Annotated in this window: 53 protein-coding genes and 1 pseudogene (1 of these 54 running past the window's edge); 21 read left to right on the forward strand and 33 right to left on the reverse strand. The window is 44.1% G+C overall.

Features of this window, described 5'->3' with window-relative positions; translation table 11 throughout:
* Positions 1-83: pseudogene (locus AB4375_RS08440) on the forward strand (RNA-directed DNA polymerase); the annotation flags it as partial.
* 73 nt (positions 84-156) lie between these two features.
* Here the strand turns inward: AB4375_RS08440 and AB4375_RS08445 are convergent.
* A complete protein-coding gene (locus AB4375_RS08445) occupies positions 157-621 on the reverse strand; it encodes a thioesterase family protein (RefSeq protein ID WP_017061819.1) in 465 nt (154 codons plus the stop codon).
* 149 nt (positions 622-770) lie between these two features.
* On the reverse strand, positions 771-2,606 hold the full coding sequence (locus tag AB4375_RS08450) for an ABC transporter ATP-binding protein/permease (protein ID WP_372051323.1): 1,836 nt from the start codon (positions 2,604-2,606) through the stop codon (positions 771-773).
* 556 nt (positions 2,607-3,162) lie between these two features.
* Here AB4375_RS08450 and artP point away from each other — a divergent pair.
* The 11 genes from artP (at position 3,163) to AB4375_RS08505 (ending at position 10,641) form a co-directional block, all read left to right on the forward strand.
* Positions 3,163-3,891, forward strand: coding sequence for an arginine ABC transporter ATP-binding protein ArtP (gene artP, locus AB4375_RS08455; RefSeq protein WP_032545343.1), 729 nt, complete (start codon positions 3,163-3,165; stop codon positions 3,889-3,891).
* Positions 3,892-4,011: 120 nt separating this feature from the next.
* Complete coding sequence (locus AB4375_RS08460; protein WP_017070691.1) at positions 4,012-4,743, forward strand: lysine/arginine/ornithine ABC transporter substrate-binding protein; 732 nt, start codon at positions 4,012-4,014, stop codon at positions 4,741-4,743.
* A gap of 3 nt (positions 4,744-4,746) precedes the next feature.
* Entirely contained in the window at positions 4,747-5,433 is a 687-nt protein-coding gene (gene artQ, locus AB4375_RS08465; protein ID WP_017061822.1) for an arginine ABC transporter permease ArtQ, read from the forward strand.
* Complete coding sequence (gene artM / locus AB4375_RS08470) at positions 5,430-6,098, forward strand: arginine ABC transporter permease ArtM (protein WP_017061823.1); 669 nt, start codon at positions 5,430-5,432, stop codon at positions 6,096-6,098. The genes artQ and artM overlap by 4 nt, the downstream gene beginning before the upstream one ends.
* 316 nt (positions 6,099-6,414) lie before the next feature.
* The gene (locus AB4375_RS08475; protein ID WP_372051324.1) at positions 6,415-6,903 is read left to right on the forward strand and encodes a hypothetical protein; all 489 of its coding nucleotides are present in this window, start codon (positions 6,415-6,417) and stop codon (positions 6,901-6,903) included.
* A 114-nt stretch (positions 6,904-7,017) separates the two neighbouring features.
* A complete protein-coding gene (locus tag AB4375_RS08480; RefSeq protein ID WP_372051325.1) occupies positions 7,018-7,638 on the forward strand; it encodes a hypothetical protein in 621 nt (206 codons plus the stop codon).
* A 522-nt stretch (positions 7,639-8,160) separates the two neighbouring features.
* Positions 8,161-8,583, forward strand: coding sequence for a hypothetical protein (locus AB4375_RS08485; protein WP_372051326.1), 423 nt, complete (start codon positions 8,161-8,163; stop codon positions 8,581-8,583).
* 26 nt (positions 8,584-8,609) lie between these two features.
* The gene (locus AB4375_RS08490; RefSeq protein WP_372051327.1) at positions 8,610-9,101 is read left to right on the forward strand and encodes a hypothetical protein; all 492 of its coding nucleotides are present in this window, start codon (positions 8,610-8,612) and stop codon (positions 9,099-9,101) included.
* Between the two features lie 65 nt (positions 9,102-9,166).
* Positions 9,167-9,571 carry a DUF1801 domain-containing protein gene (locus tag AB4375_RS08495; protein ID WP_017059576.1) on the forward strand — a complete coding sequence of 135 codons (405 nt, stop codon included), beginning with the start codon at positions 9,167-9,169 and terminating at the stop codon, positions 9,569-9,571.
* Between the two features lie 194 nt (positions 9,572-9,765).
* Complete coding sequence (locus tag AB4375_RS08500) at positions 9,766-10,047, forward strand: hypothetical protein (RefSeq protein WP_017059577.1); 282 nt, start codon at positions 9,766-9,768, stop codon at positions 10,045-10,047.
* Between the two features lie 78 nt (positions 10,048-10,125).
* A complete protein-coding gene (locus AB4375_RS08505) occupies positions 10,126-10,641 on the forward strand; it encodes a GNAT family N-acetyltransferase (RefSeq protein ID WP_372051328.1) in 516 nt (171 codons plus the stop codon).
* A 253-nt stretch (positions 10,642-10,894) separates the two neighbouring features.
* Here the strand turns inward: AB4375_RS08505 and AB4375_RS08510 are convergent, their stop codons facing one another.
* The 17 genes from AB4375_RS08510 to AB4375_RS08590 all read right to left on the reverse strand — a co-directional run bounded on the left by AB4375_RS08510 (position 10,895) and on the right by AB4375_RS08590 (position 30,682).
* Complete coding sequence (locus AB4375_RS08510) at positions 10,895-11,554, reverse strand: sugar transferase (protein ID WP_017063903.1); 660 nt, start codon at positions 11,552-11,554, stop codon at positions 10,895-10,897.
* Between the two features lie 9 nt (positions 11,555-11,563).
* Positions 11,564-12,751: a glycosyltransferase family 2 protein gene (locus AB4375_RS08515; RefSeq protein WP_229647965.1), complete on the reverse strand. Its 1,188-nt coding sequence runs from the start codon at positions 12,749-12,751 to the stop codon at positions 11,564-11,566.
* A complete protein-coding gene (locus AB4375_RS08520) occupies positions 12,748-13,848 on the reverse strand; it encodes a glycosyltransferase (RefSeq protein WP_017059582.1) in 1,101 nt (366 codons plus the stop codon). Before AB4375_RS08520 ends, AB4375_RS08515 begins: the two co-directional genes overlap by 4 nt.
* Before the next feature lie 367 nt (positions 13,849-14,215).
* A complete protein-coding gene (locus tag AB4375_RS08525; protein WP_372051329.1) occupies positions 14,216-15,640 on the reverse strand; it encodes a GumC family protein in 1,425 nt (474 codons plus the stop codon).
* A complete protein-coding gene (locus AB4375_RS08530; protein ID WP_372051330.1) occupies positions 15,637-16,755 on the reverse strand; it encodes a glycosyltransferase in 1,119 nt (372 codons plus the stop codon). The genes AB4375_RS08525 and AB4375_RS08530 overlap by 4 nt, the downstream gene beginning before the upstream one ends.
* Entirely contained in the window at positions 16,748-17,533 is a 786-nt protein-coding gene (locus tag AB4375_RS08535; RefSeq protein WP_017068359.1) for a DapH/DapD/GlmU-related protein, read from the reverse strand. The genes AB4375_RS08530 and AB4375_RS08535 overlap by 8 nt, the downstream gene beginning before the upstream one ends.
* A gap of 92 nt (positions 17,534-17,625) precedes the next feature.
* Complete coding sequence (locus tag AB4375_RS08540) at positions 17,626-19,002, reverse strand: O-antigen ligase family protein (protein ID WP_017068360.1); 1,377 nt, start codon at positions 19,000-19,002, stop codon at positions 17,626-17,628.
* Between the two features lie 252 nt (positions 19,003-19,254).
* Positions 19,255-20,361 (reverse strand): glycosyltransferase family 4 protein, encoded by a 1,107-nt coding sequence (locus AB4375_RS08545; protein ID WP_372051331.1) that lies wholly within the window; start codon positions 20,359-20,361, stop codon positions 19,255-19,257.
* On the reverse strand, positions 20,342-21,853 hold the full coding sequence (locus AB4375_RS08550) for a sigma-54 dependent transcriptional regulator (protein WP_136978470.1): 1,512 nt from the start codon (positions 21,851-21,853) through the stop codon (positions 20,342-20,344). The genes AB4375_RS08545 and AB4375_RS08550 overlap by 20 nt, the downstream gene beginning before the upstream one ends.
* Before the next feature lie 223 nt (positions 21,854-22,076).
* Positions 22,077-22,481 (reverse strand): Hpt domain-containing protein, encoded by a 405-nt coding sequence (locus AB4375_RS08555; protein WP_017066737.1) that lies wholly within the window; start codon positions 22,479-22,481, stop codon positions 22,077-22,079.
* 379 nt (positions 22,482-22,860) lie between these two features.
* Entirely contained in the window at positions 22,861-24,093 is a 1,233-nt protein-coding gene (locus AB4375_RS08560) for a glycine betaine/L-proline ABC transporter ATP-binding protein (RefSeq protein ID WP_372051332.1), read from the reverse strand.
* On the reverse strand, positions 24,086-24,985 hold the full coding sequence (locus AB4375_RS08565) for a proline/glycine betaine ABC transporter permease (RefSeq protein WP_017059591.1): 900 nt from the start codon (positions 24,983-24,985) through the stop codon (positions 24,086-24,088). The genes AB4375_RS08560 and AB4375_RS08565 overlap by 8 nt, the downstream gene beginning before the upstream one ends.
* A 147-nt stretch (positions 24,986-25,132) precedes the next feature.
* Entirely contained in the window at positions 25,133-26,125 is a 993-nt protein-coding gene (locus AB4375_RS08570) for an ABC transporter substrate-binding protein (RefSeq protein WP_372051333.1), read from the reverse strand.
* 543 nt (positions 26,126-26,668) lie between these two features.
* A complete protein-coding gene (locus tag AB4375_RS08575) occupies positions 26,669-27,358 on the reverse strand; it encodes a tyrosine-protein kinase family protein (RefSeq protein ID WP_017063892.1) in 690 nt (229 codons plus the stop codon).
* On the reverse strand, positions 27,358-29,457 hold the full coding sequence (locus AB4375_RS08580; protein WP_372051334.1) for an SLBB domain-containing protein: 2,100 nt from the start codon (positions 29,455-29,457) through the stop codon (positions 27,358-27,360). Before AB4375_RS08580 ends, AB4375_RS08575 begins: the two co-directional genes overlap by 1 nt.
* Complete coding sequence (locus AB4375_RS08585; RefSeq protein WP_017067078.1) at positions 29,454-30,290, reverse strand: OmpA family protein; 837 nt, start codon at positions 30,288-30,290, stop codon at positions 29,454-29,456. Before AB4375_RS08585 ends, AB4375_RS08580 begins: the two co-directional genes overlap by 4 nt.
* 62 nt (positions 30,291-30,352) lie before the next feature.
* Positions 30,353-30,682, reverse strand: coding sequence for an STAS domain-containing protein (locus AB4375_RS08590; RefSeq protein WP_050621341.1), 330 nt, complete (start codon positions 30,680-30,682; stop codon positions 30,353-30,355).
* 311 nt (positions 30,683-30,993) lie between these two features.
* Here AB4375_RS08590 and AB4375_RS08595 point away from each other — a divergent pair, with 311 nt between their 5' ends.
* Entirely contained in the window at positions 30,994-31,836 is an 843-nt protein-coding gene (locus AB4375_RS08595) for a DNA ligase (protein WP_017070052.1), read from the forward strand.
* 101 nt (positions 31,837-31,937) lie between these two features.
* Here the strand turns inward: AB4375_RS08595 and AB4375_RS08600 are convergent, their stop codons facing one another.
* A complete protein-coding gene (locus AB4375_RS08600; protein ID WP_372051336.1) occupies positions 31,938-33,308 on the reverse strand; it encodes an MATE family efflux transporter in 1,371 nt (456 codons plus the stop codon).
* A gap of 161 nt (positions 33,309-33,469) precedes the next feature.
* Here AB4375_RS08600 and AB4375_RS08605 point away from each other — a divergent pair, with 161 nt between their 5' ends.
* Positions 33,470-34,078, forward strand: a complete 609-nt coding sequence (locus AB4375_RS08605) for a riboflavin synthase (protein WP_017065861.1) — start codon at positions 33,470-33,472, stop codon at positions 34,076-34,078.
* Positions 34,079-34,186: 108 nt separating this feature from the next.
* On the opposite strand, the gene AB4375_RS08610 is transcribed toward AB4375_RS08605, so the two are convergent.
* Both AB4375_RS08610 and AB4375_RS08615 read right to left on the reverse strand, forming a co-directional pair.
* Positions 34,187-34,390 (reverse strand): CPXCG motif-containing cysteine-rich protein, encoded by a 204-nt coding sequence (locus AB4375_RS08610; protein WP_017059600.1) that lies wholly within the window; start codon positions 34,388-34,390, stop codon positions 34,187-34,189.
* A gap of 63 nt (positions 34,391-34,453) precedes the next feature.
* A complete protein-coding gene (locus AB4375_RS08615) occupies positions 34,454-35,320 on the reverse strand; it encodes a fructosamine kinase family protein (RefSeq protein ID WP_017059601.1) in 867 nt (288 codons plus the stop codon).
* 585 nt (positions 35,321-35,905) lie between these two features.
* On the opposite strand from AB4375_RS08615, the gene AB4375_RS08620 reads away from it, so the two are divergent.
* On the forward strand, positions 35,906-36,250 hold the full coding sequence (locus AB4375_RS08620; protein ID WP_010440912.1) for a DUF3802 family protein: 345 nt from the start codon (positions 35,906-35,908) through the stop codon (positions 36,248-36,250).
* Between the two features lie 107 nt (positions 36,251-36,357).
* Here AB4375_RS08620 and AB4375_RS08625 read toward each other — a convergent pair whose 3' ends face one another.
* Positions 36,358-36,843: a C40 family peptidase gene (locus AB4375_RS08625; protein ID WP_372051338.1), complete on the reverse strand. Its 486-nt coding sequence runs from the start codon at positions 36,841-36,843 to the stop codon at positions 36,358-36,360.
* 104 nt (positions 36,844-36,947) lie between these two features.
* On the opposite strand from AB4375_RS08625, the gene AB4375_RS08630 reads away from it, so the two are divergent.
* The gene (locus AB4375_RS08630) at positions 36,948-38,993 is read left to right on the forward strand and encodes a methyl-accepting chemotaxis protein (RefSeq protein WP_372051339.1); all 2,046 of its coding nucleotides are present in this window, start codon (positions 36,948-36,950) and stop codon (positions 38,991-38,993) included.
* A 115-nt stretch (positions 38,994-39,108) separates the two neighbouring features.
* On the opposite strand, the gene AB4375_RS08635 is transcribed toward AB4375_RS08630, so the two are convergent.
* Positions 39,109-39,918, reverse strand: coding sequence for a sterol desaturase family protein (locus tag AB4375_RS08635; RefSeq protein WP_372051340.1), 810 nt, complete (start codon positions 39,916-39,918; stop codon positions 39,109-39,111).
* A gap of 68 nt (positions 39,919-39,986) precedes the next feature.
* Here AB4375_RS08635 and AB4375_RS08640 point away from each other — a divergent pair, with 68 nt between their 5' ends.
* Both AB4375_RS08640 and nagK read left to right on the forward strand, forming a co-directional pair.
* On the forward strand, positions 39,987-40,733 hold the full coding sequence (locus tag AB4375_RS08640) for a tRNA-uridine aminocarboxypropyltransferase (RefSeq protein ID WP_080582212.1): 747 nt from the start codon (positions 39,987-39,989) through the stop codon (positions 40,731-40,733).
* 163 nt (positions 40,734-40,896) lie between these two features.
* Entirely contained in the window at positions 40,897-41,805 is a 909-nt protein-coding gene (gene nagK, locus AB4375_RS08645; protein ID WP_017068179.1) for an N-acetylglucosamine kinase, read from the forward strand.
* Positions 41,806-41,984: 179 nt separating this feature from the next.
* Here nagK and AB4375_RS08650 read toward each other — a convergent pair whose 3' ends face one another.
* The 6 genes from AB4375_RS08650 to AB4375_RS08675 form a co-directional block, all read right to left on the reverse strand.
* Positions 41,985-42,251, reverse strand: a complete 267-nt coding sequence (locus tag AB4375_RS08650) for a DUF2960 family protein (RefSeq protein ID WP_017063882.1) — start codon at positions 42,249-42,251, stop codon at positions 41,985-41,987.
* Positions 42,252-42,549: 298 nt separating this feature from the next.
* Positions 42,550-44,367, reverse strand: a complete 1,818-nt coding sequence (locus AB4375_RS08655) for a bifunctional molybdopterin-guanine dinucleotide biosynthesis adaptor protein MobB/molybdopterin molybdotransferase MoeA (protein WP_017071478.1) — start codon at positions 44,365-44,367, stop codon at positions 42,550-42,552.
* Entirely contained in the window at positions 44,367-44,951 is a 585-nt protein-coding gene (gene mobA, locus AB4375_RS08660) for a molybdenum cofactor guanylyltransferase MobA (protein ID WP_004733776.1), read from the reverse strand. Before mobA ends, AB4375_RS08655 begins: the two co-directional genes overlap by 1 nt.
* Entirely contained in the window at positions 44,929-45,648 is a 720-nt protein-coding gene (locus AB4375_RS08665) for an energy-coupling factor ABC transporter ATP-binding protein (RefSeq protein WP_004733775.1), read from the reverse strand. Before AB4375_RS08665 ends, mobA begins: the two co-directional genes overlap by 23 nt.
* A gap of 10 nt (positions 45,649-45,658) precedes the next feature.
* Positions 45,659-46,357: an ABC transporter permease gene (locus AB4375_RS08670; protein ID WP_017067174.1), complete on the reverse strand. Its 699-nt coding sequence runs from the start codon at positions 46,355-46,357 to the stop codon at positions 45,659-45,661.
* Positions 46,358-46,567: 210 nt separating this feature from the next.
* Positions 46,568-47,374: a substrate-binding domain-containing protein gene (locus AB4375_RS08675; RefSeq protein WP_017068185.1), complete on the reverse strand. Its 807-nt coding sequence runs from the start codon at positions 47,372-47,374 to the stop codon at positions 46,568-46,570.
* A gap of 303 nt (positions 47,375-47,677) precedes the next feature.
* Between AB4375_RS08675 and AB4375_RS08680 the strand changes: the two genes are divergently transcribed.
* Both AB4375_RS08680 and AB4375_RS08685 read left to right on the forward strand, forming a co-directional pair.
* A complete protein-coding gene (locus AB4375_RS08680) occupies positions 47,678-49,141 on the forward strand; it encodes a sigma-54 dependent transcriptional regulator (RefSeq protein ID WP_029235435.1) in 1,464 nt (487 codons plus the stop codon).
* Entirely contained in the window at positions 49,131-51,158 is a 2,028-nt protein-coding gene (locus tag AB4375_RS08685) for a cache domain-containing protein (protein ID WP_017059613.1), read from the forward strand. The genes AB4375_RS08680 and AB4375_RS08685 overlap by 11 nt, the downstream gene beginning before the upstream one ends.
* A 368-nt stretch (positions 51,159-51,526) precedes the next feature.
* Here AB4375_RS08685 and AB4375_RS08690 read toward each other — a convergent pair whose 3' ends face one another.
* Together AB4375_RS08690 and AB4375_RS08695 are read right to left on the reverse strand one after the other, a co-directional pair.
* Entirely contained in the window at positions 51,527-52,414 is an 888-nt protein-coding gene (locus tag AB4375_RS08690) for a mechanosensitive ion channel family protein (RefSeq protein WP_017059614.1), read from the reverse strand.
* A 1-nt stretch (position 52,415) separates the two neighbouring features.
* On the reverse strand, positions 52,416-54,761 hold the full coding sequence (locus tag AB4375_RS08695; protein ID WP_372051342.1) for an ATP-binding protein: 2,346 nt from the start codon (positions 54,759-54,761) through the stop codon (positions 52,416-52,418).
* Positions 54,762-55,489: 728 nt separating this feature from the next.
* Between AB4375_RS08695 and AB4375_RS08700 the strand changes: the two genes are divergently transcribed.
* The gene (locus tag AB4375_RS08700; protein WP_009846736.1) at positions 55,490-57,073 is read left to right on the forward strand and encodes an ABC-F family ATPase; all 1,584 of its coding nucleotides are present in this window, start codon (positions 55,490-55,492) and stop codon (positions 57,071-57,073) included.
* 222 nt (positions 57,074-57,295) lie between these two features.
* Here the strand turns inward: AB4375_RS08700 and AB4375_RS08705 are convergent, their stop codons facing one another.
* Positions 57,296-57,671: the final stretch of a formate dehydrogenase accessory sulfurtransferase FdhD gene (locus AB4375_RS08705; protein ID WP_017068189.1), read on the reverse strand. It continues 446 nt past the right edge of the window; only the last 376 of its 822 coding nucleotides appear in the window; its start codon lies off the right edge, out of view — the gene reads right to left on this strand; it ends in the stop codon at positions 57,296-57,298.

Below are 57,671 nucleotides of genomic sequence, written 5' to 3' on the forward strand. Positions count from 1 at the left end.
TGTACTCACTAAGAGATGGGTACGAGTCACTGAAAGTATATTCGGAACCGCCGTATGCGACCCACGCTTGTACGGTGGTGTGAGAGGACGGAGGCTGCGAGGCCTCCTCCTACTCGATTCTGAAACTTTCTGAATCTTTCTCAACCAACGAATACGTTATTCTGTCACGGCTTCTTGTTTGAAGCATGGGCTTTTCAACGTGTTCATCTTTTCGATTTCATTGGTTAAGCGCAGCGAGAGCAGGGCTTTCTGGTTCGAAGCAAAATCAAACATCACGATAGTCGCAGTGCCAACGGTCGTCAGTTTCTGTTGAGCCTTACTGACAATCGCGTATTCCATGGTGAATCGGTCATCTTGAATATCGGTAACACGTGAGCCGACCATCAAGGTATCTGGATACGTGACTGGGCGGAAATACTTACAGTAAGTGTCACCAAGAACAGGACCAACTTTGGTAATCGCCATCTCTTCCATCAGCTCGACGTGCTTGAAAAAATCTAAGCGAGCGGTTTCGAAATAGCGAAAATATACAGCGTTGTTAACGTGATTGAGTGCGTCCATTTCTCCCCAAGCGACAGGGATTTCTGTTACTACCGGGTAGTCAGATAATAGTGCTTCCATGCGAACTCTCTTATTGTTATGTAGGGATAAGTTGTTATTGGAATAAAAACCCTACCGCTAAATTAACAAAACTGCAACACGCGTGATTTAAGTTTTTGAAGCTTGAAACCACACAATGTCAGTGACTTAGTTGCACATCCACTCAATAGTTAGGCACTAAGGTGTTTGAATTGCAGCTCAACCAAGCGTTGGTACAATTCGCAGTTATTGATGAGAGACTGGTGGTCGCCGATGTCTACTAGTTGTCCTTTATCGAGCACCGCAATTTGGTCGGCGTGTTTAATTGTTGATAATCGATGGGCGATAATGATCGTCGTTCTGCCACGCATTAACTCTTCTAACGCTTGTTGTACGTGATGCTCACTTTCACTGTCTAGTGCGCTGGTTGCTTCATCCAACAATAGAATATTTGGATCTTTCAAGATGGCACGTGCGATAGCAATACGTTGTCTCTGCCCACCAGAAAGCCTTACACCACGTTCACCAAGAAAGCTGTTGTAGCCATCAGGTAGGTTTTGAATGAACTCGTGTGCGTGCGCTTTCTTCGCCGCTTCGATCACTTGCTCGTCTGTTGCCTGCGGGTTGCCGTAGCGAATGTTATGGAACACATCGTTACTGAACAGAGCAGGTTGTTGCGGTACCAATGCCATCTGCTTTCTTAGCTCGTTAGGATCAAACTGATTCAGTTCAACACCGCCTAAGGTGACCTTACCCACTTGTGGGTCGTAGAAACGTTGCAGCAGTTCGAACAGGGTAGTTTTACCTGCGCCAGACGGGCCAACCAGTGCCAACACTTTGCCTTCATGGGCAGTAAGCGTGAGGTTGCTTGTTGCGGGTTGGTCCGGTCTTGATGGATAACAGAAGGTCACATCATCAAATGCAACTTCTGGCGTTACGTTAGCAAGCGAAGTTGGATTCGCAACTGGCGCAACAATATGGCTTTCAACTTGTAGGACCTCGATTAATCGCTCGGTCGCACCTGCCGCGCGTTGCAGTTCACCCATCACTTCAGAAATCGTACCTAACGATGAAGCAACCATAATTGCGTAGAACACAAACGCCGCTAAGTCACCAGCCGACATAGTGCCGTTGATAACATCACTGCCGCCAACCCAAAGCATGCCTGCAATAGCACTAAATACAATCACGATAACGCCAGAAATAAGAATCGCGCGCTGTTTTACACGCTGGCGACCAATCTCATACGCCTTTTCCACTTCTACCGCGAATGATGCTTTCTCTTGCTCTTCTCGGCTGTAGCTTTGCACCGTTTTAATGTGCTCAATTGCCTCACCTGCGTAAGAACCCACATCAGACATGGAATCTTGGCTTTGGCGAGATAGGGCTCTTACACGGCGCCCATAAACAAGGATCGGAATCAAGATAAATGGCACCGAGGCCAATACAATCAACGTCAGCTTAATATTGGTCGCAAACAGCATGATGATTGCACCAATACACATCAACGCGCTGCGCATCGCCATAGAGAACGATGAACCTATGATGCTTTGAAGCAGAGTAGTATCCGTGGTGATTCGCGACATGATGTCGCCACTGCCATTGGTTTCAAAGTAACTCGGGTGCAGCGTCACCACGTGATTGAAAACCGACAGGCGTATATCCGCACTTACTCGCTCACCAACAGAAGAGACCAAATAGAAGCGGAAGAAGGTGCCAATCGAGATCAGCACGACCACCACCATGATGAATTGAATCGCGCTGCCTAAGTCTGACAACGATTGTTGGCTGAAGCCTTGGTCGATAAGAAGACGAATACCGTGTCCGACTGAAAGGGTTAAGCTCGCTGTGAAGATCAACGCGATCAACGCAGCAATAACACGACCTTTATAAGGCTGAATGAATTTACTCAGCTCAAACAAAATACTGAGGCTTTTTTTCTCAGGTTTGGGTTCTGGCGCTTGTTGAGTCGATCGCTGAGTCTGTCGCTGGTTCGAGTCGAGCGTAGAAGAGACATCGTTTTGCATATGACTGCCTTAATGTGTTGTCGCTTTAAAAATAGATGGCTTGTTGCTTATGGCTAATTGCTTTATGACTTATTGCCTGTACTGCGCGTTGTTCGCTGGGCAGTAATTGTTGTTGAGAATCGAACCCATTAAAGCATTTATTGCGCTGTGACGCTCCCTAGGAAACTCAATTTCCAATATTTCATCAACACTAAGTGAATAATTCGAAACGACCTTAAAGGAAAACTAAGCATTTTGATCCAGTCAGTTGGATAGGAAACCAAGCTATTTAACCCTAATTTTTATGCAAGTAAATTAGCGTTGATAGGAGAGTGCACACATAAACAAGCAACCGTGCAATGATTTATAAATTGATAGCAAAACGTTTGCTATTTGTCTCGATATTAGCTTTATCAATGACTTGTGAGTTTTGGTTGTAAGACCAGTTATAGCGACTGTTTTTTGTGGAATATTTGTTACAAAAATTCAACAAAGTAGTTTTTTATACATTTTTCTTGCATAAAACCTCGGATTGAATAGAATAACTAACAAATGACAATTAATGCAGTATTGTGGCATGAGTATTCAAGTAAAGAGCATCAACAAATCATACGGTGATACCCAAGTTCTTCACGACATCAGTTTCGACTGTGAGAGTGGCGAAACCTTGGTATTGCTTGGCCCAAGCGGCGCGGGCAAGAGTTCATTACTGCGTGTATTGAACCTGCTTGAAATCGCGGACAACGGCGAATTAGACATTGCGAATGAGCAATTCGATTTTTCAAGCCAAATCCAAGAGAAGCAGGGGCTTAAACTTCGTCGTAAAGTCGGCATGGTGTTCCAGCAATACAACTTATGGCCACACATGACGGTGATGGAAAACTTGATTGAAGCACCAACCAAAGTGGCGGGTTTGGATAAGCAAGAAGCGATTAAGCAAGCGCAAGAAGTCCTAAAGACACTTCAACTTGCCGACAAAGCAGACGCTTGGCCACTTCAACTGTCTGGCGGTCAACAACAGCGTGTTGCGATTGCACGTGCGCTGATGATGAAACCGGATGTGTTGTTGTTTGATGAACCAACAGCGGCGCTTGATCCTGAGATCACCAACCAAGTCGTGAGCATTATTAAAGAATTGAGCGGAACGGGCATTACCCAAGTGGTCGTGACGCACGAAGTCGATTTCGCGAAGAAGATTGCTAGCCACGTTCTGTACCTAGAGAAAGGGTACATCGTTGAACATGGCACCAGCGATTCATTCGTTAATCCGCAGACACCTGAGTTTGCTGAATATTTGACTCATTAAGTAAGTCACTTATTAAAAGAAAGTTGACTCACTAGATCTAGCTAAACACAACATCAATTAAAACAATCAAATTATAAGAATGGCCACAGGCCGCTATTACACAGTATTCGGAGTAACAAAATGAAAAAGATTCTACTAGCTTCACTTATCGGCCTTGCTTCTTTCAACGCAGCGGCTAAAGAAGAAATCAAATTCGCGATGGAAGCAACGTACGCACCATTCGAATACATGGATGAGAACAACCAAATTCAAGGTTTTGACGTAGACTTAGCAAACGCACTTTGTGAAGAGCTGAAAGCAACGTGTACTTTCCACAACCAAGCATTCGATAGCTTGATCCCTGCACTTAAATTCAAACGTTACGATGCGGCTATCTCGGCAATGGACATCACAGAAGCGCGTCTTAAACAAGTGAACTTCTCTAACGCATACTACGACAACTCTGCTGCATTCATCTCTTTCGAAGGCAAAGTAGCAGATCAAGCAGCACTAGAAGGTAAGCGTGTTGGTGTTCAAAACGGTTCTACTCACCAGAGCTTCCTACTTGAGCAAATGACTGGCGTAACAGCGGTACCTTACTCAAGCTACCAAGATGCATTCATCGACATGAAAAACGGTCGTATCGATTCTGTATTCGGTGACACAGCCGTTGTAGCAGAATGGTTCAAGAAAGAAGACAACCTAACGTACGTAGGCGACCAAGTAACAAACCAAGAGTACTTCGGTAACGGCTTTGGTATCGCAGTAAACAAGAGCAACCAAGAACTTGTAGACCAGCTTAACGTTGCACTTGCTGCAGTGAAAGCGAACGGCGAATACGACAAGATCTTCAACAAGTACTTCGGTAAGTAATTTATGGAATTAACGGGTTACTCTTTAGGGCTCGTCGAAGCAAGCTGGATGACTGTTCAGCTTGCGTTCGTAAGCCTATTGGTTGGATTGGTTCTAGCAGTTTTGTTTGCAAGTGGTGAGATGTCTCGTCGTATTGCAATCAAATGGCCAACGACTGCATTTGTGACGATTGTTCGTGGTTTACCAGAAATTCTGGTCGTACTGTTTATCTACTTTGGTTCGACACAAGTTCTGTTCATGATCACTGGCGACTTCATAGAAGTGAGCCCGTTCTTATCTGGTGTTGTTGCACTGTCACTTATCTTTGCTTCTTACGCTTCGCAAACCTTACGTGGTGCATTAAAAGCAGTAAGCAAAGGGCAGAGAGAAGCAGCAAGCGCGCTTGGTATTTCTCAGTCTCGTGCATTCTTTCGTATCGTATTGCCTCAAGCGGTAAGGCACGCACTACCAGGGTTAACCAACCAATGGTTAGTGTTACTGAAAGACACTGCATTAGTTTCGCTGATTGGTGTAACAGATTTGCTGAAACAAGCACAACTAACATCAGCGGCAACGCACGAAGCATTTACTTGGTACGCGACAGCAGCAGCAATCTACTTGGTCATCACTTTAATCACACAAAGATTGGTAAAAGTGATTGATGGTAAGTTCTCTATTCAAGGTTTGGGTAACAAAGGGGCAATGGCATGAATCAACAATACCTCTCTCAAATGCTTGAAGGCTTAGTGACCAGTCTTCAACTTACAGGCGCTTCATTGCTGGTTGGTTGTATCTTGTCACTGCTGATGACGGTAACGCTAATCCTAAGAATACCTGCGATTCACTGGTTAACACGTGGCATCATCACGCTGTTCACCGGCACACCATTGTTGGTGCAGATCTTCTTGGTCTATTACGGCCCGGGTCAGTTCGATTGGATTCGTGAAAGCTTCATGTGGACTTGGTTAAGCCAACCTTGGTTCTGTGCAATGTTAGCATTAGCTTTGAACACTGCCGCATACAGCACGCTACTGTTCAGAGGCGCATTCAACGCCATTCCAGCAGGGCAGTGGGAAGCGTGTCGTGCACTAGGTATGGACAAAGTAGCAACGCTTAAAGTGTTACTGCCATATGCACTACGCCGCGCCGTTCCAGCTTACTCGAACGAAGTGATTCTAGTTTTCAAAGGTACGTCACTGGCAAGCACCATCACCATCATGGATTTGATGGGTTACGCTCAGCGTATCAACGGCCAAACCTACGACACACTAACGGTGTTCGGCATTGCTGGCGCATTCTACTTAGCAGTAAACGGCATACTAACGCTGATCTTCCGTCAGGTAGAGAAGAAAGCCCTCGCATTCGAAGCCGCGTAAGCTAGCCACACACAAGCTTAACTAACGTATAAAGCCTGCCATTTATGTTCGCATAGATGGCAGGCTTTTTTGTGTTTTGGGGCATGTGTAAGGGGACTGTGTTTATATCCAGTTGGTCGGGGTTTTTACGAAATTCATACTATATAGAAATATTCTATATTTTGTTATTCGATGTGCCTATCTATGCTTTAAGTCACTGAAATAACGAAATTAATTGTGCTAGAGTGCTATGCATATGAAACTAGATTGAATAATTCTATATTTAAATGCGGGTTTTTTCGGTCTAATAGCTGTTATGTGAATAATCGGAGTCAGAGTGAAAATCCATATTGATTGGGTCGGTGCACATACCCTAGAAGAAGTGCGAGAGTTAACTAATAGCGATGACTATGGCATCTATCAAATATACGGAACTCATCCTATTTATGGTTCAGACGTTCTCCTTTATATTGGTAAAGCTGACAGACAAACATTGGGTGTGAGAATCCCTCAGCATGAAAAATGGGCGTATACTTCAGATGTTAACAACATAAAAGTCTATACAGGGCATTTAGGTTCAAACGATGATGTTACTGACGAAGAATGGTCTCAACTAATTGACATCGCAGAGCGTTTGTTAATTTTTACTCATAAGCCTGCTTTCAATTCATCTAGCATCAACACAATGTCTAAAGTTAAAGTGCCTATTGAAGCCCATGTATTTAAATGGGGCAATCATAGAAGTCTAATGCCAGAGGTGTCTGCTTTTAGGTATCTAGCTACAGATAGTGAGCATTTTGCTACTTATCGTAACTTTGGCGAGTAAAATTCACATAACAAGCATTTAAGAGTGATTCGCAACGCTTGGCGTTTTCGCTTCGCTCAAGTATAGCCAAGCGTCGCTCACACCTTAATGCGGCGTGATTAATAGGAGGCATGTGTGGGTTACCATTTTGATAATTGGGTAAAAAGGTACGCAGAACGGAGCGATCTTTCTACTAAACTGGTTCACTTAACCAAAGAGAAAGGGAGTAACAGTGACCTTGACATGTTATTTAAAATACTTGAAGAAGGAGTGATACAGGGGAGTGGAAAAGATGGTTTTATTGTCGGTAGTACTCCAGCTGCATGTTTCCAAGACGCACCACTTTCAGCAATATGTCAAAATTGCTGGTATGAACAAAAGTATCGAGAAGATAATCCAGAATCAAAATTAAGATACTCTCCTGTTGGATTTCTTGTCGAGAAAACGGAAGTATATCGACAGGGCGGAAGACCTGTAATTTATGACAAGACAGCTAAAGCAAAAGAGTATTTACCCGAAAGTGACTATTGGCGAATCGTTAACTTCGACCTTGATATAGACCATGACATTATTGATTGGACTCATGAGCGAGAGTGGAGAGTACCAAACCATTTTGAGTTAAATTTGGCGAAAACTGTCTTACTTTTTACCAACGAAGGAGATATCCGGAAGTTTATTGAACTTTGCGATGGTAAAGGTAATGAGGTTTACAAAAAAGTAGGTGGATTTGTTACTTTAGGTTCATTGCTATATTAATTTAACAAAGCATTCAAGACGGATTCCCAACGCTTGGCATTTTTCATCCCATCGTTGGGTTTTGTGTTTATGGTGGTATGGTTGGGTTTCGTGGTTGCGTTGCTCACCCCTTAATTGGGCGATATGACCCCCTCTGTCAATAAGAGCGTAGAAGTTTCTGCTCCCGCATTTATAGAGCCTTTCTTGTTATTTAAGGGATAGTGTTATTACATAGATGAAGCAAGTAATGTCGTCGGTTCTCATGCTGATATACGTGGATTGCTCATCGTTTGATGAGTAGAGCCTACCTTACTTGTTCCGTCGTAGCACCTGTCTTCAGTCTATGCTCGTGGTTCAATATAGCCGAAGCTATATTGCCTAGCTTGTGTTCTAAGTCTTCCGTTACATTGGGTTTATGAAAGTCTGAGTTGTCCATCGAATAGTCGTGTAACAAGGGCATTTCTCATGCCGTATTTTTGGTAATTAGTTCTTCCTGTCGATTATCGAATTTGTCCTAAACCCACTATTAAGGCAGGGAACCCAATGAATAGAACGGTATGGTTCGCACTCATTTCGCTTTTGTTTTCAATGACAATGGTATTTTGTACATACAGTTATGGCATAGAGAGCCACGTTGAAGTAATCACACTCACTTTAGTACTGTCTGGCCCTCTGATTTTTACCTTTGCGCTTGTTGTCATTTTTTGTGGCGCACCGGTCATTAGCAAGTACAAGTTACTTGGAACCATCGCAATTTGTGTGCATGGATTTACAGCCTCACTGCATGTGCTGTGGAACGGTTTTATGTTTGTCGATGTGATTAATAAACAAGGCTTAGGTCCGGGACAAGGTTATTCTGGTTTGATACTTTGGGTTGGTAGTATCAAGGCGATGCTACTTGGTTTGGTTGTGGGAGTATGCCTGCATTACTTGCTACGATTATTTAGAAAGGCTGCAGTAAGATAACTGTTGGCTAGTTAGTGGGTTGTTCGTTGTCTATAGGAGTTGCCACTGTGTTTTATAGTAAGGAATCCAACAAGGGATTGCTGCTCATCCTTGTTGCGATAAGTGCTTTCATTGTCGTTACCTCGGATAATAACCCCGGGACATTAGTCGCTCACGCCATCAATGGTTTAATTGCTTTGCTCTTTTTCTCCATGACCATTGAGGTCAAAGACAATGTACTAAGTTGGTATTTCGGCTTTGGCTTTTTGCGTAAGAATGTAGAAGTGTCAGACATTACCGAGACATCGTTCTATCAAAGCAAGTGGTATCAAGGTATTGGCATCCGAATGCTGAGCGATGGCTGGTTGTATAATGCATCGATAGGTTCAGCGTTGAAGTTAAGCCTAAGCAATGGAAAACATGTTTACATTGGTTGTAAGGATACAGACGGTCTAAAGCTGACCTTGAAAACCGCTAACGAACAGATAACTCAAAATCGATTTACGAGGCTTGGCACTTTTCGTTTAAAGTTGGGCTAATGTTTAAGGTTCTATGCTTTAAGTGAGCTGGACTTTAATATCACAACAAATGAATCGGAGGTTGAATGGACAGAGCAATCAAAACACATTTCGACGAGTATCCCGATGATGTTCGAGCTCGGCTTGAAGAGTTGCGTTCATTAATCTTTGAGCTTTGCTCTGATTTGGATTTAGGTGAAGTCGAAGAGTCTCTGAAATGGGGCGAGCCGAGTTACAGCGTTAAGACGGGCAGTCCAATTCGAATCGATTGGAAATTAAAATCGCCAAACAACTATTACTTGTTCTTTAACTGCCAAACGAAGCTAATCGACACATTCAGAGAATTGCACGATGGCACATTGGTATTTCAAGGTAATCGTGCAATCGTCTTGAAACTGACTGAACCACTTCCCAAGGCACCAATCAAGCAGTGCTTGGAGTTAGCCTTAACTTATCAGCAACGAAAACATCTCCCACTTCTTGGCGCGTAGTTCTTATATGTTGTCATTATATTTCTTAAACAGGTTTTCTGTGTTCTAGCTATCACTCTTTAAAGTGCTAAGACTGTACCATCTTGATTAGTATCAAGAGGCTAGGGAATCTCTATAACCAACGCTGATTGTATTGCTTACCGTTTAAAAAGGTGTTCTAGTCACCTTGTATTTCAAACTTAAAAGGAAGTTGTATGAATTTAGATAAAGCCAAAAAACGTATCGCAAAGCAGGTTAAAAAAGGCGACCACGGATACCCAAAAATCACGTTAGCGTATTACGGGACGACCAAAGATCTCGCAACGGAAGTCGCGGTTCAATTTATGCTGGGTGAGGGCGATGGTGTTCAAGAAGAGCGTTTTTCTTGTGAAACCGAAATCCGAGATAATGAATTAGTTCAAACGACGTTACTCAAGATAATCGAGCGAGCAAATGTTAACTCAGTGATTGAAGTTGAAGGCGTGGCTGTTCTTTAGTTTGCTTTAGCCTGGAAACGAAGCCAACACGAGAACTCAGGTGTATAATCCACATTTTTATCAAATTAGGCAGGACACATGGCGATCTCGTTTGAAACTCAAAGACTAAAAGTAGAAGAAGTTGCAGGTGAACTTATTGTTCCTGAACGTTCGGTTCTGCTAGAGAGAGTGCCTGACATTCTAACCTCTTCAGTCGTTGAAAACCTTCCTCCATACTTTCACGGTATTGTGTCACGTGAACTGGCTGAAATCTGGCTCGATCGAATGTTGTCGGAGAGCCGCTTACTTCAAGTGAAATCCAACGATAATCAATTGATTGGTTTTCTGTTCGCTTATGTAGAAGACGAAAGTGATGCTCATATTGGCTACTTGCTTGCAGAAGAGTTCTGGGGCAAGGGTTTAGCGAGTGAGCTACTGAAGGGTTTCATCACAGAAGTCGCTAAAATGGAGTCATGGTCCACACTGATTGGCGGTGTCGATCGTTCAAACATAGCCTCTGCCAACTTACTTAAAAAGCTAGGTTTTGTTGAGCAAGCCTCTGACGAAAGTGCTGTGGTTTTCTATGAATATAAGCTTTCTCGTCTTAACTCTTAATTCTTAACTCTGAGCTCTCAGCTCTTAATTTCTAATCCCTAACTCAAGCCACATCTGCGTTATACATTCATTGCCAATGTTTACGTCAATTGATAGGGAAGAAACCTTATTACACCATTCAACTGAGAACCGAGAGCAGCGAGTCTAGTTAACGTGGGCTAATTCGGCACTATGTGTTTCATTAGCGACTCTCCAATCGCCCCCTAAGGCTTTATAGAAAACAGGCTTTGTATCCACATTAGACCATACTGGTTTAGCGACCTCGACCATCTACCATTACGATGATTGTTTTAGAGATGATGCTGAGATCAGCGGCAATCCAAGACTTAACCGAACATAGGCTTAGTGCATAACTGTGGTCAAAACCTACTTTACGACGTACATCATCAATACAGGTGTCGTAACCTTGATTTACTTGTGCAAGCCCTGTAATACCAGGCATTACACCGTATGTACGGTCAGCAAAGTAAGGAATTTCGTTCTCTAGTTTGGTGTAAAAAGTAGGGCGTTCAGGGCGTGGGCCAATTAGAGACATTTCACCTTTCAGTACATTGATCAGTTGTGGCAGTTCATCAAGACGTGTCTTTCTCAAAAAGCGGCCAACAGGCGTGATTCGCGGGTCATTCGCGGTAGCCCAAACTGCACCAGAGCGAGTTTCTGCATCCTCGTACATGCTACGGAATTTCATGATCTCAAAGATTTCCATTTTCTCCGGTGTCGATTTACCAACGCGCAATTGACGGTAGAAAATAGGGCCACGAGAAGTGAGTGCAATCGCCATCGCAATCAACGGAAATACGGGCGCTAGCAAAATCAAAGCAATCAGTGAGCTTACAAAATCGAAAGTACGTTTAGCACGTGAGATTTTGTATTGGTATAGGTTTTGGGTAGATAGCTGTTCGATGTTCATCATAATAAGTCCTTAATGATTTGCTCGTGTCCAAGGTGAGTTTTCTAGTCCGATTAGGTAACGAATGCCACCAATGAAGTTGGCGTAGTGTCCAACTATCAAATAAGAGATTAATGAAATAGGTTTGTTTACTAGACGCTTTGGCAAGATGCAGCCAAGGACGCCAATGGTATAAACGGCAACTTGAGCCCATAACAGCGCTTCAAATACCAAGTAGTTGCTAAGTAAGATTGAGCACACTAAGCACACAATCATTAAATAGGGAGTGAGCAGGCGAAGCCCTTTTCCTGAAAAGAACGCAAACGCGATGCCTTTGAACTTCGGGCTGAACAAGGCAAATAATCGAATCGCTTGTTGCATGTTACCCGCTGAAATACGAAGTCTTCTTTTGAAGTCCGTTTCTAGGTTCGATTCCTCTAGCTCTAATGCCACCATTTGGGTTTCGTATTCTGCGATGTAACCTTGTTTAACGATTTGCATCGGTAAGATGAAATCATCATTAATAGTGTTGAGTGGAAGCAGTTCAAACAGGTGTGTTCTAAACAAGTAGAAAGCGCCATGAGAACCCAAGCTAGAACCTAACGAAGCCTCAGACTCTTTAACCGCGGTTTGGTACTGCCAATACGTGTTTTCGCCTTCATTGCCTGTTGGACAAAGTTGATACGTTGCGTTTACCACTCCAACCTTGTCACTTTCAAAATGAGCGGCAGCTATAAGCAAAGCATCCAATGAAATAAGGGCAGAAACATCACTCATCGCCGTGATATCACTGGTTATACGTGTCACTTCTTCATTAACAACCGCGACTTTACCTCGGTTTACTTGATGGTCATGTATCTCAAAATAGACATCACTGCACATCGCTTCTTGTATGGTCATTTGTGCAATGGCGACTGTGTTATCGGTGCAACCATCGCAAGCGACAATGACTTGCAGCTTCTTTTTGGGGTAATCGAGTGAAGCAAGGTTACGAATCTTGTCTGCGATCCACTGTTCTTCGTTAAATGCAGGAACAAGAACGGTGATGGTCGGCAACGTACAATCTTGCTGTTCCTCTTTGTAGCAACGATGACTCTCTTCAACTTTGCGTGCGGGGTGGCTTTTCGCATACCAACGCAGTAACAAAGGGTAGGCTGCGTGATGATAGACAATCAACGCACCTGAAAACAAACAAAGTCCCGCAAGCAACCAATCAATCATGCGTAAGCTCCTTCTGAGATGTCGTTGTAAGACGAAACCATTTTGATGATGTCGAAGTTCTTAAGAACATAGTGTCGAGGTGATAAAAAGCGTTCATTTTGATTCTCTAACAAGGCATTGGCTAATCCCGTGATACTGCCTTTTTTAACGAGTGTTCCGCTGATAGGGCACAAGGTTTCATCGACGGCACCAACGTCCATTGCGACGGTTGGAATATTGCATGCTTGAGCTTCAAGTGTAGAAAGCGGCAGCCCTTCGTGGCGTGAAGGTAGGCAGAACGTATCCAACGCTCCGTAAAACGTGGTCATGTCTTCAACTAAGCCAAGAAAGATCACTCGGTCACTCAGATTCAAGCGGCTAGTCAGTTGCTCTAGTTGATTGCGTTTAGTACCGCCGCCAGCCAATGCGACAACCATGTTTGCAGGTAAAAGAGTCAGTGCTTTAATAAGTTGGTCTTGGCCTTTGACATGTTCTAGTCGACCTGCACAACCGATGATGTGTTTGTCTGTCGGCAGGTTTAGTTTTGCTCTCGCGTGTTCTTTCGACATTGGCTTAAACTTCTCACAATCAACGCCATTTTTGATGGTAATGATGTTCTCATAAGAAAAAGCAGTGCGTAGTTGGTTATAAACACGTGTCGCGTCGGCAACTAACGTTGGTTGAGCAGCTTTTAAAGCAAGCGCTTGTAATCGACGACGTTTGTTGTTGTTCAGATGCCAAGCGTCATGTTCGGTATGGATTCGAGTTGGAACCCCGGTTACGCGAGCGGCATAACCAGCGTATAACAGTGGGCCAATATGATGGGTATGAACCACATCAGGGCGAATCGCGTTGAAGGCTTTAATTAGCTTAATAATGATATTGAATTGTACGCCTGGTGCTTTATCCAAAAAGACGATTTGCTTTTTGTATGGCTCTAGCTTCGGCCAGTTGTTTATAGACTCTTGTTTAGTACCCTCTAAACTGACAATCAACACTTGGTCTGTTGGTTTAGCAAGGCGCAGCAAATCCAGAGTTAGGGTTTCTAATCCACCCGGTGCAAGGTGCTGAACAACGTGTATGATCTTTTTGCCATGCTTCGTTAAATGCGTATTCATAGTTTGGACCCTGCCTTTATAATTGTTGTTTCGCCTTTCTGACGTTTCTATTGAAGTAAATTCTTTAAAACGTTTAACTACACAAGGAGATTGCAGAAGTTGTGCCAACTAAATAATCTTTATTTTTCAGTTGCTTATGTTATCCAATTCCAGTGCGGTTTTCATTTCTCAAAATGGGAATCAAAACAAAATACGATTGAATGGCAGTTTGAATCATAGGGCTTGGGTAAATCGAAAGTAGCATTAGAACTTGGGGCTCTAAATAAACAAAACGCCAACCGAGTGTTGGCGTTTTGCTCTAGGATGCACGAAGCTTGGAAACTAGAAAGCTGTGAAGCTAGCAAGTCAAAAATGGCTTTGAGGCTGACTAGCTCATTTTCGGGATCACCGTTATCACAGGGACACCCAAGATATCTTCGATTTCGTCTTTGCGTTTGATTGAAGAATCAAACAGTTCAAACAATACCGCTAAACCAATACCCAATCCGATACCTGCAACAAATCCAGCCAGAATAAAGACAAAAGTCGGCATGTTAGATTTGATACTCGGTGTGAAAGGCAAATCAATAATCTTCACACGTTTGTTTTGCTCGAATACACCAAGCGAACCCGTTAGCTGAGCCATTTCATAACGCTCTGTCAGTTCATCATATAGTTGACGTTTGATTTCAACTTGACGTTTAAGGCGGTACATCTCTTTTGCATTTTCGCCGAAGTTATTGGCCTTGTGTTCTAATTCGAAAATCATAGTACGAAGGCTTTTGGTCTCTTCGGTTAAAGACTCAAAGCGAGCACGAACCAGCTGTAGGCTGTGTAATTGAGTGACCAGAAGAGGTTGGGTATCAGAAAGTTTGTTCAGTGTCGTACTACTAGCGATGTCCCAAAGCTGGTCGCTGTTCATCGTTGGCTGGGTTACCTCGAGCAAACTCTTACGTTCATTCTCTAGTCTGTCTAGCTCACGCACTTTAGCTTGCACAGCACTGTGCTTGTTCGTGTATTTAGCTTGTAACAAGGTAAGGTCGCTACGAATGTCGATGATCTGGTCTTCTAATTTACCGATCACAGGGTTGGTTCTTGAAAGTTGTTGGTCGATTGACCCTAAACTTTTTTCGACACCCGATAACTCGGCCTCTTTTTCTGCCAATGTTTGTTTGAGTGAAGCTAAGCGATTCAAACTTTGGCTCTGTACCTCAGGCGTCGAATGAACATTCTCATTCATGTATGCAGCTAGCGCTTCTTCTGCTTCTGCAAGCTCTGCGCTACGTTTGTCGATATGGATTTTCAAGAAGTTACTTGAATCTTCAATCGATGAACGTTCCGGTGCGAGTAACTGTTCAATGAAATGTTCACTTACCGAGCGCAGCGTCGCTTCCATTCCATTTGGTGTGTTCGACGTTAGACTTATCTTTAGAAAATCTTTTCCAAGCTGAGCCACCGTTAGACGTTGAGACAGGTCAGTAATGATCTCTTGTTTCTCAATTTCAGGCATATCTGGCGTGGTTAATTGCAGTTCATCAGCGACCGAGTAAAGCACATGTCGACTGTGAAGCAGTGTTCTTAATGCGTTAAGTCGATCTTTGAGCATCGTCGAAACGGCAATGTCTTCCAAGAATGGATTCATCTTGGCCGTTTCTTGAATCAACATACTGGTATGCGCGTCATATTTAGTTGGAGCCAACTTGCTCACACCAAAGCCTACAAAGGGCAAAATAAGCATTGGCAGAACGATAACGTAGCGTTGGCGCCACATCGCATTGATGATGACTAATAACCGCAATTTCAGATTATTCATAATAGCTCCAACATCCAATGTACGAAGTTACCACGGTTCTGCCAGCTCTCTTGTTCGACGACAGAGATAGGTGAGTTGCTTAGCTCGCGTGCATGATCAAGCGCCCAAATCATTTGGTTGGCACTGCCAACCGTGGTTACGTGCCCTTGATATGGAACCAAAGCAGGGAACGGTGTTGTGATAATGGGTGTGCCCGCCGCAAGGTATTCCATTAGTTTGAGTGGGCTACACGCTCGGATCTGCTCGTTATCAACAAACGGCAACAAGCTCACATCCCAGTGTTGAGAATAGCTTGGTAGCGTGTGGTGTGGACGAGGGCCAAGGTAATGTACGTTACTCAACTTAGGCAGCATGAGCGTATCAAGCTCGTTTGGACCTATGAAAACAAAGTCCCATTCCGGCATCGCATTCGCAACATGATCAATCATTTCATAATCAAGCCACTTAGAAAGGCTGCCATAAAAACCAGCAATAGGGCGGTGGTTGCTTGGTAAATCTTTTGCTCTTGGTGCGGGTGTTGAAAATAGGTCTACGTCGACACCATGTGGTAGCAAGTGCGCTTTATGCTTTGGAAATTTATCCATCAATTTTTTGCTAGCCGCGAATATAAGCGTTGATTTTTCGATTAGCTCTGATTCGTGCTGTGCAACGGTGTCATGATCAACACCAGCCAGCGCGCTAAAATCATCACCGCAGTAATAGACCACAGATGACTCGCCTAAGTGTCCGCACAAATCAACAGCGGTCGGAAGAGAAGTCCATAGGATAGGCGCGTTCAGATTAAGCTCCGCAATAATCGGTTTTAGTTGGTGCAACATCATTTGCTGAGCCAACTTTCTAGAAAATTTAGAAGCAGGCGCAGGGATTGTCTTTAAGTTAACGATAGTAATGTTGTCGTGTCCCTCAGAGTCGAGCATGTTTTGAGTTACGGCCTTGGTTTTACCAAACAACTTGTTGAACGCTCGGCTAACATCTTTGGCGGACAGCTTCGGTTGTCTTAAGCCAATAGAGTTGACCCATAAGACTTTGTGCTGCTTAGCAAGGTGACGTACTAAATGTTGAGTCGATGAAGGTAGGCCACCAAAGTCTTCACCAAATACGATTAAATCACGCATGGTCACCTCCATGAGTCTCTAACGAATCGAACATATCGGATTCTGTCACTTCAACGGGTTTGATGTGACCGACAACTCGAGCTGGGTTACCACCTGCGATTGCGAAGGCAGGAATATTCTTTGTTACTACGCTGCCTGCGGCTATTACGGCACCTTCGCCGATGGTTACGCCACCTTTGACCGTCACATTCGTGCCCAACCAAACATCGGGTTCAAGAATGATGTCACCGATTTGCTGAGGGTCGTCACCTTCACCTAGCGCTCGGCGTTTTGCATCAAGCGGGTGTCCAGAGTATCCAAATAGAAAAGCGCCGCCTGCGATTCGTACGTTGTCAGAGATAACCACTTTACCGCCAACAGCGATAGTCGACTGCCATCCGATGTCGACATTGTTGCCAATCGACAGTAGCGGGTGTTCCAAGCCTTCAAGTGGTTGGGTACAACCAGAGAATGTCGTGTGGCCAGAGATACGGCAATTGTCGCCAATCGTAATTTGCACCGGACCGCTGACGAAAGGCAGTCCACCATACAAATACAGGCGTTTGCCACATTGAGCCACACGACCTTTGAAAGCCGGAGTCCAGTAGAAGAATCGCGTAAAGCCAGAAACCAGATTCACCACTAGCTTGTGCGCTTGATATAGACAGCGATTAAATAGTTTAGGGGTAGGTAGCTCTGCGCTTCTGATGTTTTTCAAAATGAAAAACACATTTCTAATTCGAGAATTAGGATGAAACTTAAGCCAATGTTTGAATTGATGTATAGATACTGACGTCATAATGAAAATCCTCTTTTTTGTTATATAGAAGTACTTTCATATATTGTGCCATCTAATAAATATAATATTTTCAATAGGTTAAAATGTGTCTTTTAGGTTTTCTCATTTTGACAGGCAGTTTGAGATACATTTGAGACGCAAACTGTGAGTGCTGCGAGGATATAAATCGGCCAGTTGAAGCCTTGAGTCAAAAATGTACCCGACACGATTGTTCCAATCAGACCTGCATAGATCGCATAGGCGACCGCATTGAGTTCGGGGGCGATTTCTGTGGCCGAGTTTTTTAACCTCGTTAGCGTAGAGCGAGAGGTTTTGATCAAAGAAACGATAAGGCAGACAAAAATGATCAGACCAATAAAGCCTGTTTCTGCCAACACACCAAACCAGGTACTGTGAACGGCGTGATTCAGTCCGTCCCAATGCGAACTGTAAAAGAAGTAGTTCGAGAAGAAGTTGTTCAACCCTACGCCAGTCAGTGGATTTTCAACTGCCATTTTTACTGCCGCTTCCCAAGCATAGATTCGCCCCATTGCAGATTCATCGATACCTTGTTCAGCTGCACCACCAGAAGATCTGTCTGAGATACCAGCAACTAAATAGAGCATCACGGCCGCGACAGTTCCCACTGAGATTAAGAGAACTTTAGAGCGCACTAGCTTCCACGCAAAAATACCAATCACCGCAATACAACCCAGTAATCCGCCACGGCTTTGAGTGGCAATAATGGCGGCGAGCAGTAACAGACAAACTAAGGCACTGATTAAACGTTTGGATCGTGAGATGCCAGTCGTGGTGGCTTGGCTTATTGTAAAGGCGAGTGGGAACATCAGTACCAGTGCTAGGTCGTTCGGGTCACCTAACATAGAGCCAAAATCGCGGCCAATAGTCACGCGTGAGCCCTCGACAAGCCCAATACCATTTACTGAGTTGTACACGGCAATAGAGCTGACTAAAGCGCCAGCGTAGATAATCGTCATCGCGGTTTTTGCGAGATTTTCCGTGGTGTTTACTAGCCAAGTAATCGCAAGCGTCATCACTATAATTTTCCAATAAACGCCCTTGAATTCTGCTAGTGCTATTGGCCTGTTGGACGCGAAGATAATACCAATGAAAACCAATACCCAAAATATGGCGAGCCAATTTAAACAAGGGTGCCAGAAGATTTTAAGTTCTTTACTGATTAATGCATGCCATAGAAGAGCCGACAGAGCGCCTAATGAAAGCATCAGCGGTATTTTTAGCGAATAGAGCTGAGGTATAGCTTCGTGAATTCGGAAAAATGAAAAGACAACGAACAGTAAAACTAACCAGAATGTTTTGTTTAACACGAATAACCCGGCCAATGGCACAAGAGCGAGCGCCACAATGACAGCAGGGTGAGGCACAAAGTACCAAACAACACCAAGCCCAACACACAAGGTGCTGATCGTGATGATGACTGGCAATCTATTGGCTTCAGGGTTGACCATTGTGACCTCTATTGGCAAATAAACTCTTTAGGACTCGGCTCGTAATCTTTTTAAGACGTAGTTACGCCTGATGTTAAAGATTGCAAAGTGAGTGCCAGTTATGCATTTTGTTTAACTTACTGATTTAATGTTGGATTATTAAGTGAGGGCGTAGCCTTGAGGTGAGTTTTGTCATTTTGAGAATCAGTATAAAACTGACTAAAGTACTTAAATCATCAAGCCCAAATAACCAGTTATCGACTAAGGCTAGAATTAACGGTCGAGTTGATAGATTTCCAACAACTGCGGGACAACGGCTTGTGGAGAGTATTGGTTTTTCACGGTTTCTATCGCGTGACTCTTGAGAGAGTCACGTTGCTCGTTCGTCAATGACATCCACAAAGATAAAAACTGTTCTAGCTCAGCTTCTGAATTTGCAAGGTAGCCGTTAACTTGATGCTCGATGAGTTGAGGCAAGTTACCAACTGAGGTGGCGAGAACGGGAATGCCACGAATCATGGCTTCTAATGCCGCCATAGGTAAGCCTTCAAAGCGAGAAGGGATGATTAACAGATCGATTTGGCTCCAGACGTCGTCCATATTGGTCTGATGCCCATGAAAGGTCACATTATCAGGCTGCGATTTAACTAAGATGTCCATTTCTGGCCCGTCACCAAAAAGCTCAAACCGAACATCAGGAAACTGTTTGGCTAATGCAACAAATCGATCAGGCGCTTTTTCATGGCTCAATCGCCCCACAAAACCAACATGGAATGGGCTTGATGAAGGGGAGCTTGTTAACCCGGTTGGCATTTTAACAAAGTTATTCAATTGATGGGTTTGACTCGGCACTTTCGCTTTAATCTTTTCACTGACCACGAGCGACTGATCAGAAAGAAAACTGCTGTAACGGTCGAGCCAATCATAAAGCCATACTTTGCCTGTTGGGGTTTCACCTGCGTGATAAGTGGTGATTTGCTTTGTGTTGTTGAAACGAGGCGGAAGCTTGATTAACTTGCTGACCAAACTGGCTTTGTAACCATGAGCATGGATAAGCCTTGGTTGATAATGTTGAACTGCACGTTTCAGCTGTGTCGCGCTATTGCCATTTGAATCTACAGAACATGAGGCTAAATCGGAGAGGTAACTAAAAGGGATGTTCAGCGCATTCAACTTTTCAACGATGATCGCTTCAGGATTAAACTTAGTCAAAAGAACGATACGAACAGCCTCTGAATACTGAGCGCTTTCCGATATCAGGCCTTGTGCTAATTCTAAAACATGCGTTTCTATGCCTCCAAAAGTTTGGCTGTCGATCAACAGCCAAATCTCATGAAGGTTTATGTCGAGTGCACCTTGGTTAGGCTTGATTGTACTCATCTTCCGATTCCCAAGCCTGTTTCTTACGATAAACAGTAGAAGGGCTAAGTTCTAGCAGCACAGCAGCGTTTAACACATTCCCATCGCAATGATTGATGGCATGTTGAATGGCTTCACGTTCTATTTGCCACATTGGACGAATAGCACCTTCGCTCGTGGTAAATGCAGGCGTCATCGGCTCATTGTGAGCTTGAGCAACTGACGATTGTTCCAACTCTTCCGGAGTAATCGGTGGCAACTTAGCTTCTGGTGCTTCAACAACTGCAGGTTGAGGCGCAGTTACTCGAATTGGTGTCACTGATTTAGATGATGGAGCGGCATCTACTTTATTAATCGGAGGCGGTAACATGTCTTTAGTCACGCTCGTTTCATTGTTCAACACCACTATGTTACGGATGATGTTTTGCAACTGACGCACATTGCCTGGCCACGCATAACGTTTAAGTAGATTCTGCGTTTCTTTGTCTATTGATTTAAACTTCTTCTTATCTTGCTTCGCGTACAGCTTCAAGAAATGATTGCAAAGAGTGACAATGTCACTCCCTCGCTCGCGAAGCGGTGGCATTTCGATAGGCACAACGTGAACACGATAGTAAAGGTCTTCTCTAAAACGTCCTTCTTCTACTTCAACCAGTGGATCGCGGTTGGTCGCACAGATAATTCTGACATCCACTTTAATCTCGCGGTTGCCACCGAGTGGAGTAAACGTACCAGTTTGCAAAAATCTGAGGAGCTTCTTCTGCATCTCCAGTTCCATTTCACAAAGCTCATCGAGAAATAGGGTACCGCCATGCGCTTGCATTGCTGCACCTTTACGGTCGGTTGTCGCACCGGTAAACGCACCTTTAACGTGACCGAAGATTTCACTCTCCATTAGGTCTCGAGGGATAGCGCCGCAGTTAATGGCCACGAAGGGTTTACCATTACGCTGACTCTCTTGGTGAATCGCTTCCGCACACACTTCTTTACCTGTACCACTTTCGCCGTTAATAAACACGCTGGCAGTGGTTGGTGCTACCGAATCAATGATCTTGTAAACCGCCTGCATGGGTAGGCAAGAGCCAATGAAATTATGAAAACGATCACGATCGAATTTGCTTTGCATGTTATCGACGAGGTTTTCGAGTTTCGCTCTTTTTAGATGCAAGCTAACAGAGGTCTTGAGTCGATCGGCTTGAATGGGTTTCTCTAAGAAGTCTTCTGCACCGCGTTGGATAAGGTCTACCGCGATGTTTACTGAACCATGCGCTGTCGCGATGATGACAGCGGTCGGTATTTCGTTAGCAGTAATCCAATCTAAGACTTCTTCGCCTGGCATGTCAGGAAGCTTAAGGTCGAGAATCACAAGCTGTGGAGAGTGCCTTTCAATGAAGGTCTTAGCTTCCGCGCCGGTTTCGACGTGGAAAATATCATAGGGCTCGTCTTTTACGTACTGCTTGTAGAGTACGGCGAGTGAGGTGGAGTCTTCAACTAACAATACCTTAGGGCGCATTGTGTATTCCTTTTGAAACTTTATCCTAACCAATCAATAACATAGTGATATGCAACCATCAATACGAGTCTTGTGTATTTGTTATCTACCACATGCTATCTTTTAAGAAGCGGCCTGTATAACTTCTCGCATTGCTGTTCATGATGGAGCCCATCTTATGGCGACTATATTAATAACGACTGTTTTGAGTTTTTAATCTGATACCGATAATGAACATGCAAAGCTAGCTGAAGCCTGCCTCTTTCCTTTCAAGCAAGGCTTTTATTGAACGCTCTGCGAGCTCTAGTAATTCATCAACTTGTCGAAATGCCGCATCATGACTCTGTTCTAAACATAGCTTTTCTAAAGCTCGAGCTAATTCACCCAAAGGGCGATTACCTAACGAAAGCGCTGTGCTGCCGAGAGTGTGGACCTCGAACTCAAGTGTTTGAGCGTCTTTCTGCGTGACTGCCTCTTTTATAGCGACCAAGCGTGTTTGTGATTCTTCGACATAATGGTCGATCAAGATAGGGATAATGTCCGCACTTGTATCGCGAATCATTTGCTCCAGAACGCTTTCATCGACAAGCTTGCTCACTTGTTGTGAGTTTAGATTTGTAGCTGCGTCTGACGCTAAAGTAGAATTCATCAAACTAAGTCCTTTTATTGAGCTTAATATCTGTTAATACTATTAAGTTTTAGTCATTTTCTAGAATAATTTCAACTGGTTGCCATACAAATAGAGCATTTAATTGGCATCTCACTCATCTTGCTATTGGGTTTGTGACAAACCTAACGGACTGATTTTATTTTGTTTTCTCTTATGAAATATAAACTTAGGTGCCTATAAAGCCTAAGGTGCGGGTAGATCTCAGAAGAAAACGAGCCCGATACAAATAAAAAAGACCACTGCAGTGAATTAACAACAGTGGTCTTAGAGCGGGGTAAGCAGTTTGGGCTAATCTAAATAGCGATAACGCAAATAGCGATAATTTAAACAGCCGAGCTTTAAATCACGAAAAGTAGGACTACGAAGCTTTATCAATTTTTGGCTTTGGGTCGGCTTCTACTTCTTCCTCGCTACTTTCTGAGAAGATATCAGCAACAGCGCTTCTCTCGAGTTCACCTATTAGATTACCGTCTTCATCAACAACTGGAAGAGAGTAGTCACAAGACATAGTGTCCGGTAGCACTTCTTCAATCACCGCATCTGGTAAGATGGCAGGGACTTCTTCGTATATCTCATCACTAAAATCATGTACCGATGAATCTTCAACGGCGTCTTGTAGGCTCTCTTGTGTGACTAGGCCTTGATAGCCGTCATCCGTTACGTGATAAGCGTAATCGTTTTTCAGCATCTTCATCTGTGCCAGAGCACCTTCAATCGTTTCTGATGTGATTCGATACAGAGGAGGCTGCATAACGGTTTCAACGGTCAGTGCACGAGCACGGTTTACGTCTTTCACGAACGCTTCCACGTAATCATCGGCTGGATTTAGCAGAATCTCATGTGGTGTGCCTTGTTGTACTAACTCGCCGTCTTTCAAAATTGCGATTCTATCGCCTAGGCGGAGTGCTTCGTCCAGATCATGAGTGATGAAAACAATCGTCTTATGAAGCTTCTCTTGAAGTTCGATAAGCTGATCTTGCATTTCACTTCGAATCAAAGGGTCGAGTGCCGAAAAGGCTTCATCCATTAACAAGATTTCAGCGTTAGTACACAGAGCGCGAGAAAGGCCAACACGTTGTTGCTGACCACCTGAAAGTTGCACAGGGTATTGCTTGCCGTAACCTTTCAAGCCCACGGTTTCTAACCATTCGTTGGCTTTTGCTAAACGGTCTTCTTTTTTGATGCCTTGTACTTCCAACCCGTACGCAACGTTTTCAACCACAGTGCGATGAGGCATTAAGCCAAAGCGTTGGAATACCATCGACATTTTATGACGACGGAACTCTTCTAGCTGTTTAGTGTTGAGGCTCATCACATCAATGCCTTCAACCATGATTTTACCTTGAGTCGGGTCAATCAAACGGTTGAAGTGGCGAATCAGCGTCGATTTACCCGAGCCAGAAAGCCCCATGATAACGAAGATTTCACCACGGTTAATCTCAAGGTTGATCTCTTTCAAACCAACGGTATGACCCGTATCCGCAAGAATCTGATCTTTGTGTTCGCCGTTTTGAACTCGGTTCATAACAGACATTGGTTTCGGTCCAAACACCTTGTACAGACCACTAATTTCAATCAATGGTTTAGTCATGCTTGAATCCTCCTAAATGCGCATTAGTTCTTCTTGCGTACGCTTGTGAAGCGCGGTCAAAAAGGATTGCGAGGGCAACGATGGCGAAACCATTCATCAAGCCTAATGTGAAGTACTGGTTAGTAATCGATTTGAGAACCGGTTGTCCTAGGCCTTTCACACCAATCATGGATGCGATAACAACCATAGACAGTGCCATCATGATGGTTTGGTTAATACCCGCCATGATCGTTGGCATTGCTAGAGGAAGTTGAACACCCCATAAGCGTTGCTTTTTGCTCGCACCGAAAGCGGTAGCGGCTTCAAGGACTTCTTTATCAACTAAGCGTATGCCTAGGTTAGTTAGACGAATTACAGGTGGAATCGCGTAGATAACCACGGCGATTAGCCCTGGAATCTTACCGATGCCCAGTAGCATTACCACTGGAATCAAATAAACGAACGCAGGCATGGTTTGCATGATATCGAGCATCGGCGTAACAATTGACTGAGCTCGATTTGAACGAGCCATCGCAATACCAATCGGAATGCCCAAGAATATTGAAACCAAGGTACATACAGTGATGATACTGAGCGTCCGCATGGTGTCTTCCCACATTCCAAAGTAACCAATGAGAAGTAGAGAAGCAACACAGCCTAGAGCCAGTTTCCAAGAACGGCTTGCTGCGTAGACAAGGCTGGTACACACAGCCAGGACTATAATCCAAGGTGTTGAGATAAGGAGTTTTTCAAACCAAACGAGGAATGAAAGAAGAGGGTCAAAGAGAGATTCAATCATTTCGCCGTATTCACGGGAAAATTCACGGTATGCGCCATCTAGCGTCTTTTTTATGGTTCGTAAATCACCGCGTTCCATCTCTGGAAAGCTTGATAACCAATTGCTGTCAGCCATTTTATATCCTTATAGTTCGGAGCCACTTGTCCATGCGATAAGAAAATCGCTAATGAAAAGGGCTCCGAATCATGAATAACATCAAGTATAGCGACGTTATTTCTGTTTTATTGTTGAAGCGTAATTACTTGTTATTAAATCAAGCTCTTACAGCTCTGCTTCAACTTTCTTAGCCACTTCTTCAGAAACCCATGGGTGCCATACTTCTGGGAATTCACTTAAGAAATGCAGACTCGCTTCTTCGCCATCAGCTTGGTTGTCTTCCATCCAAGCAAGTAGCGAGTTCATTTTGTCGTTTGTGAAACCACGTTTAGTAAAGTAGTCGTACGCTTCAGGAGCACGTGACGCAAAACTTTCAGTGGTAATCGTGTGGACAGGTGAAGGCGGGTACATGGTTGCTTTTGGCGATTCACAATCTTCTTTGGTGGTACAGTTAAGGAACTCTTCCTCATTAACGCCACTGCCAAAGTCGACTTTAACCATGTCGTATTTACCTAGAACAGCGGTCGGTGCCCAGTAGTAACCAAACCAAGCTTCTTCACGTTCATAAGCTTTTGCGATAGAGCCAGATAAGCCGGCACTCGAGCCTGGATCAACAATCGTGAAACCGCTGTTTTCTAGCTCAAGAGCATTAAACAAGTTTCCGGCGCTGATCTGACAGTTCCAGCCTGCAGGGCAGCTGTAGAATGCAGATGTATCTGGGTCTTCAGGGTGTTTAAATAAGCTTGCGTTTTTGCGTACGCCTTCGATGGTTGCCATTTCAGGGTACTGTTTTACTAGGTAAGCTGGAACCCAAAAGCCTTCTTCGCCGCCGTTCACAAGTGCTTTACCTGCGTAGCGAAGACGTTTTTCTTCAACACCTTTATCTAATGCGTCTTTTAAACTGTTGCTCCAAAGTTCAGGTGCAACATCAGGCTGGCCTTTTTCGATCATAGACGTGCCTGTTGGCATAGTGTCGCCAGGGATAAGTTCAGCATCACACCCATAACCATGTTCAAGGATGAATTGGTCGATATTGGCGATCAGTGTTGCAGAGTTCCAGTTCATATCTGCGATTGTTACGCTGCCACATTCTCCAGCGTTAGCATTACCGCTGGCTGCTGCTGCTAACAAAAATACGGAGCTTAACTTGTATTTCATATTGAGTTTCCTTTCTCTTTAATAATACAACTAAGGTAACCAAGGTAAATTGATTATCTAAATTGCTCGATGGTGATCCTTTCCGTGTATTTGAACCATTTGAGCAGAAGGAGGGATGGGTGAAGTTTGAATAGATAAACGTGCAAAGTCAGTGAAGTGTGATTTGCCAATTCATCCACTGTGTTTCAACAGCCATCGGATAACTTTGTCAAACTATTACAAATTCGTCAAAAACCACCTCTATTTATAATCTTAGGGAATAATCGTACGAATTCCATCTTTGATGCGATTTACATGGCACTTTAACCGTCTGTGTCACATTACCGCTGGGGCTGTTTATTTTTGAAGGGATTTAAAGGTGGTAAGACCATGAATGACGTGTGTAAAATGCGTTGAATGGTTTTTAAAATCTTATTTTTAATAACAATTTCGCCAAAAACACCCAATTTGGTTTTGAATCATTCAGAGCAGTTGGAGCTTGAAGTCTAATACGATTAGCGGCTGTCATGGTTTTAATGACAGCCAGAAAGTAGCAAAAGAAAGTTACATAGGAAGGTTCAAAAACTCATTTTGATACAGCTTGTTTGCCAAGCTATCGCGAAGCTTAACGGGGATAAATTTCATTCGATTGATTTGTCTGACCAACTCTTGTGCAAAGCTAGGCTTTTGTTTCATGTTCATCACGCAGCCCATTAGATTGATACTTTGTGCATCAAGCAGCTTTTTCGCTTGTTCTAGGTGGTGACTCGACGTTTCTCCATAGGCGACAACAATTAGTGTACTGCCACAAGCGCTCGCGACAGACTGCGCCGGAATATTGCCTTTGTTTATGTTGAGAAGCGGTGAGGTATCAATGATGACTCTGTCGTATTTCTCTAACCATTTGTTGACCACTTTTTGTAACGTTGTCGGATCTTTATAAGCCAATTGCGTTGAAGCAACTTGTGGAGCAGGGACACCGATAAACGTACGCTGAGATTCAACATGTTCTATCAGTTGACCTTGCTGATTATCTTCTAGCATATTCAAATCTTTGAAAGCAGGGTTGAATAAGTTGAGATCAACATAAAGCGTTGAATGACCCGCAAGAAGAAAACGCTCGGCTAATGCGGTTGCAATAGATGTTACGCCGTCACCTGAATGGCAGGCGGTGACGCATATTGATTTTTGGCCGTTAAGTTCAGAAGCTAAATACAGTTGCTCGACTTCGGCATGGGTCGCTGAAATTGTCATTATAAAGCTCCTATTAATACGATGGTGGTGGTGATACGCAGTATGTCATCAAGTCCGACGCGTGCTTTTTCAATAAAGCTTTCGCGACGGTCTGGGATGTAAATCGTGTCACCAGCGCGTAGCACCGGCAAGTTGTAAATGTTCGCCGTTTTGCTGAATTCAACAAGGTCAAAAGTACGAGCCTGACCTTGGCAGCAAGACATATTGACGATGGTAATTTTTTCTACATAAGCATTGTCGGTAGGTCCTGCTGCTTCTGCCAGAATATCTAGAATGGTCATGTTGTCGTTGAACACATAACGCCCCGGATTGTTAATCGCACCAAGCACACGAACGGTTTCTTCTTTCGGTGTATCTAACCAGTTTTTGCCTTTCTCTGGGATGTAAATCGTGTCGCCAGTGGTTACGTTTGGCAGTAACGATTCGTCACCGGTTTCGAAGTACAGTGATAAGTTAAGTTTGCTTACTTGCGAATAGGTTTTGTCACGATGCGTTACTCGAACGTTGTGGATGTCGGCATCCTTTGTTGGACCGTCAGCCGCAGACAAGATATCAAGGAAGTGCATGTCTTTGGTGAAGCGGTAACGACCGGGTGCATTCACTTGTCCAAAGATGTAGATCGAAGCATCAGAGCTTTGACGAACCCATTGTGATTTATTGTCTGAAGGATCTTGTGGCAAGTCGTGAACACGCACGATAGAGCCCGCTCGAATTTGTGGCATTTGGTCACGTGGCGCACCATTTCGAATAAAATCATCAAGGTTAAACACAACTAGCTTTCTACCAGTAACAACTTCGATTTTCGATGTGTCAGCGCGTAGCGTAGGGCCACCGACGTGTGCCAATAATCCCATGAAATTCATTTCATCTGACCATTCAATACGACCAGGTCGATTCACCTCACCAATCACGTTAACTGCTCTGTCTGGCGTGATTTTCAACCAAGACTTCTCGTTCATGTCGGTTTTCTCGGGAACGAAAATCGCGTCACCAGCTTTGATGCTAGGAGGGTTAGAGTTAGGTAAGCCTTCAGTGTAAGCCGCTAAATCGAATTTAAGCACTCTGCCATCTGCTTTGATAACACGGATTTGTCGTGACTCTGCAAATCGAGTTGGGCCGCCCGCATTCGCCAAGATATCCATAAAGGTCGCGTCTCTTTTGCCTTCAAAAGCACCAGGGGCTGCGACTTCGCCCATTACGTAAACCATGTTGGCGCCGGATTTGATCTCTTCTTCTTGCTTGGGAACGAAAATGGTCGCACCCGGGCGTAAAATTGGAAGCAGACTTTCGTCACCAGAATCTAAGTAACGTTTTAGGTTGAATAGCGTTGGGGTGTTGTTCGAAATCACTCGGATTTGCTCAACACTGGCATAACGAGTTACGCCGCCCGAACGCATAAGTACGTCGACAAGGTCGGTGTTCTCTTTGTAAGTGAACGAACCCGGCGCGTTCACCTCACCAAACACTTTGATGGAGTTACGAGAATCAGCACTGTCACCTGAGTTAGCAAGCTTTGCTGCGTCAAACTCTTGCTCGATGTTACCGACTAATGGAGAAGCTGGAACGAATAGTGAATCCAGTGATTGAAGAGTAGGTAATGCTGACTCGTCTCCTGAATCAAGGAATCGTTTGTAGTTAAACTCTTTCTTATCTGCGCCTCGCTTAAGAATCAGCTTATCCAGTTGCGCGCCCGGGCGTAAACCACCCGCAGCGTAAAGTGCCATTTGGATGCTAGAACCTAATGAGAGCGTGTATTCGCCAGGCTGTTCTACATAACCTTGCACGTAGACGATGATTTGCTGCTCTTTTACATACACTGAAGCGTTCGAAAGATCTTTGTAAGCGGTTGCCAGCGACTCTAGAACCACTTTGTTAAGCTGTTCGCTGTCGTAACCCGCAACAAACACAGCGCCTACTTCTGGAAGAGTAATACGGCCACGCTTATCCACTTGGAACCCCGTGTTTAAGGTACTTTCACCGGGTACGTTAACTTGGATTAGATCACCGACTTGAACCGCGTCTGAAAACTCATCGTTAGCATCGACGACATTCGCAAAGCATAACGATAGGGTGATGATAAAAGCGATCAAGGATTTCATAATCCACCTCCCATTTTCTCGGCATTCTTAGGCGAGACAATTTCAATACTTACTCGGCGGTTCGTTAAACGCGTGCCGTCGGATTCACCTTCAAAAAGAGGGACGGTTTCGCCAACAGAGACGGCTTTGATTCGTTGAGCGCCTAGTCCAAAAATAGTCAGGTAGCGTTCGACTTGTTTCGCTCGTCCAAGTGCTAACTTGTCGTTGTATTCTTCGGCACCCGTTGCATCAGCATGGCCGGTAACAACAAGGTCTAGGGATTTGTGTTCTTTAAGTAAAGTGGTCGCCTCGGCCAGTCTTCCCATATATTTAGGATTTACTTCAGTCGAGTTTTCCGCAAATTGGTTGTCAACATTAAGCAGGTCATACAACTGTTCAATAACCGACAGTTGCATTCTAAATTGATTTTCATTTTTTGGTGGCTCACAGCGGGCTTGTGAAGTTACGTAATCCAGTTGGACCTCAAGTTCATTTAGGCGTTTTCTTTGGATCACTAAGTCGTTGGCTGCATCCAGTAGTAGACCGCCTTGAAGTTCACGAGCAATACGATTTTGCTTTTCGATTGCTTGAACAACAGCAGCGGGGAAACACCAACGAGCACCTTCTTGGATCAAAGCATCAAGGTGCAATTTAGCGAGCTGCCAATCAAAGCGTAATCCATGTTCCGGACCAAGAGGCTCGTCTGGCATGACAGGAGAGAAGTCTGAGTTTTGATAGTTAATAGAATCGTAACTTTCAGCCAAACCCCCTGTGCCTTGTTCAGGATAGCTAGTACAGCCACCCAGAACGAGAGCGGACAGAGAAAGGGCTATGTAGTTTTTCAGTATTTTCATGCCAACGTCCTATGTTTCTAATTTTTCTTATTATTTTTTGTTACTTCTAGCTTAGTGGGTCTTCATGAATTTGCAGGATTTTTTGAATTTACTGGGATAGCGTGGCCAATACGCAGCAAGTTCATAATTTCAAGAGGTTGCCCCGTCACATTTTCAAGTCGCATGTTGCGCTCGCGTTCAGTCAGACGTTTGAACATATAAACAATCGCGCCAACACCAGATGAATCTAAAAACTCAACCTGACTAAAATCAACTTCGATTTCAGGGTGACCATCGTTAGAAATCACATCATCGATGTCGGTTTGTGCATCACGACTGCCTGCTGCATCCAGATCACCGAAAATAGAAAGTGTCAGTGTCGTTGTGTTTAAATCAATCTTACGTAGTTCCATAGCGATATCTCCTTTTCAGTATGTATGGACAATTGCACTGAATGTGCCAACTTTTATATTGTTATTTTTCAATGGCTTATATTTATCGTGAATTCCCATCTCAAATTGAGAAAAGGCATTTCTCAATTTGAGAACTAAAAACGGCGGAATATATGAGAGTTATAGGTCATTAATTTAATGAATAAATGAAAAGGTTAGATAAGGTTGATGAGTGGATCGCATCTTCTAGCAAAGGTTGTCTACCTACGTGTCAGAACGCTTAGGATTAAAGGCGTTTGTTGACTACTACAGATATCAATACGGAGCAGATGATGAGATTAACTAAATTGGCGATAGCAACTCTATGGGCGTGTTCGCTTTCTTCTCATTCATCCTATTTACCTCCCGACCATTTGGTACTGGCCAATACATACCAACAAGGCATTGATGTTTCTGAATACTGGAAGAGTGAAAAGCTTGATGGGATTCGGGCTCTTTGGGACGGACAACATCTTTATACACGCAATGGTAATCGCATTTACTCACCCAAGTGGTTTACTGAAAACTTGCCTAAGGTCCATCTCGAAGGAGAGTTGTGGGCAGGAAGGGGCAAGTTCCACCTTGTTCAATCTACCGTTCTCGATCATACGCCGAGTGACACAGCATGGCGCCAAATCGATTTCATGCTGTTTGATATGCCAGGCGCTGCGGGAGATTATCAAAAGCGCTATTACAACATTTTGCATTGGGTAAGCGTGATTGGAGAATCTCATGTCAGCTACATAGAACATGTACCAATTCACAGTGAAGAGGCTTTGTTTCATCAACTTGATAATGTCGATGAGCGTAATGGCGAAGGTTTGATGCTTAGAAAAATCACCAGTCGTTATCAAGCAGGCCGAAGTAATGATTTGTTAAAACTGAAAAGGCATCATGATGCCGAAGCCACAGTTATTGGCTACAAGGGTGGGACAGGGAAGTATAAAGGGATGATGGGTTCAATCTTGGTTCACACAGAAGAGGGTGTGGAATTTTATATAGGCAGCGGGTTCACTGACCAAATGAGACTCGCACCGCCAGAGATCGGCAGCCGTATTACCTTTCGTTACAATGGTTTTACTGAAAACGGAAAACCCAAGTTTGCGCGCTTTGTTCGAGAGAAGAGTGAATATTAAGGCAGATACGATCTACCTGACCATTAAACGAAAAAGAACCCTGAAAATCAGAGCTCTTTTTTTTATTCGAAATCAGATAGACCGACTTAGCGAGTACGAATCTAGCGAGAACTAAATTCTAACTGAACGTCATCGTCCTGCTTGTGCATCCAGTGTAGACGCATACCCAGCATAATCGCGGCTGACGTTAGACCGACGATGAAACCAATCCAGAAGCCGTGCGCACCCATAGGGTCAACAATCCAATCTTTCATACCCAAGATGTAACCGATAGGAAGACCAAGCAACCAGTAAGCCACAAAGGTGATGTTGAAGATTGAACGCATGTCTTTGTAGCCACGCAGAGCACCCGCAGCGATAACTTGGATGGCGTCAGTACATTGATAAACCGCCGCGAACAACAGCAACTGCATTGCAACCATAATTACTGCCGTGTTCTCTGTGTAAAGTAATGCAACCTGTTCTCTGAACAGGACAGTTAACGCCGCTGTCATTAAGGCTGTCACTAAACCAACAATGATACCCACGTGTGTCGCGATCTTCGCACCTTCGGTGTTGTTTTCGCCCAACTTATGGCCAACACGAATACTCACGGCTGCACCAATACTCATTGGAATCATGAAGACCAGCGAAGAGAAGTTGATCGCGACTTGGTGCGCGGCAACAATCAATGAACCCAATGGTGCAACTAACAGAGAAACCACCGCAAACAGAGTTACCTCGAAGAAGATAGCGGCCGCCACAGGGAAACCAAGTCTAAACAGACGAATTTGAGCTTTAAGTTGCGGTTTATGGAACGTACCGAAGATGTTGATTTTCGACAAACGCTTTGATGTTAAAACGTAAGCGAACAGTAGTGCAAACATCACCCAATATACGATAGCCGTTGCAACGCCACAGCCAACACCACCCAGAGCAGGAGCACCAAGTTTTCCGTATACGAACATCCAGTTCAGCGGGATGTTTAATAGCAAGCCAATAAAACCAATCACCATCGCAGGCTTGGTTAAAGACATACCATCGGTAAAGCTTCGCAATGTTTGGAACAACAAAAACGCAGGTACAGCAAACATCACCGCATTCATATAGCCGATGGTCTTTTCCGCCATGAGTTGTTCAATGTCCATCCACTCCAATATCAATTGTGTTTGAAAAAGCACACCAATGATTGGAAGGGAGATGACGAGCGCTAAAAATGCGCCTTGTTGAATTTCGAATGGAATTTTTACTTGTCGACCAGAACCATTCAGTTGTGCAACGACAGGAACCAACGCCATCAATAGACCAACACCAAATAAAATTGATGGTAGCCAGATACTTGCTGCAATCGAAACCGCCGCCATATCGATAGCACTTACGCCACCGGCCATTACGGTATCAACAAAACCCATTCCAGTTTGTGCAACGGATGCGATCAATACTGGGGTCGCAAGTTTAATTAGATTCGAGGATTCTTCTTTGTAACGATGCACAAACAACTCCAAATAAGAGGGAAAATTAGAATAATAGTGTAGGAAAGGACATTCTGAAGGAATCAGAGACAATGATCTTAAGCTTCCACTGGACGAATCATAAAGAAATGTCACAATAACTGCTATGAAAAACTGTTATTAGAATGCTAAATAGGAATCTTATGTTTACAGGTATCGTTCAAGGTATGGCAACACTGGTTGCTATCAACAAAAAAGAGTCGTTTCAAACTCATACCATTGAGCTAAGCGATGAAATGGTTGAAGGATTAGCCATTGGTGCTTCAGTAGCTCATAACGGTTGTTGCTTAACGGTAACGGAAATTTCAGGTAACCAGATTGCTTTTGATTTAATGCAAGCGACATTGCGATTGACGAACTTAGGCCAACTGAATGTTGGTGACAAAGTGAATGTTGAGCGTGCAGCAAAGTTTGGTGACGAAATTGGCGGGCATAGCATGTCTGGCCACATTACTCTGATGGCTAACCTAGTCGATGTGATTAAAACAGAAAACAACCGTACACTTTGGTTTGAGCTGCCTCAAGAATCAATGAAGTATGTGTTGAGTAAGGGTTACATCGGCGTTGATGGTTGTTCATTGACGATTGGTGAAGTGGAAGAGAACCGTTTCTCTGTTCACCTGATCCCAGAAACACTGAATCGTACTCTGTTTGGCGGCCGTGAAGTAGGCGACCAAGTAAACATTGAGTTCGATCCACAAACGCAGGCAATTGTTGATACTGTCGAGCGTGTATTAGCGAACCAGAAATAGCCACTAAGCGCATTGAATCGGTGGCAATAAAATCACACCGATGACCAAATTAAAAAAGAGCACGTGAGGTGCTCTTTTTTGATCATGGTTTAAACGAGAAACTGATTGTCAGAATACTTGTTCATCATCGGCATCAATCGAAAGGTTGATTCTGTCTCTTACTTCGTCAACCTGCATATCCAAATGAATGGCATTGCAACACGCTGGACAATCATCATAGAAGTCTTGGCTACCATTAGATGCATCAAGCGTGATGTTAATACCGTGCCCACAATGCGGACAGGAGACATGTTTCTCTGTGTATTTATGCATGGCAAATTCTCCTCACTGTAACTGATACCAATCGTATTCGGTTATAAACAGCTGTAATTGGTATTAAACGGCCTGTATCTTCTGAATGCATGCTTCAGTGTGTGCTAAATATTCGCCGCCAAATTGATTGCAGTGGTTAAGAAGATGGTACAAGTTGTAAATGTCTTTCCGATCAGTATAGCCAACGTCGAGTGGATTGACGCTCTGGTAACCTTCATAAAACTCTTTAGGGAAACCTTCAAACAATTCAGTTAACGCCAAATCACACTCATGGTCCCCCCAGTAACAAGCAGGGTCGTAGCAAATTGGGCCAAACGCAGAGTTAGCAACATTGCCATTCCAAAGATCCCCATGAAGCAAAGAAGGGCGAGGGTTGTGGCCAGCAAGACGCATATTCACCACATCAACGATGTCATCGATATCACCAAACTCGATGCCTTTCTCTTTGAGCAGTTGCAGTTGGAAACCAATGCGTTGCTCAGAGAAAAAGCGACCCCATTTCTTATGCCAAGGGTTGGGTTGAAGTGTGCTGCCGATATAGTTGTCTTGGTCGCAACCAAACTCTTTTTGCTCGCCCCATTGATGAAGCCGCGCAAGCTGAACGCCGAAATCGAAGCTATTGTTGCCCGTCTCGAGCGGTTTGGTCGGCAAGTAATTCAGAATAATGAACGAGCACTCTTTGGTTTTGCCAATAAGCACCAACTCAGGAACGTAAACAGTGGAGGTTTCTCTTAACAAGCGTAAGTTCTCAGCTTCAATTTCAAACTTAGGTAAAAATTCTCGCTGATTCACTTTCACAAAGTAACGCTCATTACCATCGCTGATCATATAGCAATCGTTAATGTCGCCACCAGAAACCTTGGTACGTTCAGTAATCTGAAAGTTAAATAGAAGAGTATCTGAAAGTTGTTGAGAAATGGCCTGCCACATAGGAAATCCTCAAAGACTGAAAGTTAAAAAGATTGAAGGTTAGAAATACTGTTTGTTTAATAGCAATAGTTTAGGATAAATCTGAACAATTTATAGACGCACTCGTCAATGTTCTTAGCTCTTCTTCATCTTACGTAGAATCAATTGGCCGAATTGTGAACTCGAACTGATTCAAGCTCTTTGAAATACAAACATAAATTGAAAACCTGACGTGATGAAATAGTTTGGAACTGGTCTCACAATCGAAACGGTTTTGAACGCCACAAACTGGAAAAGAGGTTTGAGCTTGTTATTGTCTAGCGACTAAATCAAATGAGCTTTTAGAGTAAGTTGAAAGGGCTATTGTTAACTGGCGCAATACTTTGCTTCAAAGTTTGTCTTACACTTCTTTAGCGTGAATTTACTTATGTCGTAAGTAGGCAGGTATACCACATAAAGCTATATCGATTTAATTTTAAGCTGAAATACTAACTAGGATCATTTAAATGTGGTTTTGGGCAATAAAGTGATGACAAATAGCTTCATTTACATAGTATTAGGCAAGTACGTATTAATCTGCTCTAGAGCTTAAAACGGAGAATTATTGTGGTTGTAGAAACCGATGGCTATTTGGCTTTAATCGAGCACCTATCATTCAACCTTGATGTGTTTACCAATAGTAATGGTGATACTGGAAACGAAAGTGTCGAAGACATTGTTACCGACATGATTTCAACAAACATCATGGCTATTTTCGAGCAAAACCCAGAGTTGCATTCGAGCGTTCGTTTTCAACTTTTGAAAGAAGCAGATGCCGTCGTAGCGGATCTTGGTGAAGTATTAGCGGGTGTGTGGGCTAAGAAAGCGACTAACGAACAAATTGTATTCCTCGATGAGTACATCGCGTTAGTGAAGAACCTGTTTGATACTGCTGTTGCTAAATACGATTAACGGTTTGTTTGCTCATTTATCGTCGTAATTAATCAGCATAATAACAACGGGCGTTTAAGTCGTATCTTTCTAGAGTTACCTCGCTCAGCGGTTTATCTTTCGAACCGCTATAAACGCCTAAAGTGCCAAAACTTGGATGCCCAGTAAGGGTTATCTAACCTAGAAATAATGACACCTTTCGATGTCGAGGCATGTAGAAATTGGTTGTTTCCTAAATAAACGCCTACATGTCGCACCGTCATCGAAGTCTTGAAAAACACCAAGTCACCGCTTGTTGCCTGCCCATACGCAATTTCTTTTCCCTTTTTACTCTGGTCTTTTGTGGTTCTTGGTAGAGCTTGTTGAGTCGCATTTTGCACGGCGATTTGAACAAAAGCAGAGCAATCTATACCTCGAAATGAGGTCCCACCGAAATGGTATGGCACGCCTTTCCACTGTTCATACACGCTCATATAAGCGTTTGTAGTCAATTGTTCTGACTTTGATAGGGGTTTCTGTGCGGTTTGACTAAGATGAGAAGGCGAAGGTGACGAGCTACAAGCAGCCAATGTTGCTAAAGTTATTGTAACTACAGCCATTTTTCTGATTTTCATATGTAACTCTTCTGACAAAAAACTGAAATAAAAACGTCATCAAGGACTTCTAGTATACGACCTAACTTAAGGATATCTCTTTTCGTAGTCAAACTGGATTTCACATGCCCGACACAAATTTATCAATAAAACCCTCACGTTATACATTCTCGCTCATTCAAACCGTCACTGCTGTATTTATTTCCATTCTTTTACTTGTTACTTTTTTATCAATGGTTAGCATTCGGGGCGTTGAACGGGTCGGGGGACATTTTGATGCACTCTCGGAACAAGCATTACCCCTTGCTCTACATAACGCCGAATTAACGCAAAGCGTATTAGAACAAGTAAAACTTCTCACTTACAGCACCCAATCAACCGACTTAGATACACTGAATGCCACAAGGGGCTCAATTGACCAACTCGCGACAGAGAGCAATACCACGCTAGAGGAACTTCTTTTTATTTCCCAATCTTTTCCTGATGCGATCTCTTTAGAGCAACAACAAATCCTTGTCGATGACATGGCGCAACTGCAAGCTATGACCAACACGGTACTGCTGGCGCAGATTGAGATTCAAAGTAAGCAAAATCTGATCGACAGTAAAATGGGCGAGTTCCGTTATGGCGTTGGATCTATCGGACCAGAAATGAATCGAATCAGCTCATTCTTGGTTGAAGACAACCCAGAAGCGAGCGATGCAGCGAACCGATTCACATCCAGTGCGTCTGCTATGGCGAACACCTTCTTGATGTTGATGATGCAACCTGACATTGATAAAGCACAAGACGAATACCGTCAATTGAGAAACCGAATCGCAGGTCTTAACTTGGCTTACAGCGATTTTGCCGATTGGCATCCAGACATCGTTGAGTTCGCGAGCTTGACGGCGCCTTACGAGATGGTGAAAGAAGGCTTTACCGAAGAAGGCGTGATCAAACAGATCCTCTTGAAACTCGAACTTGTTCAGCAGCAAGAGCAGAACTTAACGCAAGTTATCACCCTCGCGAATACAGTCATAAGCACATTGAATCAGTTGTCTTCTACCGCTTCCCATCTGATTGATGAAAGCGAACTGGTTGTAAATCAAACCATCACCAATATTGATCGTGTGTTGTTTATCAGCGGGCTGGTTATTGCCGTAATCATTGTGATTTCATGGTTCGTGTTACGCCGTTGGATGAATAAAGGGCTAAAAAACATTACTCAACAGTTGAGTTCACTTGCAGATCATGACTTCTCTAAACAGAGTGAATTGCTTGGGCCGCTAGAGCTTCAAGTTATCACTTCAAAACTCAATACGGTCGTTGATTCCACCGCGGACTCGGTTCGTTTAGTAACGCGTAACTGTGAGACGCTTTATCAAACGGCTGAAGTAAGCCATGACGCTGCAGAGCAAACCAATTCGAGCTTGAACGAACAGAACGAATCACTTCAGAATATGATCACCACCATTACTGAGCTGGAAGCATCGATTGGTGAGATTGCTCGTATTTCTAACGCATCGAACGACGATGCTCAAATAGCAGAAGATGAGTCAGTGAATGGCAGCCAAGTGGTTGGCCTTAACCAACAACGATTACAAGCGCTTGAGCACTCTCTTAGCATGAGTGAAGAGTCGATGGCTGACTTGGATGGTCGAGTGAAACAGATTCGTGAAATGGTCGACATGATCAGTGGTATCGCTGAAAACACCAACTTATTGGCACTGAACGCTGCGATAGAAGCGGCGCGAGCAGGTGAACAAGGTCGAGGTTTTGCGGTAGTTGCAGACGAAGTGCGTAAATTGGCGAGCGGCACATCCCAGCAAACCACCAATATTCGTAGCATGATGAACGAACTAGTAGCGGCAGCAGATCGCTCACGTGCTTCTGTAACGGAATCGAGAAGTGAGATGGCCAATGCACTGCAAACCAGTGGCGATGTAAGACAAGCCTTCGAGAAAATCGAATTTGCGGTTAGCCAGATCAAAGGGCGTGTTGAGCAAATCATGGTGGCTACCGAAGAACAAGCTCGTGCAACTGTCGATGTTACCCATTCAATCACTCGAGTGTCTGAGCAGGGCGAGAATACTAAGCTGCAACTTGAATCTATGATCGAGAGTTCAGAGCAAGTCGGAGAGATAGCAGGGCACCAACAAGCCATGCTTCATAAGTACGTATTGAAGTAAGTGTGTCAACGTCGTCCGGAAGTGGGAATTGCCGCTGAAAGGTGAGAAGCTACGCATATAAAAATGGTGCAATCTCTTATGAGTTTGCGCCATTTTTTATTATTTTCTTGAGGCGTTAGGTCTTGTCTTTCGAATGAGGGAAGGAAGCGAATGGTTGGCGTAACATCAAGTCGAGCCTTTGTTCTTTTCCGTCTCGTATTTCTGGTACACCGATGCTTACCTTATCGTGACCAAGCTTGGGTTGAGCACGATACGTTTTAAACCAGATATCCCAAACTGATAAGAAGAACCCAAAGTTAGAGTGGGTCTCTTTGACGATCACTGAATGGTGCACTCGATGCATATCTGGCGTGACAATCACTTTACGAAGCTGCTTGTCGAACCATAAAGGTAAACGACCGTTGCTGTGATTGAACATAGCACTCACATTAAGCACAACCTCGAATATCACAACCGCTAGTGCGGGCACACCCAATACGAAAATCAACGCGACTTTAATTAACATAGATAAAATCATCTCGATGGGGTGGAAGCGGGTACCAGTTGTGACATCGATATCTAAATCGGCATGATGGACGCGATGAAGTTTCCACAGGACAGGGATACGGTGGAAGACTAAATGTTGAGTGTAAATGGCAAGATCTAATAACACGACACAAAGGAACACGGTGATTTCAAAGGGTAGGCGAATGTTATTGAACAGACCCCATTGATTTTGTTCCGCAATCAGTGCCGCTTGAAATGCCGCAACAGGTATTAATGTCGCCAATAAAACACTGTTAAGCGCCATTAATGAGAAGTTATTTCCCCAACGAAACCATTTATTTTGAGTCAACGTTTTTCTTGGCGTACGATATTCCCACAACGCACACAAAACAAAAGCGCTAATAAAGAAAACAAGGCGAAGCAGTGATGGGTCTTGCATGGGAATTCCTTCTATCATTCTAGGGACACTGTAAGTACAATCGTGCCACTTTTCTAGATTTATCGTTATTGTCCATGAGAATCCACGCTTTTCACCGTTTATATCAACACCGTTTGTCTCTTTCTACCAAGCCGTTTAACGCGCGCGGGTGTAAAGTGGTTCGATGTCAGTTCTGTAAAATCAAACAAGACAGCTGTATCTGTGAACATCAACCAGACGTAAATACGAACGTCGCGACCATGTTGATCTTATCGGACAACGAAATACTCAAACCAAGTAATACCGGCCGTTTAATCCTTGATACCGTTAAAGACAGCTATGCCTACCTTTGGCACCGCACTGAACCGAATCAAGAGATGCTTGATGTGCTGAAAGACGATAAATATCAGCCAGTCGTGGTCTTTCCTGAAGATTATACCGATGACAAATCGCGTGTGGTTGCAGATCTTGCTGAAATGCGAGATTCGAACAAGACGTTGCTGCTGATCTTTATTGATGGTAGTTGGCGTGAAGCACGACGTATTTTCCGTCGTTCAGAGTATCTGCAAGACTTACCGGTGTTGTCGATCGAACCAGAATCGGTTTCGCAATACATGATGCGTAAGTCAGACAACGAACAACATCTCTCGACTGCAGAAGTAGCGAGCTTGGTTTTGAAACAGGCTGGTGAAGAGCAGGGCGCAAAGACTTTACAGCTGTGGTTTGAGACATTTCGTGAAAGCTACATGCTAAGTAAGACGCGTTATAAGTCCGATCCAACCAAACCAAGCCTGAACGCTTTCATAGAGCACACTAAAAATGAGACGTCACTCTAACCTTTAACCGCTTTGTGCTGACTTGTTGTTCAAACAGATTCGAACACGAGATAAGTTTGTTATCCATCACAGTTTGTAGGGGGAGTGTTATGGATAATGCGTCCTAGATGTTTAATTTGAAAAATTTATTTGCCCGAATTTAGGGAAAAATTGGAGAGATTTCATGTATTACGGCTTCGATGTTGGCGGCACAAAAATTGAATTTGGTGCGTTCAATGAAAAACTTGAGCGAGTAGCAACAGAACGCGTACCAACGCCTACTGAAGATTATCAACTGCTACTTGATACGATTGCCGGTTTGGTGAAGAAGTACGACAGTGAATTTTCTTGCGAAGGTAAAATTGGTCTTGGTCTTCCTGGTATGGAAGATGCTGACGACGGCACAATGCTGGTTGTTAACGTGCCAGCTTCAACGGGGAAACCACTACGTAAAGACCTAGAAGCACTTATTGGTCGTAGTGTGAAAATTGAAAATGATGCGAATTGCTTTGCGCTTTCAGAAGCGTGGGATGACGAGCTTAAAGACGAACCATCAGTAGCAGGCCTAATTCTAGGTACTGGTTTTGGTGGCGGGTTAGTTTACGAAGGCAAAGTGTTCTCTGGTCGTAACCACGTTGCTGGTGAACTGGGCCATATGCGTCTTCCTATTGATGCTTGGTTCCACCTTGGCGACAACGCACCGTTACTCGGTTGTGGTTGTGGCAAGAAAGGTTGTCTAGACAGCTACCTATCAGGTCGTGGCTTTGAATTGATTTACGAGCACTACTTCGGCGAGAAGAAGAAAGCAATCGAGATCATTCAAGCGTACAACGAAGGTGAAGCAAAAGCGGCTGAGCACGTTGATCGTTTCATGGAGCTATTGGCTATCTGTTTCGCGAACCTGTTTACCGGTCTTGATCCACACGTAGTTGCATTGGGTGGCGGTCTTTCAAACTTCGAACTTATCTACGAAGAGATGCCAAAGCGTATCCCTAAATACCTACTGTCTGTAGCGAAATGTCCAAAGATCATCAAAGCGAAGCATGGTGATTCAGGCGGCGTTCGTGGTGCTGCATTCCTTAACATTAAGTAATCGTGACTTAAGTTAAGCTAGCTAAGGTTAGATAGTTAAAAAGTACAAATAAAAATGCCGCAATCTCGAAAGAGGTTGCGGCATTTTTTATTGTTCGGTGCTTTCGTTTCTTTAGCTGTTAGCTGTTAACTACAAACGAAAAGCTAGAAACGACATATCAAGAAAAGAGCCAAGAGGGCTTACTTCTTCTTTTTACCAACACCAAGATTGTCTTTTTGCTTCAACGTAAGCTTAGTAAAGCCAAGCTTGCGGAAGTAGTTGTCTTGGTAGTTGCGAACCGCTTTAGTATCAGAAATCAACTCAAGCTGTTGCTCAGTTTTTAGATACTCAGAGATATCGATGCCTTCAGCTGCAGCAACAGCTTCTTGGATCGTGCGGTGTTCTTGTTTTGAAAACAGTAACTCTTTGTCTTCGTCTTTGTAAGTGTACAGAATGGTACGAGCCATGGTGCTCTCCAATAGAATTATTACTTTGCGCGCACTCTACATAAAAAGCGTACGTGGCTCAAGGTTATGATAAGAAATCTTAAGATTATCGTTCTAACGTTTAGCGTAATTTAAGCTATTTGTCTTTTAGGCAACGAACAGGTTGTCTTTCACGAAACCAACAGAACAAAAAGCCCCTTAACATCGAAAGCTCGATAGAAGGGGCTTCGTCTATGTCTTGGCGAAGATCTTCCAAATCACTTAAAAGCTTCTAAATCAATTAAAAAGCTGCCAAGTCAATTTAAGTGTTTGCTTTGAGTTAAACACGGCCTTGCAGTGGAATGATCGTTACCGTCTCACCAACTTTTACGGTATCAACCGCTGGTGAGATTTCGATTAAGCAGTTCGCTTCACTCATTGAGCGCAGAATACCTGAACCTTGCTTGCCCGTTGTTTTCACTTCAAGCACGCCAGATTCATTCATCGAGAACACACCACGGCTAAATTCAGTACGGCCTTGGCGTGAGCGCAGTTGTTCAGTTGCTACAGCATTTGCTTTTACTGGTGTCCAGTTCGTTTGACCTTGAAGCTTGCGGATCGCAGGCTCAACAAAGTTAATGAACGACACCATCACAGCAACAGGGTTACCCGGTAAACCAAAGAACGGCTTGTTCTCAATCTTACCGTAAGCCAATGGGCGACCTGGACGCATGTTGATACGCCAGAAGTTGATTTCACCCAGTTTATCTAACGCAAGCTTGATGTAATCCGCATCACCAACAGACACACCACCAGAAGTCAAAACCATATCGGTTTCAAGCGACGCAGAATGCAGCACATCCATCATCTTCTGCTCATCATCTTCAATGATGCCGTAATCGACGATGTCACAGCCGAGCTTTTGAAGCATGCCGATAATAGTAAAACGATTTGAGTCATAGATAGAGTTTGGTTTTTGCTCGTGACCCGGCGCTTGAACTTCATCACCCGTAGAGAACACACCCACTTTCACTTTACGCAGAACAGGGCAGGTACCAAAACCTAACGACGCCATCATGCCCATTTCTGGCGCTTCAATGCGTGTGCCACGTGTAAAGACAGGTTGGCCGATTTCTAAATCTTCACCTGCCATACGGACATTTTGTCCAACCGAGATTTTAGCATCAGGGAAGCTAACTTTATCGCCATCTTGGACGGCTTGTTCACGCATCACGACAACATCAACGCCTTCTGGCATTGGTGCGCCGGTCATGATTTTAACGGCTTCACCTTGTTGCACGATTTGCTCGTAGCTGTGACCCGCCATGACTTCAGCAACGATGTTGTAACTGTCCAATTCTAGATCTTCACTACGAATTGCATAACCGTCCATTGCAGAGTTGGTATTCTGAGGAACGTTGATTGGCGAAATCACATCTTCAGCCAGCACGCGGCCGTAGCCTTGCAGTAATTCAACACTCTCTGTGAGATCGAGTGCGTCAATGCTATCAACAATCTTTTGTTGGCCTTGAGTAACGGTTAAACCTGCAGGAGAGAACGAATCACAACAAACAGCTGGCGCTGCGTCTTTTGAAGGTGAGCATGACACGGCTCTGCCTGTTGTAGAGACAAGGTCAAAGGACTGCGCGTAATCGATGATGAAATCACGAATCGCTTCTAAGTCGCTGATCGCCATTTGTGGCAGCTCTGATTCAACTTGGCTGTCTGCCGCGATAGCAATAATGTTGTTATCGTTTGGATATAACCAAGGTTTGCCCACTTCATCTCGGTGCAGTTCAATTTTAGGGAAGGCGATGTTCTTACAGCCTTCAACCAAAATCAGATCAAGCGTGTTGGTATCAAATCGAGTCAGCAGGTAATAAAAATCTGCTTCGGCTTCTGGTGTTTCTGTCATCATCACGTGACGATTACGAGAAGCAATCAACATTTGGTTCGCGCCCGCTTTACGTAAGCGGTAACTGTCTTTACCCGGCTTATCGACATCAAAATCGTGGTGAGCATGTTTTAACACGCCAACTTTTAAACCCGCATCAGTCAACAGAGGAAGCAGGGCTTCAAGTACGGTCGTTTTGCCTGTACCGCTATAAGCAGCAAAGCCCAATAAAGGAAGGTTAGGGCGTTGTTTAGAATCTTTCATTATTGAAGCGTTCCGAATTGGGTGAGTTCTTCTGGCGTGTTGAGATTAACAAAGCAGTTAGGAGAATCGCTGAAATCAACGTATTCGGTAACACACTCTTTGTATAGCAAGATGATTTTACGATCACCACGTTCCAAAAACGCTTCTAACTTTGGTAGAACACGTTTGTGGAATAGGGTGAATACAGGTTGCTTAAATTCGCCATCATGCGCGACAAGAATGTCGCTGTCTTCTTTAACTGCAGAACAAAAACGCTCAACAAGGTCGTCACTGATTTGTGGGCTGTCGCAAGGGACAAAGCCGACCCAGTCTGTACTCGCGTTTTTAAGGCCAGCATGAATGCCGCCCAATGGACCTGGATAGTCAGGGAAGGAATCGGAAACAACCGGAGCAAATGCTTGGTAACTGTCTAAGTTACGGTTGGCATTGATAGTGATGCTGACATCTTGCTGTGACAGCTTGTTTATAACGTATTGAATAAGCGGAGAACCGTTGAGCTCAACAAGTCCTTTATCTTTTCCGCCCATGCGGCTGGCCTGTCCGCCAGCCAAAATAACCCAACTAGTTTGCGTTGGAAGCAGCATAAATATTCTCTTGTGCTTTATCTTTCTGAATAACTTGCAGAAGCGGCGATTCGGTCAAAGTATTGTCTTTGATCCACCATTGCTTCTTACATAAGTCGGTTAACGCGTTAGTTTGGTGACTAGTGATGACTAAACTCGCGCCTCTTTGAAGAAGATCTTCGGCCATTATCACCAATCTTTCAATAGATTCTTTGTCTAAAGAGGCACTTGGTTCATCCATAAGCAAGATTGACGGCTTAAGAATCCAGGCTCGTGCCATTGCAACGCGTTGACGCTCACCACCAGACAACACAGAAATGTGTTCATCTGCCAAGGTTTCTAAACCTACCATTCTCAATGCATTAATTATTTGAGCTCGCTTATCTTTTTGGCTCTCTTTGTTAAAGCGAATGCCATAAGCGACATTTTGGTACACCGAACCATCAAAAAGATAGGGGGTTTGATGCAGGTAGATAATGTCTTTGAACTTGAGCCTAGGGAATAAGATCTGCTGCCAGCTTTGTGTCGGAGACTGAATGCGGCCAGAGCTGGGCTGAATCAATCCAGACAATATTTTAAGTAGGGTCGTTTTACCCACACCATTATCTCCTTTGAGATAAATGGCATCGTTGGGGCCGATCGACAATTCGGGAATGTGGAACAAAACACGCTCTTTGTAGCGCATTGAAATTTGCTGCGTTGTTATTTTTATACTCATGACAGCGTTCCTAAGTTCTTAAATAGCCTTTTCCTCTCACACTGGAAAGGAAAAAGTTAAGGGCTAATGCCAATGCTAATAACACCATACCGAGGGCGACGCCTTGAGCAAATGCGCCTTTGTGGCTTTCCATGGCAATAGCTGTTGGGATGTTTCTTGTCATCCCCATAATGTTGCCACCTACCATCATTGAACAACCTACCTCTGTCACGATACGAGAGAAGGCAGCAATGGTTGCAGCCAACAGAGGAAAACGCGTTTCCCAAATCAAGGTACACGCCACGCGTGTTGTTGATACGCCAAGTGTGCGCGCCGTTTCAACCGCTCGGCGGTCACTGGCCTGCAGAGCGCCATGCATCATCGCAACTAGGATAGGGAAACAGATCACCATTTGACCTAGAATCATCGCCTTTTGGGTGAACAGCAATTGCCAATCACCTAACGGGCCAGAGCGAGAAAGCATCATGTACATCAACAAACCGATAACCACAGTAGGGATCGCTTGCAGGGTGTTGATCACTGAAAGCAGAGCCCATTTCCCGGGGAACTCGGTATAAGCCAATAAGAAAGCCATAAGGATTGCAGGAACAATCACCAATGAGATGGCGGACAAAGATACGCTGAAGGATACCGCGACGATTTTCCACAATTCGTGGTCAAAACTCACTAGTAGGTTCATTGCATCAATCGTTGTTTGCCATAGGGTCATGAAGTATCTCGTGTGAATCGATAATAGGTCTTTATCGGTAATGACTGATGTTAATCATAGCTGACACAATATTATTGAGCCTATATTGGCCAGCTATTGTTTCTTTAAATGCTTCAGTTAACTGGTTAGTTAAGCGTAGTGCTAATTGGAATTAGTACTTACAACAAACCATTCTCAGCTTGTTATAAACGAATCTACGCTGACGAAAAACTACTCTGCGCTCGCTACAAACAGCTGTTTGCCATGCAGTTTAAAGTCGTTAATCAGTTTCTGACCTTTAGGGTTCACCAACCAATCACTGAATACTTTCGCTGCTTGGTAGTTAATGCTTGGGTAGCGCTCTGGGTTAACAAGGATTACTTGGTAAGGGTTGAATAGGTTCTTGTCACCTTGGAAAAGGATTTTAAGATCCAGTTTGTTTTGGTAAGCCAACCATGTGCCACGGTCTGTCATGGTGTAGCCTTGCATTTCAGACGCCATGTTCAGAGTAGGGCCCATGCCTTGACCAACACTGCGGTAGCCACCAAAGTTTGGTTCCATTTTGGTCTGTGCCCAAATGCCCATCTCTTTCTTGTGCGTGCCTGAATCGTCACCACGAGACACAAACGTCGCGTTGTTGGTTGCGATTGCTTTGAATACATCAGCTACAGCTTTTTGAGATTCAATTTTTGCTGGGTCACTTTGAGGGCCCACAATCACAAAGTCGTTGTACATCAGCTTACGAGGTAAAACGCCGTAGCCTTTTTCTACGAAATTCGCTTCAGCTTTTGGTGCGTGAGTCATTACCAAATCAACATCACCATTTTCGCCCATGCGAAGTGATTTACCGGTACCCGCAGCTAGAACATCAACCTTGATACCAGAATCTTTTTCGAACTCAGGCAATAAGTAGTCCAGTAGACCAGAGTGATAAGTACTTGTGGTTGTCGCCAACTTAATATGAGTGGTGTCTTCCGCGCTGCTAGCCGTGTAACTGACGATAGATAGAGCTGCAATAGTTAGGGGAATTGCTTTCATTATTATTATGTCCATTCTGTTATAAATGAATGACATGCCTTCAGTTTTAAAGGGCTCAAAAAAGGGCATGTGCATAAGACGCTAATTGTTGTAATTAGAAATCTACACCTTATAAGCAATCTTAATGCCAATAAATCATGCATCAGATCTCATTAAATTGCTGTTATTTCGGACAAAACTGCGTCATTTAGCCCTCTAAAATGAATCAAAACATGAGCTAGGACAAAATGTCGCACATTGTCCCTGTTGGAGAAAAGGTTAATTGGTACACTCTGTCCCAACTTTTCTCACCGGCTAATCATTATGTCTTTACCTAGTTCATCTGCATCCAATCTCAACCCGAACACATTGACTCAGTATCAGGCCTTTTCCGTTTTGGTCGTCGATGATGAATTGGGTATGCAGGCTATCTTAAAGAAAGCACTAGGTAAGTTCTTTGGCAAGGTGTCGAGCGCAGGGTCGGTTGAAGAGGCTGAAACGCTGCGTTCAAGCGAACATTTTGATCTGATTGTCCTTGATATCAACCTACCAGGCCGCTCTGGCATTGAGTGGGAAGAGGCGTTTAACGACAACGACAAACGTGCCGATGTGATTTTCATGACGGGTTATGCCGATCTAGAGATGACCATATCCGCGCTTAAGCTTGGTGCTTCAGATTTTATTCTTAAGCCGTTCAACCTCGAACAGATGATACAAGCGGTTCTGCGTTGTATGGATAAGCGACTTGATCAAAGAATGCAGTACGCGTTGAAGCGTGATGTTAGCCGTCATATCAAGACCGAATTGATCGGCAATTCAGACAAAACTAAACAGCTTAAATTGCTGATCAGTCAATTTGCACCGTCAAGAGCATCCGTTCTTATAGAAGGTGAGTCAGGTACGGGCAAAGAGCTGGTTGCTCGTGGTGTACATGAAGCCAGTAAACGCACAGGTCCATTTGTGCCAATCAACTGTGGTGCGATTGCTCCAGAGCTTCTAGAAAGTGAACTGTTTGGACATACATCAGGCGCATTTACTGGTGCGAAGAAAAACCGTGAAGGTCTTTTCCGAGTCGCAAGTGGTGGCACCTTGTTCCTTGATGAAATTGGTGAAATGCCACTGCCAATGCAAGCTGCATTGTTACGCGTGTTAGAGCAAAGAACCATTCGTCCAGTCGGTAGCGAGAAGGAAATTTCCGTTGACGTACGAGTGGTGGCGGCGACCAACCGAAATCTTCAAGAAGAGGTCGATAAAGGGCACTTCCGCCGCGATCTGTTCTACCGACTCAATGTACTTAAGATTGATGTGGTGCCATTGAGAGAGCGCCCGTCAGACCTGATTGAACTTGTTCCATACTTTACTCGTCTTTTATCGAGCGAGCTTGGCATGCCAGTTCCAAATTGGGCACATGAAGATATCTTGGCGTTGAACGAATACGAATGGCCGGGAAATATTCGTGAACTTAAAAACTTAGTCGAACGATGCATTCTTTTAGACAAGCCACCAGCACACTATTGGCGCGAGATTAATGGTGATCCTGTTCCTGCTAGCATTTCAGTGACGGTGTCACATGGTGCGGAAATGCCAAACTTGAATAATGCAGACGCTGCCGAGGGTTATCCAAACACTTGGACACTCAAAGAAGTGGAAAAATCTCATATAGAACAGCTGGTTAGTTTTCATGATGGCAATAAATCGGCAGCTGCAAGAGATCTTGGCGTCGCACGTAAAACGCTAGAGCGTAAGTACAAAGATTGGAACACAGAAGGCTCTGAATATGCCGATTAGACGTCGTTGGTGGTCAAAGTGGGCGTTCCGATTCAAAACCATGGTTCGCTACCGATTATTATTCCTTACATCTGCTCCGATCATTCTGACCTTGTGCGCGCTTGTGGCTATCACACTGTATTGGTCAATACATTACACGTGGCAGGGCGCTCTGATTGATGTCGATGAGCGTTTGGATGTTGCCGATAACAGTATTCACCTGATCCAAAATCAGCAAGCATACAACGTTCGTGCGTTCGCCGAGTCTTATAACTTTCGAACCAAACTTGCGAGTGATCTTTCACACGAAGAGCTAACGCGCTGGGTGTCTGAGAACAAATCTCGCTATGAGCTCGATTTTCTGCGCTGGCGCAGTGTCGAGAGCATGGAAAAGAAACTCGAATATCTAAACTTAACTCACAAGCCCTCATTTTTCAGTGTCTTAAGCCGTAATGAACTCAATTATCTCGATCGTGACCTCGCTAAAAAAGCGGAAGTTCCGATGCTCAACGGGCAAGAGGTCGAGACTCGCGGATTGGTAAGCCGAACCGTTGTATCCATCAAAGATGAACATGATCATGTGATTGGTTTTCTGGATGGTGGGATCTTACTGAATAACAGTACTCAACTTGTTGACCAAATCAGTAACCTTATCTATCCACAACGAGAAGGTTTTAATCGTCATATAGGAACGGTCACGGTTTTCCTTGATGATCTTCGTGTTAGCACCAACGTGCCTTTGAGCAGTGAAGACAGTGTAGGGCGCGCCATTGGTACACGTGTTTCTCACGAGGTTCACTCGAAAGTCTTAAATGAAGGTAAAGAGTGGCTAGATCGAGCGTATGTTTACGATGCTTGGTATATCACAGCTTACCAACCAATCCATGACCAGTTTAACAATGTGATTGGCATGCTTTACACCGGTTATTTGATTTGGCCGCTGATAGAAACCTACTTGACCAACCTTGGCGAAATCAGCATTACCATTGTGTTGCTGCTGTTGGCATCCGGCTTGATCGTTCACCGTGGTGCGCGTGATCTTTTTAACCCAATTGAACGCATTCATAAGGTCGTCAAGCTAGTCCAGATGGGGCAAGACAAGCGCATTGGTACGCTAGGTTTGGATGATCAACACGAACTGACACTGCTCGCTAAACAATTCGACAAGATGTTGGATCTACTGCACGAGCGCAATCAAGAGATTCAACAAGCGGCGTCTGAACTAGAGTGCAAAGTGCATTCTCGTACCGCGAGTTTGAAAGAGAAAACTGAAGAACTCGAACTGCACATCAAGCTTCTCAATCAAGCCAGAGATAAGCTGGTGGTCAATGAAAAACTGGCCGCGTTAGGTGAATTAACGGCAGGTATTGCTCATGAGATCAATAACCCAACCGCCGTGATTCTTGGCAACGTTGAACTGATGAAGTTTGAACTGGGCGATGAAGTGAGCCGTGTAGATGAGGAAGTCCACGCGATCATGGAGCAGATTGACCGAATTCGAAATATCACACGAAGCCTGCTTCAATACAGCCGTCACGGCGGCGTACAAGACGAAATTACGTGGCAACATATCAACCCAATAGTGGATGAAAGTATTACGCTCGTAAAAACAGGTGCGAAGAAGAAAGGCATTGTGTACGTATCGCAGCTGAACGCTAAAACCTCAGTCGAGGTCAATCGAAACCAATTGCTACAGATTCTGGTTAACCTACAAATGAACGCGATTCATGCAATGGACGGTCAGGGCACGTTAACCATTTCGAGTGAAGACTGGGTTGAAAATGGTGTGTCTCATGGCGCTATCGTTCATGTTCAAGATGAAGGCTGCGGTATTAAGGAAGAACAACTGAAACGTATCTTCTCGCCTTTCTATACCACCAAACGAGATGGCACGGGCTTAGGGTTGTCAGTATCTCAGAGTATATTGAGCCAAACTGGCGGCGAGATCCGAGTTGAATCTGAGGTAGGTAAGGGAAGTTGCTTTAGTATCTATCTTCAACAGAAAGCGACACCTCAATTGCTTGTATCAAACCTATAAGTTCTAAGAACTCATTCACTGATATTATCATCTGATAATATTTCTAACGCGCTTGGGCTATTACACGAACGTTTTAGCCCAAGCACGAATATTCCGCACTACTAATCTATCGCAAACCAAATCTCAACTCGCTGCAAATGAGGTACTCCAAGCCTCACAATCGCTCGCAGAAGACAGTCAGAAAATGGCGAACACTACAGAACACCTTACTGAGCAATTGAAATACTTTAAGGTTTAGCATCAATAGGACTATTAGCTTAAAGATAAAAAGCTCATAAAAAACACCTCCGCACTTGCGATAAGTTCGGAGGTGTTTTTATTTATGGCTAGTCATTTGCTATAAGCAACAAACGTCTAAAGCATCAAGCCTAATGCGCCGCTACTGAAATTTTCGGTGGGTTGATGTTGTGCTTCTTAAACTCTTTCATCACACGCAAAGTAATGTCGGTTTCAAACAGCTTCTCATACGCAGTATCCACAACGTAAGCCTTACAAGTTAGCTGTATTGCTAGGTAGTTATCGGTAATCGTCTGTTTAACCAAAACCGTTACAGGTTTCGGCAAGTGGATATAACGACTTGAAGACGCCGCTTCTTGAATCAGATCGCGGGCTAGGGTGATGTCTTCATCCATACCAACGTAAAACGGAATCACCACCTGCATGTCCAACGCACCGTAGTTACCACTGGTGGTCACTTCATTTAAGAACTTGTTGTTCGGAATGGTAATGATGTCATCGTTCAGGGTTCTCATTCGCACTGAACGCAAACCAATGGTAATGATATCACCGTAGTTGCCTTCGAACGTGACGCGGTCACCAACTTGAAAGGGCCTATCAATCATTACCGTGATGCCCGCGATGAATGAAGCTGCCAAATCTTTAAGCGCAAAGCCGACTGACACTGCGAGGGTACCACCAATCAAAGCCAGTATTTGGTCGTTGATTCTAAAGCTCATCATGAACACGATAAGACCTGTGCTCACATAGATAAAGAACTGAGTAAACGACTGCAGTTTCTGTAGCAGCATACGATATTGCACGAATTGGCTACCAAAACTGGTCACCATCGAGTTGATAAACTTAAGCAGTAACCACATCGCAGCAATAACGATCATGGAGAAGAACACGCCGCTCCATCGCACTAGACTCGCTATCTTTGAGATGTTTTCTACATTGGCTAACTCTTCCGTCGCAAAGATCGGGAAACTGACAGCACTTGCCAAGCCAACAAATAGTAGGATAAATAACTTCTTCATTTTACTTCACCAGTAGATGTTGACGGTCGAGAACGTTAGTAATGTGGCGGAACCAGTGCTCGGAAATTCGAGCCTTTTCTTCATGCCAACCAATATAACCACGGCTTTCAAAGTAACGCAGAATGCCGGTTATCTCAGCCGTGCTTAGCTGCGTACAATCAGACAAGACTTCCGGAGACGCGATTTCCAACTGCACGATAGAACGAAGCACAGCCAGCATAGGTTTTGGCATGTTTTCTAGTTCTTGTGCTTCTGGAACATGGAACAAGCGCACCACGGCTTGATCGGTATCTTTGTTTCGATTCAATGAGAGTCGGAAGAAGCGCAACGCAACGGTAGGGTTACCATCAGAGTAATGCCACAAGATTCGGTAGAAGCCTTGGCGTGCGCGATCTTCCTCGCTCATGTCATCTTGGTCCCACTGTTTAGGCACCACCAAACCATCAAACGATAACGGCTTCTCAAGCTCCGTATTAATACGGCTATTTAGAAGCTCACCGACTTGTTTCTCTGTCCAACGCGGAAGGAAACACACCAAGTCAAACAGCAAACGTTCGCCACGCGCTCGATCGACAAACCGCCAGCTTGATTTGGCGATCGATATCACGACACGGTGGTTCTTTTTAGAACGACGCAGTAGGTTGGTTAAACGTATCAGATCAGACAAGCCGCCAACCATTGGCTTAACTAGACGCTGTGCATTATCGATCGCAATCAAGTACGTGGTCTTGCTTTTACGAAGGTGAGCCAAGATCTGAATCTCAGTCGCTTTCTCTTCCAAGCCGATGCTCACCGCTAGATGCGCTAACAGCTCTTGATAACCAGCGTAAGGGCAACTTACGTAGACAGGTTCAGCGTTAGAGACTTTGTGCAGCAGGGTATAAAGCAGCGTTGTTGCGCCCACACCACGTTCACCTGAAACAATACAGATAGCAGGGCTGTCTGACATCAAGTAGCGAGACAGTTGCTTAACCTCATCACCGGCGTAATCAATCAGCGTGCTGTCGATATTACCCGGAAGAATGTATTCATAGGTTTGATCGCCTTTGATTCGAACCAAGTTTTGCTGATTCTTGTCAAGGTCAGACTGCTTAGCCACTTCAATTCTAAACAGGTACGCCAAAGCTTGGCTAAACAGTGTGTAATTAGACAGTAAGGCCATGATGCGGTGTTGGAAGTTGTAAACACTCAACCATACGATGCCAATGGCCGTCGCAAATATATTAAGTAAGAAGGTATCCTTGCGGTTTACTGCCCAGTTCACCCATACCGGACGATCAGAGATGTGTTGCAGCGTATCGAAGACTTTCGCACGCCATAATCTAAGCACTGAAATGGTAACCAGTACAAACCAGAAAAATAGGGCGCTGTAGATCCAGCTATAGATAGTGCCTTTGCCTAGCGTGATACTCGATATTTGCAAAGTCACACCCGCAACAATGAAGCTCCAAACATAACGGCGAATGGTCGATAGGCGCAGCGCAATCACTTCTTGATTAGATGTGCGGCCCAAACGATACGCAAATTCCAAAATAAAGCTGATAGCAATCGAACCACCTAGAATCCACCAAGTGAAGATCTCAAGGAAAATCAGGTGTTGCAGGCTAGGGATGCTGGAGAGCACTCTTAGAGAAAGCGTAATCGCAATTAACCAAGCAATCGCACGATCAGCGCGGCTGATGTACCAGATCACACGTACTAAAAATGGAGGGTTCGTTTTCGCTTCAAGAAAATTAATTCTGAACAATTCGATCAAGCGAGTGCTGTTGGCAAGCCACCACGCTAAACCAAAATAGATAAACAACACTTTTAACGATGCACCAATCACAGGCACTGGCGAAATAAAGATGTCTTTAACGAGCGCTTTAAAGCTACGAATCTGGAAGTAAACAAGATACTCAATGTTGAGCTTGGTTAATTCCCACTCTTGTTTAAATTGAGTTACGCCGTAAGGGCCAAAACCCGTTAGGCGCTCTTTATTAGCGGAGTTCGTCTGCTCTAACAGGTGTTGCTTGCTCACATTCAAGCTATTCAACGTGACGTAGCTGGTTTGAACGGCAAACCATTGTTCGGCGTCGTTGTTTGCTCTGTAGGCTTTTATCTGTTGCTCGAAGGTTTTGATTTCCTGCTTTTGAACTTGTAGCACTTCAGCGAGCAATATATTGACTTGGCGTCTGTCCGACGGCTCCATAAAGAGGGGGTCGGGTAACGAATCAATTCGATCATCGAGATCAACAGCAGAATCGGATACCTGCGGCTGAGATTGTAAGTCATATTCCAAGTTGGCATGACTAGGCCAAGAGAGAATGGCCAAAGTGAGGATTAAGAAGCGCGATAGTGAACGCATAAAAGTCTCTTAGAATTATGAGGTTAGGATTACTATAGTTAGATAATCTGACTTTGTGAAATCCAACCCCGTGTCGGGGGCGAGTACTTTATTCCTGTTTCGAGCGATTTTGTCATGAAATTGTCAGGGATTAGGCAAGGGTCTGTTGACCTTTCGTGGTTAAATTTTGTTCGAGATAGAATCGTTTTAGGCGCGGCAAGGAGTATGTAGCCTAGTCATTCTAAGTTAATACTTCTTAACAAAGCATAAAACGATTCTAGCCGAACCCTTCGGGCAGTCTTTGTGGTTCATTTCTACTGCGTTATCAGCTTCTCATGTAGGCTAGCTATACTTCAAAGCCTCTGCCTTGTAGAAATTTCCCACAAAGTGCTGCAAAAATCAGCTCGAAAGATCAACAGACCCTAATATTTGAGCATCTTTGTTATGTCTTCTGTTGCGTTGATCGGGTTGGCTTTTACTGTGACCAATCAGCATACGATATATTCAATGGTTGGCATGATTTGGGACGTTATATACCGCCCATTATGGTGCGCTGTTCGATATTTTGTTTTTCCTTAAAATCGACGGTTTTACGGCGATAAATAGAAAACCAAAAATGTGAGTCAGTTCAAACTATGATTTGGCTAGGTTATCACTCACTTAATGGCCAGTAATTGCAATCAATACTTGCAGTTAAAGCCTTGAACAAGTAACGTTGCGGCGTTTTTCACATTAAAAAGGTAATGGCATTGATCTCCACAGCAAATATCACCCAACAATTCGGCGCTAAGCCACTTTTCGAAAATATTTCAGTTAAGTTCGGCGAAGGCAACCGCTACGGTTTAATCGGCGCGAATGGCTGTGGTAAATCGACGTTCATGAAGATCCTATCTGGTGAACTAGAGCCAAGTGCTGGTAACGTAAGCTACGATCCAAACGAGCGCGTTGCTAAGCTAAACCAAGACCAATTTGCTTACGAAGAATTCACGGTAATCGACACGGTTATCATGGGTCACAAAGAGCTTTGGGCTATTAAGCAAGAGCGTGACCGCATTTACTCTTTGCCAGAAATGAGCGAAGAAGACGGCATGAAAGTGGCTGACCTTGAAGTTCAGTTCGCTGAAATGGACGGTTACATGGCAGAAGCTAAAGCTGGTGAGCTTCTTCTAGCGGTAGGTATTGAAGAATCAATGCACTTCGGTCTGATGAGCGAAGTAGCACCGGGTTGGAAACTTCGTGTTCTATTGTCTCAAGTACTGTTTGCAGACCCGCATATCATGCTTCTTGACGAACCAACGAACAACCTGGACATGGACACCATCAAGTGGTTGGAAGACACGCTAAACCAACGTAACTGCACAATGATCATCATTTCGCACGACCGTCACTTCCTAAACTCTGTTTGTACACACATGGCTGACCTTGATTACGGCGAACTTCGTCTATTCCCAGGTAACTACGATGAGTACATGACGGCTGCGACTCAAGCTCGTGAGCGTCTACTGTCTGACAACGCTAAGAAGAAAGCACAAATTGCTGAACTTCAAACGTTCGTATCTCGTTTCTCTGCTAACGCATCTAAAGCGAAGCAAGCAACGTCACGTGCTAAGCAGATCGATAAGATCCAACTAGACGAAGTTAAAGCGTCTAGCCGTCAAAACCCATTCATCCGTTTCGAACAGTCTAAAGAGCTATTCCGTAACGCACTTGTGGTTGAAAACCTATCTCAAGGTTTTGAAGAAGACCTATACAACAAGTTCGACGGTATTTTCGAAGTAGGTGAGCGTGTTGCTATCATCGGTGAGAACGGTGTGGGTAAAACAACACTACTTAACACACTAGCTGGCGCTCTTGAGCCTCGCACAGGTGAGTACAAGTGGTCTGAAAATTCAAACATCGGTTACTACGCTCAAGATCACGCACACGATTTCGAGACAGACATGAACTTGTTTGATTGGATGAGCCAATGGCGCCAAGAAGGCGAAGACGAGCAAGTTGTTCGTGGCTTCCTAGGTCGTATGCTGTTTGGCCAAGACGACATCAAGAAGTCTGTAAAGGTTATCTCTGGTGGTGAGCAAGGTCGTATGCTTCTTGGCAAGATCATGATGCACAAGCCAAACATCCTTCTTATGGATGAACCAACGAACCACATGGATATGGAATCTATCGAAGCGCTTAACTTGGCTCTTGAGAACTACAAAGGCACATTGTTCTTCGTATCTCACGACCGTGTATTCGTAGACTCGCTTGCAACTCGTATCCTTGAAATCAAAGATGGCAAGATCAACGATTTCCGCGGTACTTACGCTGAGTTCTTGAAAGCACGCGGCTAAGCTTTAAGTTAGCCTTAGTTTTCAACTCTATGCGTTGGAAATTAAGCTATAAATTGAAAATTAAAAACGCCGTCATACTAAAAAGCATGACGGCGTTTTTGTATCTAGCTAAGTTTCTATGTATTTATCCTTGATGGGTCACTAACTATTTACATCAGAACTTTACAATTAGAAGCGGTTAGTGAATCACCAATCAAACCTACGCTTTTTTCCGACTGCTGATTATTCACCTTTCACATCAAAGTCAATCTTGTCTGCACCCGTGAACACTTGGAAGCGTAAACCTTTAGCGCGAGCAATCGTAGTGATGCCGAACTTCTGCGCTAAATCTAAGCCCATTTGTGTAACGCCAGAGCGTGACAGTAGAACAGGGATTCCCATCTGCGCAACCTTAATCACCATCTCAGACGTTAAACGGCCTGTGGTGTAGAAGATCTTATCTTCACCTGTCTCTTTGTTAAGCCACATCTCACCAGCCAATGTATCAACGGCATTGTGTCGGCCAACATCTTCAACAAACGATAGAACCTTGTCGTCTTTGCAAACAGCACAGCCATGAACCGCACCCGCTTTCTTGTAGGTGTCGTTATAATGAGTC

This window comes from Vibrio sp. 10N.261.51.C6 (assembly GCF_041471785.1).
GTDB classification, from domain to species: Bacteria; Pseudomonadota; Gammaproteobacteria; order Enterobacterales; family Vibrionaceae; genus Vibrio; species Vibrio crassostreae_C.

Bases quoted from the DNA above. Each gene is read 5' to 3' on its own strand.
- AB4375_RS08445 (WP_017061819.1), bottom strand. From the start codon at position 621: ATGGAAGCACTATTATCTGACTACCCGGTAGTAACAGAAATCCCTGTC.
- AB4375_RS08450 (WP_372051323.1), bottom strand. From the start codon at position 2,606: ATGCAAAACGATGTCTCTTCTACGCTCGACTCGAACCAGCGACAGACT.
- artP (WP_032545343.1), top strand. From the start codon at position 3,163: ATGAGTATTCAAGTAAAGAGCATCAACAAATCATACGGTGATACCCAA.
- AB4375_RS08460 (WP_017070691.1), top strand. From the start codon at position 4,012: ATGAAAAAGATTCTACTAGCTTCACTTATCGGCCTTGCTTCTTTCAAC.
- artQ (WP_017061822.1), top strand. From the start codon at position 4,747: ATGGAATTAACGGGTTACTCTTTAGGGCTCGTCGAAGCAAGCTGGATG.
- artM (WP_017061823.1), top strand. From the start codon at position 5,430: ATGAATCAACAATACCTCTCTCAAATGCTTGAAGGCTTAGTGACCAGT.
- AB4375_RS08485 (WP_372051326.1), top strand. From the start codon at position 8,161: ATGAATAGAACGGTATGGTTCGCACTCATTTCGCTTTTGTTTTCAATG.
- AB4375_RS08495 (WP_017059576.1), top strand. From the start codon at position 9,167: ATGGACAGAGCAATCAAAACACATTTCGACGAGTATCCCGATGATGTT.
- AB4375_RS08500 (WP_017059577.1), top strand. From the start codon at position 9,766: ATGAATTTAGATAAAGCCAAAAAACGTATCGCAAAGCAGGTTAAAAAA.
- AB4375_RS08505 (WP_372051328.1), top strand. From the start codon at position 10,126: ATGGCGATCTCGTTTGAAACTCAAAGACTAAAAGTAGAAGAAGTTGCA.
- AB4375_RS08510 (WP_017063903.1), bottom strand. From the start codon at position 11,554: ATGATGAACATCGAACAGCTATCTACCCAAAACCTATACCAATACAAA.
- AB4375_RS08515 (WP_229647965.1), bottom strand. From the start codon at position 12,751: ATGATTGATTGGTTGCTTGCGGGACTTTGTTTGTTTTCAGGTGCGTTG.
- AB4375_RS08520 (WP_017059582.1), bottom strand. From the start codon at position 13,848: ATGAATACGCATTTAACGAAGCATGGCAAAAAGATCATACACGTTGTT.
- AB4375_RS08525 (WP_372051329.1), bottom strand. From the start codon at position 15,640: ATGAATAATCTGAAATTGCGGTTATTAGTCATCATCAATGCGATGTGG.
- AB4375_RS08530 (WP_372051330.1), bottom strand. From the start codon at position 16,755: ATGCGTGATTTAATCGTATTTGGTGAAGACTTTGGTGGCCTACCTTCA.
- AB4375_RS08535 (WP_017068359.1), bottom strand. From the start codon at position 17,533: ATGACGTCAGTATCTATACATCAATTCAAACATTGGCTTAAGTTTCAT.
- AB4375_RS08540 (WP_017068360.1), bottom strand. From the start codon at position 19,002: ATGGTCAACCCTGAAGCCAATAGATTGCCAGTCATCATCACGATCAGC.
- AB4375_RS08545 (WP_372051331.1), bottom strand. From the start codon at position 20,361: ATGAGTACAATCAAGCCTAACCAAGGTGCACTCGACATAAACCTTCAT.
- AB4375_RS08550 (WP_136978470.1), bottom strand. From the start codon at position 21,853: ATGCGCCCTAAGGTATTGTTAGTTGAAGACTCCACCTCACTCGCCGTA.
- AB4375_RS08555 (WP_017066737.1), bottom strand. From the start codon at position 22,481: ATGAATTCTACTTTAGCGTCAGACGCAGCTACAAATCTAAACTCACAA.
- AB4375_RS08560 (WP_372051332.1), bottom strand. From the start codon at position 24,093: ATGACTAAACCATTGATTGAAATTAGTGGTCTGTACAAGGTGTTTGGA.
- AB4375_RS08565 (WP_017059591.1), bottom strand. From the start codon at position 24,985: ATGGCTGACAGCAATTGGTTATCAAGCTTTCCAGAGATGGAACGCGGT.
- AB4375_RS08570 (WP_372051333.1), bottom strand. From the start codon at position 26,125: ATGAAATACAAGTTAAGCTCCGTATTTTTGTTAGCAGCAGCAGCCAGC.
- AB4375_RS08575 (WP_017063892.1), bottom strand. From the start codon at position 27,358: ATGACAATTTCAGCGACCCATGCCGAAGTCGAGCAACTGTATTTAGCT.
- AB4375_RS08580 (WP_372051334.1), bottom strand. From the start codon at position 29,457: ATGAAATCCTTGATCGCTTTTATCATCACCCTATCGTTATGCTTTGCG.
- AB4375_RS08585 (WP_017067078.1), bottom strand. From the start codon at position 30,290: ATGAAAATACTGAAAAACTACATAGCCCTTTCTCTGTCCGCTCTCGTT.
- AB4375_RS08590 (WP_050621341.1), bottom strand. From the start codon at position 30,682: ATGGAACTACGTAAGATTGATTTAAACACAACGACACTGACACTTTCT.
- AB4375_RS08595 (WP_017070052.1), top strand. From the start codon at position 30,994: ATGAGATTAACTAAATTGGCGATAGCAACTCTATGGGCGTGTTCGCTT.
- AB4375_RS08605 (WP_017065861.1), top strand. From the start codon at position 33,470: ATGTTTACAGGTATCGTTCAAGGTATGGCAACACTGGTTGCTATCAAC.
- AB4375_RS08610 (WP_017059600.1), bottom strand. From the start codon at position 34,390: ATGCATAAATACACAGAGAAACATGTCTCCTGTCCGCATTGTGGGCAC.
- AB4375_RS08615 (WP_017059601.1), bottom strand. From the start codon at position 35,320: ATGTGGCAGGCCATTTCTCAACAACTTTCAGATACTCTTCTATTTAAC.
- AB4375_RS08625 (WP_372051338.1), bottom strand. From the start codon at position 36,843: ATGAAAATCAGAAAAATGGCTGTAGTTACAATAACTTTAGCAACATTG.
- AB4375_RS08630 (WP_372051339.1), top strand. From the start codon at position 36,948: ATGCCCGACACAAATTTATCAATAAAACCCTCACGTTATACATTCTCG.
- AB4375_RS08635 (WP_372051340.1), bottom strand. From the start codon at position 39,918: ATGCAAGACCCATCACTGCTTCGCCTTGTTTTCTTTATTAGCGCTTTT.
- nagK (WP_017068179.1), top strand. From the start codon at position 40,897: ATGTATTACGGCTTCGATGTTGGCGGCACAAAAATTGAATTTGGTGCG.
- AB4375_RS08650 (WP_017063882.1), bottom strand. From the start codon at position 42,251: ATGGCTCGTACCATTCTGTACACTTACAAAGACGAAGACAAAGAGTTA.
- AB4375_RS08655 (WP_017071478.1), bottom strand. From the start codon at position 44,367: ATGAAAGATTCTAAACAACGCCCTAACCTTCCTTTATTGGGCTTTGCT.
- mobA (WP_004733776.1), bottom strand. From the start codon at position 44,951: ATGCTGCTTCCAACGCAAACTAGTTGGGTTATTTTGGCTGGCGGACAG.
- AB4375_RS08665 (WP_004733775.1), bottom strand. From the start codon at position 45,648: ATGAGTATAAAAATAACAACGCAGCAAATTTCAATGCGCTACAAAGAG.
- AB4375_RS08670 (WP_017067174.1), bottom strand. From the start codon at position 46,357: ATGACCCTATGGCAAACAACGATTGATGCAATGAACCTACTAGTGAGT.
- AB4375_RS08675 (WP_017068185.1), bottom strand. From the start codon at position 47,374: ATGAAAGCAATTCCCCTAACTATTGCAGCTCTATCTATCGTCAGTTAC.
- AB4375_RS08680 (WP_029235435.1), top strand. From the start codon at position 47,678: ATGTCTTTACCTAGTTCATCTGCATCCAATCTCAACCCGAACACATTG.
- AB4375_RS08685 (WP_017059613.1), top strand. From the start codon at position 49,131: ATGCCGATTAGACGTCGTTGGTGGTCAAAGTGGGCGTTCCGATTCAAA.
- AB4375_RS08690 (WP_017059614.1), bottom strand. From the start codon at position 52,414: ATGAAGAAGTTATTTATCCTACTATTTGTTGGCTTGGCAAGTGCTGTC.
- AB4375_RS08695 (WP_372051342.1), bottom strand. From the start codon at position 54,761: ATGCGTTCACTATCGCGCTTCTTAATCCTCACTTTGGCCATTCTCTCT.